A 46,987-nucleotide genomic window follows, 5' to 3' on the forward strand; every position below is an offset into this window, starting at 1 on the left:
ACCCAGGCGCCTTGTCTCGGGCGCTTCGCCCCCTGAGAACGAAGCACCTCTGAACGAACTTTCTTCCGATGGCTTAGAGGTTTCGCACCGCCCGGCGCGGGTTCGATTCCCGCCGCCTCCATCCCGAGAAGCCCAGCAATCTTAACGGGTTGCTGGGTTTTTCTTTCTCGCGGGCGCGATCAAGATTTTCACGGTGCCGGTGGTGCTTGGAGGTGGCAAAAAGCTGTTCGCGGACGGGTCAGCGCCGCACAGCTATAAGCTGATCCGTTCTCGCGTCTCAAGCACGGGGCTCATGCTCGCGCACGATGAGCGGGGCGGCGAGGTCAAGATCGCCGACACGGCGCTCGACAACCTGAGCAAAGCTGAAGCCGCGCGGCAGGAGCGGATGAAGCGCGAGGGCTGATGCTAGAGCGTGAAGCTCGTGAGGCGGCGGCTCATGTCGCTGGCGATGGCGCCGAAACCGTCGGAGCATAGGAACAATCTCGGAGAAGGCCCAGGCTCAGTCCTTGATGCTCAGGTTTTGGGGTGGGCCCCCGCGCCGGGACCCGCCTCCCAGGCTGTGTGGGCAGCCGGCAACCACCTGCCCGAACGGGTGGTTGCCGAAGCCTACGGGCGCTACGGCATCGTGGCCAGGGCCGTCAGGGCGGAGGGCTCGGACGGCGCGACGCCTGGGCAGATTCCCAGCGGATACGAGTTGGACGCGCTGAAGAGCGTGTCGCTCACGGAGATCCCGGCCCAGTTGGCGATCGTCACGTACCAGGTCTTCTTGATGAACCAGAAGATCGTCACCTTGGCGAAGAGCTTCAGCTGGCCCGACAGCGTGGTCAGGATGCGCTTGGAGCTGAGCTTGTAGGAGAGGGCCGTGCAGGCCGGCCAGGTGAGCTCGGCAACCGCCGGCGTGGAGATGTTGATGAGCTTCAGATCTCCCTGGACACCGAAGGAGAAGATGACGACGTTGACGGCCACCGAGGCCGTCACGGCGACATTGCCACCCGGGGTCATGTTCAGCTTGGCCTCCGTGGCGCTGACTTTCCCGGTGAGGTTCAGCTTCACCCCGCCCGCGAGGGATGCCGTGACCGTCATGGGGACAGGGCCGACCATGAAGGACCTGGAGGCCGTGAAGAAGGAGCGGGTGGCATCGGGCGGGGCCGCGGAGAAGGTGCCAGACAGGCTCTTGTCGTAGATCTGCTGACCCATGGTGTACAGCCGCACCGTGCCGCTGGTGCTGCCGCCCTGTCCGGCCACATCCGCGCGGGCCCGAATCACATCCTCGGTCCTCTTGAACGCCATGGCGCTCACCTTGCCCTCCACATACGCTTGAACCTTCTTGGCGGTGGTGGAGGTGGACTCCGTGGCCTTCACGAAGGTGTCAACGAAGTAGCTCGCGCCGAAGAGCTTACCGCCAAAACCCTTCTTGATGTAATAGCGCGCGCTGAATGCTGCGGGGGCCAGGGTCTTGTTGAAGTCCTGTGGCTGCATCTGGAACTGGGGCGGGGGCGGCTGGCCATTCTCCTCATAGACCTCCACATCGGGCGGGGCCTCCTCCCGGCTGGCTTCTGGAATCGTGGGCTGGATGATGGAGATTTCCGTTACCCCATCGGTGTCCGTGCTGCGCCGGCCGCCCGTGATTCTCAGCTCATCGAGGATGATCGCCTCCTGCTCCTCCGGGGTGTACGGGTAGCGGGGGCTGTAGACGAAGCTGGACTCCCAGCTGTAGTTGTTTTCCAGCGTGTATCCGTCTGGGTAGGCCACCACGGGGAACTTGGCTTCGACCTGGTAGACCTCCGGATCGTAGTACCCGTCTCCGGCGGTCTGGGCTCCGGCCAGGGTGGGAAGGACGAGCGCCAGGGCGGCGCTCAGCGTGCGGGTGATGAAACGGGACATGGACTGCCTCTTTCGTGTTGGGGGTTACAAAGACAAACGGTTTGGGACAAGCCACACCGCGCGGCTCAGGGAGCCCGCGCGCTGAGGAAGGTGAGGGCGGTGTTGCGAAGGCTGGGGTTGGGCTCGTTCTGGCTGCTCCACTCGAGGAGGACGCGCGCCCCGGGCGTCACGGGAAGCTGGCCCCCGGCGAGGGTGATGATCTCCCGGCGGACGAGATCCGAGGGGTCCAGGCGCAGGGCCTGGGCGAGCGCTGGCAGCAGCGGCGTGAGGGGGCGGAAGCTGCTGGCGAAGACGGCGCTCTGGCGCACCTCGGCGGTGGCGTCCTGGAGGAGAATGGACGACAGCAGCTGGTCGGCGCCCGGGGCGGGCATGCCGCGCAGGGCCTCGACGGCGGCGGAGCGCACCGCCGGGGAGGGGGATGCGAGGGCCGACTGAAGGGTGGGCAGCGCGCTGGGGTTGCGGGTGTTGCCCAGGGCGCGCAGCACCAGGGTCTGCTGTTCGGGCTGGCCCGTGGCGTGGTAGGCGCTGCTCAGCTCGTGGACGAGTGTCTCGGCATCGCGTGCCTGGCCTGGGCCCATCTTCATGGCGGCGTTGCCCAGGCCCAGGGTGGCGGTGCTGGCCAGCTCCGGGTCGGCGCCGTGCGACAGCGTGCGCAGCGTGGTGACGCCTTCTGCGTTCGGGGTGGAGGCCATGCCCAAGGCCGCCACGGCATCCAGGCGCACCGTCCCCGCGAGGGCGCCGTCCTCGGCGATGCGGGAGAGCGCCTGGAGGCACTCCGGGGTGCTGGCGGCCGAGAGGGCGCCGAGCAGGGGGCTGGCGGCCTGTGGCTCCATGCCCGCGCTCAGCGTGGCGTGGACGAGGAGGGCCTGGCCAGGCTCCAGGAGAAAGAGGGCCCTCAGCTGCTCCAGGGCCCGGGTCCGCGCGCTGTCGCGCTCCTGCTCGTTGGAAGGCAGGGCGTGAAGGTCCTTCACCAGCGCATCGAAGGTCTTTCCCGCGAGCACCTGGCGCAGCGCCACCCGGGGGTCCTGCTCCTGGCCCTGGTAGCTGGCCAGCGGCAGGGTGACGAGCCGGCCCCGGCGCGCGTCGAGCGCGCCCAGCAGGGAGCTGTCCTGGCCGCGGCCCTTGAGAGCGAGCTCCACCTGAAGGGAGCTGACGGCCTTGATCAGGGAGGGCCCGGAGTCCACCTCCAGGTGCTCACGGGCCTGGAGGGCGCTGGGCCAGAAGTCCTCCCCCACCTCGAAGGTGGTGAGGGCGCTGACGCTCACGCGGGGGCTGTCTTCCAGCGGGTGGAGCCCCTCGGGGGTGGCCAGGTGCGAGTAGGCCAGCTTGGACTTCTCGAAGCGCGAGGCGCTCTTGCGGGTGTACCGGGCGGAGTAGCGGCCCGTGGTGTCCATCTCCTCGGTCTGCCAGGTGAGGTGAGAGGGGCCAGTCCACACAAGCTGGGTGGCCGCCACGGTGGCGCGCAGCAGGCCCTGCACGAGAATGTCGGTGCCAGGCTCGAAGTGGACGAGCTGCACGGCGCCCGAGCCGTTCAGGGTGATGAAGAAGGGCTGGGCCAGGCCGGCTTCGAAGGTGCGCCGCACCTCGGGGGCAAGCACTTGCTCTCCTTCCAGGCTCACTTCGGAAGAGGAGGGCACCAGCTGGACGCGGGCGTGGACCTGCGCGCCTTCCACCGAGACGATGCCGACCCGCCACTCTCCCCGGAGGTGGAAGCGCATGCCCGGGGGCGTCTGGGCTCCGGGCTGGGACGGGACGGAGGAAACCTCCTGAGTGGAGTCCAGCGCGTAGCGGTACTGCATGCCCGGCACCCAGGCACGGGTGCTGTCCGGGCGCTTCTGGGGGGAAAGGGGCGCCGCCAGGGCGGGCGCTGCGTGCGTGGAGGCGCTGGAGGCCGGGCTCCCGGCCTGCGGGGGCTCCGGGGGGGAGAGGGGCTCTTGCGTCAGGGCGATTGCCCCGGCGGCAATTCCTATCAAGAACAGGGGGAGAGAGAGGAGGAGGTGTTTTCTGGGCATGACGGCTCCCTGGGACGGGCAGTCCCCAAGTCATTCAGTGCGGTTGGGTTGGGTTTGAAGACAGGCGGACAGCCTGTGCCGTTCACGGCCCGGAGTTGTATTGGGACTCGTTGAAGAGCTTGAGGGTGCTTTGGTAGGCCAGCGCTTCCTCCGCCGAATTACAGACGGTGGCGCACAGCCTTCCCGTGGAGAATTCCCGCTCCTGGCCGGGAGGGCACTGCGCCCCTTGGCCGCCGGGGACGATCCAGCTGGGGGCCACCAGGGGACAGTGGGCCGGCAGGGGCTTCAGGCTCTCCCAGCGGGTCTTGCTCAAGCAGACCGCGCCGGTGGGGCTCCAGCCCGCCTCGAAGAGCGGCGTGGCGGCTCCCGGGGTGAGCGGGCGGATGGCCTTGGGCAGCAGGTCCCACGGGTGGATGGGGGTTCCGTCCTCGGTATAAGGGGTGCCGTTGCCGCAGTAGTCCGCCCTGGCCATCCGCGTGCAGGCCACGTGGAGCTCCTGCATCATCTGTGGCTCATCCAGGTCCTGCGGCGGCAGCCAGGGCTTGTATCCCCAGCGGTAGCACTTGGCGATGACGCCGGTGTCGCAGCCAAAGGTAAAGCGGTTCGGTGCGTTGTCTTTGCGCTCGCCGCTGGACGGATGGAAGACGCCCTTCATCGGGACGGCCCACATCCCGTTGGGATGGTCCGCATCGGAAGGGCACACATCCTCCTGGGCGCCTCCGGGCACCGGGCTCGTCAGCCGGTAGAGGAAGGTGTCGCCTGTGGCATCCCAGGCCTTGCCGGCCGCGGTCTGCACCTGGGAGGCGTTGACCACGTCGCCGATGGACACCCACGTGTCCTCCTCACCCCGCTGCACCTGGAGACGCGCGCCGATCATCTCCAGGCCGCGCACCACACGCTTGCCGGGGAGGGCTCCGCTGCTGGGAACCGGTGTCATCCCCCAGTCCATGGGGGGCTGGGCAGGGCCCGCGAGCACGTTGTAGACACCGCTCGAAGGGCAGGTGAAGGGGGCCATCGGGCTGGGAGTGGCGCAGGCGTTCTCCGCCGAGGTGAGGCGCGAGGGGCTGAGGTGCTCACAGGGCTGGGTGCCCGCGCAGACGCGCACCACCGGCTGTCCCCAGCAGGAGGTGGCGCCGCCGCTGCTCAGCTTCACGCTGGTCCCCGGGGTGCACGTTCCCACGCCCACGGACGTGAACCCACAGGAGCGCGTGCTTCCCTGGGTGATGTCCTTGCACGCCAGCAAGCTCGGCGTCGAGCCGGTGAGCGTGTGGGGCACGGTGCCGACGAGCTCCCCCTTCTCCAGGTGCAGGTCCGCGATGAGTTGGGGGCCGAGCGAGGCCCGGAGGAAGGAGGCGCTCACCAGGTTCGAGCCATGGAGCTGGGTGCCTTGCATCGGCCAGCCATCCGCTTCGGAAGGAGGGGCGCTTTGTTGTGCCGCTGCGTGCGTGCTCAAGGAGAGGGCTGCGTCTTCAGGCGCCGCCATGCCGCCACAGGCGCCCAGGCCGCCCATCCACCAGAAGAAGTGGAACAGCGGGCGCCGGACCTTCATCGCGAGAGTTCCGTTCATGCCGTCTTGCCAAAGCATCCGCCGTGCCACGGAGGGAAGATGCCCCAGTGCCTCGGCATGAGGGGGCGTTGGCCCCGTTCCGGGGGCTCCACCGGCAAGCTTGGTCGGCAAACCTTGCCGCTGACCGGCTGCTGTTGCCGCTCACCGCCCCCGAAGGGTGGCGCACAGGCGCAATCCGATGAGGGGATCCCTCTGGGTGGGCTCCATGGGCTCGCGGTTGGCGCTCTGACTGCCCAGCTCGAGCTGGAACCAGCTTCCCCCCCGGATGACGGGCTGTGTCATGGCCTCGTCCGAGAGGGTCCACTCCCACACGTTGCCGGCCATGTCCTCCACACCGAACGGGCTGCGCGAGCGGGGGTGGCTGCCCACCTCATCCGGGCCGAAGCCGAGGGGCTCCCGCCCATACGTCACGTCGATGTTGGCATCGTCCGGTCCGAGCCGGTCTCCCGAGGGGAACAGCCGGCCGTCCGCTCCCCGGGCGGCATGCTCCCATTCCCGGCCCGTGCACAGCCGTGCGCCCGGGAGGCGGCCCGTGGAATCCAGCCACGCCGTGTAGGCCCGCGCGTCCTCGAAGGAGATGGCCGACACCGGGAAGCGGCGCCAGTCCTGCACCGCCCGGCGGTCGCGCCGGCCATACCGGATGGGCTCGCCCTCCCACGCCGAGTAGGTGCCCGAGGTGGGCCGCAACGTGAGGTGCCAGCGTCCTTTCTTTTGTTCCAGCACCACGCCGCTGCGCGCCCCGCGCGTCCCAGGCAAGCGGCGGGCCCGCTCGTCCGTGGGCAGGGCCTCGAGGAAGGCCATCCAGTCCGCGAACGTCACCTCGTGGCGGGCGATGAGGAAGCCCTTCGTCTCCACCTCATGCAGCGGCACCGTGTTGAAGAAGGTGCGCCGCAGCCCTTCGTCCGCGCTGCCCTGAAGGAAGCGTCCCGGGGGCACGTAGAGGAAGCCTTCGGGCACGGCCTCCGCGGGGGGCACCTCCAGTGCCAGCGCCCGCGTTTCGCCTGGGCGGAGCAGCAGGGAGACGCGCACGTCCGCCCGGCCTGGGGTCTCCAGCCGCAGCAGGTGCGAGCCGGTGGGCAGCGCCACAGCGTCCAGTGGGGCCGAGCCCAGCTCCCGCCCCGCCCCTTCTGGCTCGCCGGGCGCCAGGAGCCACACCCGCGCCCCCGGAGGCTGGGTCCTCACGGACAGGCGCGCGGGGGCCTCCAGCCGGCGCCGCCGCTCGCCCGAGGCATCATGGGCCGCCAGGCGCGCCATCAGCTCCTCCCGCTGCTCCCAGCGGCCCTCCCGCGAGGCCAGGGAGACGCGCTCGGCGAGCAGGTCCGCCAGCAGGGCTCTCACCTCTCCGCGGTTGGGCTCCACGCTCCACACGGCCTCCAGCGCGCTGGTGGCCCGCGCGTAACCCGAGTCTGCCGCCTGGTCTGCCTCCCGCGCGCGGGCCCACACGGCCTCCGCGTCCTCCCCCCGGCCCGGAAGGCCGAAGAGGTGGAAGGACTCCTGCCGCAGCCGCCCGGCGTCCTCCGCGTGCCGCTGGGCCTCGGCCCACTGTGCCCGCACACCGGTGAGGCGCTCCGCCACCACGGCCTCGAGCCGCGCCCGCGCCTGGAACCGCACCGCCCCCACCCCCGCGAGGACTCCCACCGGCACCGCCACCACCAGCGCCCAGCGCCGAAGCCGCCGCCCCCGTGCCGCGCGCCGGGAGCGGGTGAGGAACTCGGTCTCGCGAGGCCCGGGAGGGATGACTCCCGCCGCGGCGGTCTCGGCCAGCCGCCGCTCCTGGAAGAGCAGCTCCGCGGGGGCTCCCAGGCGTTCCCACTCGGCGGCGGCACGCTCCAGCCGTTGGGTGGCCACGCGGCGCAGCTCATCGTGCCCGAGCCACCCCCGCAGGGTGTCCCAGCCCGTGAGGAGGCTCTCGTGGGCCAGCTCGTAGCGGCCCTCACCCCCTTCGGTTTCACTGGCCAGCAGCAGCCGTCCGCGCACCAGTCCCTCCAGCACGGCACGCCCTTCGGCGTCCCCCCCGCCCGAGAGCAGCTCGGCCTCGGTGCGCCGTGCGCGCGTTCCTTCGGGGGTGACGAGCTTCAGCAGCAAGGTGCGCGCCCGGGAGCGCTCTTCCGGCCGCAGCCTGGCCACCACCGCGTCCGCGTGCCGGGCCAGGGCGCCCGCCAGCCCGCCCAGGGCCTCCAGCGCGGCCGCGGGCAGCATCTGCCGCTCCAGGTCGCGGGCCTCCCACAGCTCGGCCAGGGTGAACTGGAGCAGCGGCAGCCCTCCGTCCTCGCGTGCCGCGGCGGCCACCAGCCCGTCCACCATGGCCTCGGACTCGAAGCGCACCCCGAGCGCCTGGGCGGGGGCGGTAATGGCTTCGCGCAGCCCCTGAGGGGAGAGGGCTCTCAGCAAGTGCAGGGCGCGTGGCAGCTCATCGCCCAGGCCGGGGAGCGCCATGAGGCGGGTCAGACAATCACTGCGCGCGGTGGCCAGCACGCGGGCGCGGGGGGCCCGGCGGATGATGAAGGCGAGCTCCTCGGCGAGCCGGGCCGCCTCGCCGGGAGGGCAGAAGGTGACGAGCTCCTCCAGTTGGTCCACGAAGAGCAGGATGCGGGGAGCCTCCGCCGGACGCTGGCGCCAGAGGCGCGCGAGGCCCCCCGGCTCTGCCCCGGGCTGCACCCGCTCCAGCAGGGCAGAGGCGGGCTCGTCCAGCACGGGCGCGAGCGCCTCCACGAGCGCTTCCAGGGGACGCAGGCCCGGAGAGAAGGCCGCCACCTTCCAGGGCACCTCGCCGGTGTCGAGCCCGGATTCGGCCACGGTGGGGAGCACGGCGGCACGGCACAGCGAGGACTTGCCCACCCCCGAGTCGCCTGCCACCAGGATGAAGGGGTCGGCGCGGAGCCTGTCGAGCAACTCCCGCAGCGCGGCGTCCCGGCCGAAGAAGACGCGGCGGTGACCGGCGTCGAACGGCTGGAGGCCCCGGTAGGGATTGCCAGCGGGCAGGGGCCCCGCTCCGGTGGGGAGGGAGAGGGCCTCCATCGCGTCACGCAGCGCATCGCCGGATTGGAAGCGCAGGGAGGGCTCCTCGGCGAGGCAGCGGTCCACCACGGCGGCGAACCCCGGGGGCAGGCTCAGGCTGAATCCGGCCAGGGGACGGGGGCGTTGTTCCCGCACGGCGCGCGCGAGTTGAGAGAGGGGGACGTCCTCGTAGGGCGCATGGCCGGTGGCGAGCTCGTAGAGGAGTACCCCGAGTGCGTAGACATCGCTGGCGCGGCTGGCGGGCTCTCCGCGCCACAGCTCGGGGGCGAGGTAGAGCGGGGTGCCCGAGGCGCCCGCGTCTTCGGGCGGGGTGGGGGGCGTGGGGGCTTCCGCCTGCGTGGGGACGCTGGACTCCGGGGGAGGCGCTGACACGGGAGGCGGGCGGCCCAGCAGCGGACGCGTCTCGCGGCTGGGGGCGAGGGGGCGGGTTTCCCGCTCCAGCGGCACGGGGGCGGGAAGGGGAGCAACAGGCCGGGTGGCCTGGGCGGCCGGGGGCTCCAGCAGCTCCGCGAGCCCAAAGTCCAGCAGCTTCACCTCTCCATCCTCGGAGAGCACGGCATTGGCGGGCTTGATGTCGCGGTGGAGGACGCCACAGCGATGGGCCGCGGCCAGCCCGCGCGCCAGGCCAATGCCGATCTGGAGCACCCGGGGGCCCTCCACGGGCAAGGCCAGCCTGTCCAGCGGCGTGCCCCGGATGAACTCCGAGACAAGGTAGGGCTGGCGATGCACCTCGCCCACCCGGTGAATGGCCACCACGTTGGGGTGCTGGAGCCGGGCAATCGCGCGGGCCTCCTGGAAGAAGCGCGCCCGGAGGGCTTCGTCCAGGGGGGCCTCCCCGGAGGTCACCACGAACTTCACCGCGACCAGCCGGTCCAGCAGCGTGTCGTGGGCGAGGTACACCTGCCCCATGGTGCCGCGGCCGAGCGGCTGGCGCAGCCGGTACTCCTCGAACTCGCGTGGAGGTGTCCCTCCAGGCGCCTTCATGAGGACGGGGTTCCCCGCTGCGCCCCCCGTGCCGTCAGTCCGAACTGCCTCATCTTGAAGCGGAAGGTGCGAATGGGCATGCCGATGAGCGCGGCGGCGTGAGACTGCACGCCCTCGGCTTCCTGGAGCGCCTCTTCCATGCGCCGGCGCTCCAGCTCGCGGAGCTCTTCGGCGAGCGGCTTGCGCGGTGCGGGGGGTGGGGGAGCCCCGGCTGGGGCGCTGGTGGCCGGGGCGCCCGTGACACGCGTGGGCAGGTGGTGCGGTTCGAGCACGTCCCCGGTTCCCGCGGCGGCGGCGAAGTCCATGAGGTTGCGCAGCTCGCGCACGTTGCCGGGCCAGCGGTAGTGGGACAGCACCCGGAGCGTGTCGGCGGAGAGCATCATCTCCCGCCGGCCCAGGGCCTGGCAGGCCTGTGTGAGGAACGCGCGCGCCAGGAGGGAAATCTCCCTGGGCCGCTCGCGCAGGGGCGGCAGCAGCACGGTGGCGGCGCCGAGACGGAAGTAGAGGTCCTGCCGGAAGCGGCCGTCCTGCGCGTCGGCCTCGAGGTTCCGATGGGTGGCGGCGACAATGCGGATGTCGAGGGAGCGCTCGCGGGCCTCACCCAGGCGGGTGATGCGCTTGGTCTCCAAGACGCGAAGCAGCTTGGCCTGGACGGGCAAGGGCAGCTCGCCGACCTCATCGAGGAAGACGGTGCCACCATGGGCGCTCTCCAGGAGGCCCGTCCTCGGGGCCGCGGCGCCGGTGAAGGCGCCCTTGTCATGGCCGAACAGCTCGCTCTCCACGAGCCCCTCGGGAATGGCGGCGCAGTTGAGGGTGATGAAGGGCCCCGTGGAGCGGCGCGACCAGTGGTGCACGGCGAACGCGGCGTTCTCTTTCCCCACGCCCGTCTCGCCATTGACGAGGACGGGCAGCTCACTGGCCGCCAGCCGCCGGATGAGGGAGTAGAGGTGCACCATGGCCGGGTCGGCCAGCAGGAGGGAGCGCTCCCCCAGCGACAGCCGGGTGGCGCTGTCGGAGGCGGCCCGCAGCAGGCCCGGAGGGGCGCCGTCGGAGGCAGCCCGGGCGGCGGCCACGAGCGTGTCGGCATCGCAGCCATCGGTGGGGCACACCGCGTAGCCGAGGCGGGCACCCGGGCAGGCCACGGACAGTGCTTCCACCCGCTCACCGAGGTCCTCCTCTCCCGCGTCGCCGGACACCTCGGGCAGGAGCAACAGCAGGTGCCCGGCATCCATCCAACCGGCGGCCTCGGCGGAATGGAGCTCGTTGGCGCAGACGCTGTCCACGGCTTCCCGGTGGGTGCCCGGCTCGGGAAGGGCCAGGGAGAGCACGGCGAGGGGGCGGCCGTAGCGCAGGGAGCGCTCAACTTCCCCACGCAGGCGCTCCATCAGGGCGTCAGGCTCCAATGTGTGGCCGGTGGCTGCGGCGCGCGTGCTGGTGCGAAGCACGGCGACGACCGTTCCGAGCGTCACCACATCCCCGGATGCCAGGCGGCGAGCGCCCTCGACGCGCTGGCCGTTGACGAGCGTGCCGTTGTGGCTGCCGAGATCGATGATACGGACTTCGCCCCCCTGGAGGGCCAGGCGCGCATGGCGCCGGGAGACGCTGTCATCCCGCAGGCGCAGGCTGGCCTCGGCATCCCGGCCGATGAGCACCACGCCCGAGGTGGGCAGGGGGAAGCGAAACGACGATTCGCCTTCCAGGACGAGCAAGGATGCGCGCTCGTCCTCTCCCGGCGAGGGACCAGCGGCGAGGGGCCGGGTGGCCCGGGGACTGGGAGGAGGGGAGGAAGACATCGCTTCAGAGGCGCACGATGGCACGCCCAGGCCGGCCGGGGCAACGACGCCCCTGGCACCCGGAGGGGGGCCTCACCAGGTGCTCATGGCATCATCGAAGGCCGGCAACCCAGATGGAGATCTCCCGTGAGCGTCGCGACCCTCAATGAAGGCCCGTTGCTGGGGCCGAGCTTCTTCTTCTCCCGTACGGCGCTCCGCTCGCTCGCACTGGCCCATCGTGACACCTACGGCGCCGCGCGGCCCTATCCCCACGTTGTCATCGATGGCTTCCTGGGAGAGCGGCTGGCCTCCGGACTGGCGGGGGTCTTCCCGGGCGCAGCCGAGGCCAACTGGAAGCGGCGGGATCATCTGGAACAGGCGGCGCGCCTGGGACAGCTCCAGCGCAAGGCATTCGAGGATGTGCACGGAGCGCTCCGGCATCTGCTCTCGGAGTTTTCGAGCATGCCGTTCCTCGACTTCCTGGAGACGCTCACCGGCGTGCAGGGGCTCATCGCGGATCCGCATTTCCGGGGCGCCGGGCTGCACCTCACGCTGCGTGGGGGCCATCTGGCGCTTCACGCGGACTTCAACCGGGATCGCTTCCGCGCGCTCTTACGGCGGATCACCGTCCTCTACTACCTGAACCCCGGCTGGGAGCCCGCCTGGGGCGGCGACCTCGAGCTGTGGAATGCCAGCCTCTCCAGGTGCGAGACGAGAATCGCTCCGCTCCTCGATCGGCTGGTGGTGATGGCCCATGGCGATGACCACTGGCATGGGCACCCAGCCCCGCTGGAGTGTCCCGAGGGACGGGGCCGAGCCGCGCTCGCGGCCTACTTCTATACGGCGGAGGCGTCCCCGGACGCGCCCGAGGCCCACAGCGCCATCTGGGCGACGCCCAGAACGGAGGGAGGCCCTGGGAAGCCTTGAGTCCGGCCGTCACCCGGCAGGGTTGGGCTTTCGTCCCCACACTTGGAAGAACATGTGTGAAATCACGAGCACGTCTTCGCGCACCAGATGTGCCACGAGCTCGGCCATCAGGCCGTCCAACTCCTTGGCGTCGATCCTTCCGGCTTCGAGCAGCTCCGTGCGGATGTTCTGGATGAAGTGGACGAAGATCTCGCGGCGTGGATGACCCTTCGGATAGATGTGAATGAGGGGCCGGACCTGGATATCCGTCAGTCCGGCCTCGCGAAGCAGGCGGTGGGAGCGGCTGCCCACGAACAAGTCGACGCCGTGAGCGCGCGAGTGTGCCTGAAAGAGTTCGAAGAGACGATCCCACGCCGAGCAGGGCGGATCGCAGCGGTGTGGCAAGTAGTCGGCTTCGTGGCTGGCGACCACGCCGCCCGGCCGCGCCAGCGCCACCATCTCACGGACGATTTCCTCGGGCCGCGGGACGTTGACGAGCACGAGACGCGCGTGGACGAGATCGAATGAGCTGGGCGGCTGCCCCGTCGCGCGCGCATCCCCTTGAATCAGCTCCACGTTGTGCAGGCCCTGTTCGGCCACGAACGTTCGTGCGCGAGCGAGCGTGTCCTCACCGCGATCGAGGCCCACCACCGTGCCGGAGGAGCCCACTCGCGCGGAGAGGAGATCGAGCACGCCGCGCGGACCACAGCCCAGGTCGATCGCGCGGGCGCCTACAGGGAGGTCGAGTTGGTCGAAGAGCCAGCGCGTCTCCCCCGCCAGCTCTTGCGCCTGGCGAACCAGACGGCGCTCCTCCGCAGACTCATGGCCGAGCAAATAGAAATCCGTGTCCATGACCTATCCTTGAGTCAATCGTGAAGCTTCAGAAGAGGCGCTAGACTCCGGGTGTCCGGGCAGCGCTACGGAGCGCAGTAGGTGTCGCGCTGAATCAGCCCCGTCACGTTGACGGTGGAGCCAGCGCGGACGACGTACTCGCTGGCGCCCACGCGAGTCTCGGCATTGCACCAGTCATAGGTGTAGCCCAGGCCTGTCCATGGGTAATGAGGCTGCTGCCAGAAGCTGAAGCTGAACGCATAGTTGGCGTTCATCCAGTCCTTGTGCGCGTCGGTGGCCGAGGCTGGGAAGGTCAGGCCGCAGGAGGTGTCATCGATCTCCGCGTCCGGGCAGGGCCGGAACATGTCCTCCGGCTTGACCCACATCTCGACGATGTAGCTCGACGCGTCCTGCTCCGTCGCCGGAGGCAGGCCGAGGTACTGGTTGATGCGCGGGACAAGCTGTTCCGAAGGGACTGTCTTGCACAGCGCCTGGAGCTGGGGCGCGGGGGTGAGCCAGACCTCGGCCGGGAGGGTGTTGTCGCCCTGCGTGTAGCCGGTGGCGGTGGTCCAGGTCACCATGCGTACCGCTGTCCGCGACTCGTTCCAGATCAGCTTTGGGTTGGAGGGGGTGATGGCCCACAGGCCGTTGTAGATGTCCTCCGAGTCCGGCCCGGCGGCATCTCGCACCGCTGTGGCATAGGTCTGTGCGTCACAGACGAGCGGCTCGGGCGTACCGCCGTCCGGGTCCGGGGTGTCGTTGCCGCAGGCGGTAAGCGACAGCAGGGCGGTGGTGCCCACCAGCCAGTGCAGGCGGGGCAGGGGCTGCCAGTTCATGGGGAGATCCTTAGCGAGGGACAGCCCCGAGGTTACAGCAGCGCTACGAGGCGCAGAAGGTGTCTGGCTCAGAACGCTGGAGGGTACGAGAGCACCGCGTCGAGTGCCGCGTCGCGGCCCGTGCGGAAGTCAGCGAAGGTGGGTGGCGTATAGAGGTGTGGCGGAAGCCAGATGCGCTGGTCCTGGGGCCAGGAACTCTGCCAGAAGAGGTGCGAGACGTTGGCGACGAGCTTGCTGTAAGGCAACACCACCATGCTCTCCTCGCCAACGAAGTTCGGGCTCGAGCCCGTGGGCTCTCCGGCGAAGATCGCATCCGTGTAGCGCTCGATGTAGGTCGCCGTGTTCTGCGCCGCTGAGTAGGTTCTGCGGCCAATGATGACGAACAGCTTCCCGCGCTGGTTGATCTTCCGGTTGCTGATGAGTCCGCGCACGAGCGGTTGTGACAGGGCCGTGTTGCCGCCGTTGTTCCACCGCATGTCGATGATGAGCTTGCCAACGTCATTCTGTTCGATGAACTGGAACAGCCTCTCGGTGAATGACGCGAGCGGTTCCTTCTCGCCGTCGAGCACCGAGTTGAACTGGAAGTAGACCGCCTTGTGCTCGGGCAGATACTCGAACCAGTAGCGCTTGTTCATGCTCCGCAGGTAGAGCGGCGGCGTGCCGAGCGTCGAGGCGAAGTTCACCCAGGAGGGAGGGTTCGGGAGCTTGTTCCAGATGTCCGGCTGCGTGGTATCGGCCGTGGCCACCACGCTGCGCATGGCCCCTGAGAGGTCACGCACCGTGAGCGTCACTTGCCCGGAGCTTTTGATCAGCCCGGCGGCCTGGAGCAGAGCCAGGTTGCGCAGCATGTACGGCGTGCGTTGCTTGGGCCATACCGGGTTGCCGCGGTCACGGTTGACGTAGGGCGTTAACGCCTCGAGCACCTGGAGGGCCGGGCGCCCATCGAGTTCGAGCACCTGCGCGCCGAGCAGATCCTTGTGCTTCGGGTCGGCGGAGATCACGAACAGCCCCTCGTCGAACCAGTAGAACTGCATCGGGAGCATCGAGCGGAAGAACGGGTTCTCGCCGAAGTTGAGCACCGCCGTGTGGCCGTCATCGAGGAAGACCATCAGCTTCATGAGGCCGAGGATGACCTGCCCGTCGGTCAGCCGGGGAATGGCGCCGTGGAGCTCCCGCACCTTGGCGTCGAACTGCTCGCGCGTGACGGACCGGTGGACGTTGAAGCCCTTGCGGTGCGCCTCTCGCGCGAGCAGCGCGAGGTCGCTGCGCCATCCTTCGACGCGCGGCATGTTCGAGGCATCCGTCAGGCCGAGCATCTTCTTGAACCGGGGCTCCTGGCGCAGTGACTGGAAAGCCTCGTCTCGCGCGGCGAAGCCCAAGCTGGGAAAGCCCAGCGTGAGGGCCCGCTCGAGCGCCTGAAGCGCGAGCTCCTTCTTTCCCGCCAGCGCATGGCAGCGGGCGATGTTGTAGGCGGCCTTGGCTGGCAGGGGACCGCCGAGCGCGAGGGCCTTCTCATAGGCAGGGACGGCCGCCAGGTAGTCCGCGGCTTGGGAGTGGGCGTCTCCGAGCGCGTTCCAGAACTCGGGGTTGACCGGGTTTGCCTGGACGACACGCGCCCAGAGGTGTGCGGCCTCCTTCCACGCCTTCGCTGCGGTCTTTGCCTCGGCCTCCCGGAGGATCTCGGCGAACGAGGAACGCTCTGAAGACTCCTGTGCGGAGGCTCTCGCGGGCATGGCCCACACACCGGCACAGACGGCCAGGCAGAGCATCATGAACTTCGGGAGTGCACAGCTTCCGGGCATAAGAACCTCACAAGTTACGAAGTCCTTCGTACTACGAAGTTGTTCGTAATTTTGCAACATCCTCCACGCGGGCGTGGGCCGGTTGGGCTGCCGTCAGTTCTTGGCTTGCCGGGAGGAGCGCTTCGGCTCCTGGGTGACGAGCTCGAACGGATAGGTATAGGTCTTGAACCCGCCCTGGGGCCGGCTCACCTTCCACGCGCGCGCGGGCTCCTCGGTCTCGAAGTCGAGCCGGAAGCCGTCCGAGAAGTCCTTCCGTTCCTTCAGGGTGGCCTTCACGGACCTGCCTCCCGCCGAGAAGACCGTCGAGATGCCAGTGTTCTCCTGGCCCTCTCCTTCACCCAGGATGCTGATGCCCTCCGGCTCGATGCTCAGGACCCGGAAGCGGATTCCCCCCATCTCGATAGGGGCGTGCAGGCTCAAGGGGGCGTCGGGCGACACCTCGACGGTCTTGGGCAGGGAGAGCGAAAACTGTCCTTTGATCCGCGCGACGGGAACGTCCTCCATGCGGTCGGGGATGTAGTCATCGAAGAAGGTTCCCGTGATTTCATTGTGATAGATGTTGGCCGAGTCAAAAGAGATGGCCGTGCGCCAGGTCACCGGACCCATTCCGGAGCCCCAGACGCGGCGCTTGCCCCACTCGGTCTCCTCGTACGCCTCGAGGTCCGCGGGGCGCAGGCGCGTTCCGTCGGCGAAGTCGACCTCCTGGATCTCCAGCTCGAGCTTCGTGCCCATCCGCTGAAACTCTTGCATCAGGCCGCGCAACCGCATGATGCCGAGGTTCCCCTGGAACATCCCCTCCTTCCACAGGAAGATCTGGATCGGCGAGGCCACGGGGATCCGGCTGTTGATGACCTCCTCCTCGCGCTCCAGATAGCTCGCTACCCACTCCTGGGTCTGGGCAAGAGCGCCGGGAGCCAGGTACGTCTTCTCGTAGAAGTCCTGGGTGAGGGCCACCGGTGACGGGTCTTCTCCGGCCTCGTCCTCTGGCGCGTCCTCTTCGTCCTCGTTCTCCGGCGGCGGCGAGGCTGGAAAGGGAGGCTTGAAGGTGAAGGGGTGGGTCAGCGGTGTGGAGGCGTCCACCACGACCACCTCCAATTGCACCGGTCTGCCCTGGGTGCGCACCGTCAAGCCCTCGGAGGTGAACCAGCTCAGGATGGGCAGGTCGAAGAGCGAGCCCGAATCCGAAGACCACGTTTGGGTCTTGAGGTACTTGCCGTCCTGATTCAACGCACGCACCGCCAGGATCGTGGGGTAGGTCCCCTCGCCGTTCACCGCGAAGGTCAATCCCTGCTCGCCGCTCCCGGTGCCCTCCACGGACAGCGCGCCCTCGGGAAGGGCAAGCCGCGCCCGGGCGTAGGGAGGACGGAAGTCCATCTTGAGCGTCTTGACCCCCGTCGGGACGTTCTGGGTGACCGAGCCCTCGATGGCCGCCAGCTTCTGCGTGTCCACCCCTGGCTTGAAGGCGAAGGAGACGTGGCTGCGGACCGAGCTGTGATCCTCCCAGGCCTTGCTGAGGCTCTGCTTGGAGGAGAGCCCATTCTTCTCCCCCGCGAGCGGACCACAGAAGTGCCGGTCGGGCTCGGGGCTTCGGAGGGACACCTCCAGCATGGGCCGCTGCGAGAGAAGTGGCAGGTAAGGCGGGGGCAGACAGGACCGAGCCAACAAGCGCACGAAGTCGACCCCTGGCTGGTTGAGCCGGGCGCTCAGGGACTCGAAGGCGATGCTCAGCTTGCCGTTGCCTGCCAGCGGCAGGCCGGAGAGCCGGCACTCCTCGCTCGAGAGGGAGTAGAAGGCCTCGGGCGTGAGCGCCTGCTCATAGGCGAAGACCTCCTCGGGCTCGAGCACCTCTTCCTCGGTGAGGGCCTTCAAGTCCTCTTCCTTCAGGGGCTTCTGGGTCAGGGCCATCGACTGGCCGAGCTCCTCCGCTTGCTGCTGGAGTGCGTTCACGTCAAAGGTGAAGCGCAGCGAGCCCTCACCGGGCTGAAGCGTGACGGCCTTCTCCACCACGGCCTTCAGCGACGGCTCCGCGTTCGTCTTCTCCTCCCACAGGGCTTGCAGTTGCTTCGAGCCGTCCCCGGCCACGTCGAGCTCCGCCCACACCCCTCCGTTCTTGTCCGCTCGCAGCGACAGCGCCAGACTCCGGGCTTGCTGGGCCAGGTTCAATTGCTCCGCGATCATCTGCACCATGCCGGGAGCCAGGGCCTCAAGATAGGGCTGCACGCGGACGTCGGCCCGGCCGATCAACAGCGTCTCCATTTCCAGGCTGGGCTCCTGAGTGAGCCGCGCCGAGACCTCTGCCGCGAGCGCGGCGGGCACGAAGGCGAGGAGCCGATCGCCCCGGACCAGCCGCAACGGCGCTTCGCGGGCGCACGTCTCCGGGTCGATGAAGACGTAGTCCTCGCCCGAGGTGGCCTCGAGCACCTTCTGGGCCTCCAGGGCTTTGAGGGCCTGATCAGCCGGACCTTGGACGGCGAACACCCGGAAGGGCGCCACGTCCGCGTCCGTCTTCATGTGGCCCGAGGCGATGGACGAGAACGTCTCCAAGAACAGTTCCCGCTGCCAGTCAGGGATGTTCCCGGCCTTGAGCAGGTACTTCTCGGCCTTGTCGAGCCGGTCCTTCCCCTCGGCGGTGGAGCGGGCGGACTTGAGCAGCCGCAGGTTGAGCGCCACCGAGAATGCGACCCTGTCACTCGACACGAGGGTCAACAGCTGGTGGTCCGCGCTGGAGGGGAGGGCAGTGCGATAGAGAAATACACCGAGCAGCCCGAGCCCCAGCACGAAGGCGGTGCCGAGGGCGAGGAAGATCTTCTTCAAAGACAAGGCAAGCTCCCAAACGGAGTGGATCCGCTCAGGGTGTCACGCGCCACCGGAAAAAGTCGCACAGCTCCGGGCGATTTTGCGGAGGGGAGGCCTCGCAGATGCCGAGCCTCGCGCTGGAAATTTTTCCAGCAGGGGTACTTTTTTTTCATGAGACTGGTTGCGGTTCAAAAGAGTTTCATGGAGAATCAGGACAGATGCGCGTTCCCCCTTTAGGCCGTATCCCGCGGCCACACGCATCTCAACCCGGCGAGGAGAAAGCATGAAGCGTTCAGCCCCCAGGAAGTTCATCGCAGCGTCGATGGCGGCCCTTACCTTCACCACGTTCGGCGTGGGCTGCGGAGGCCCCATGGATTCTGGGGGCGACAGCCCCTCGTCCGTGGCCCGCCGCCAGGCCCTCACGGGCAGTGAGCTCTACAAGGGCATGGTCTTCGGCGTCGGCCCCGGCGCGGCGCAGTTCCAGGAGATCTGGGAGCGGGCGGACGTCAAGGCCCTCCTGGCGAAGCCGGGCGTCATGGAGCAGCGCGAGCTGGCCGCGACGCAGCTCATCGCGAAGATCTCCGAGCAGGACCCCACCTTCTTCGACCGCTTCTCGCGCGAGCTGCGCAGCGGCGAGCATCTGCGCATTGACCGGCTGCTCACGGAGACCAAGGAGAAGACCCACGCCGCCGCCTCCGCCCTTCGCAAGGAGGCCGGTCTGCCGGAGGACGTGAGCGCCCTCGCCCTGGAGCAGGTCGAGGCAGGCACCTGGCTCTACGTGGAGACCGCCGTGGCGGTGGTCATCGTCGCCCTGGCCACCATCCTCATCACCCAGATCGACGTGACGCCGGTGACCGAGGGCCCTCAGGCCAGCGCCCTGCGCCGTGACACGTGGGTGGACCTCCTGGCGAACAAGGCCTTCGACGCCCAGTAACGCCCGGATGCGCCTCGGGGTGCCCCTGCGAGTCCATGCGGGGGCCCCCTTTTCCCTTCTCCGTCCCGTGGGCATGCCGTGACTGATACTCCCTCTAAAGTCTCCCGCTCCGCAGGGCCGCGCCGCCTGGGTTTGCTGGCCCTGGGGTTGCTCATCGGTTGGTCCACCGTGGCGGCCTACGCCCTGCACGCGGCCCTGCCATACAACCCCATCCAGTTGCCCTTCGCGGACCGGTTCGACATCCGGCTGGTGCTGCCCGAGGGCTGGGCCTTCTTCACACGCGACCCACGCGATGACCGGATGCTGCCGTACGTCCGGGGCGCGGACGCGCAGTGGAGCATGGCCAGCCACACGCCCAACTTTCAGCCCCGGAACTTCTTCGGCATCGACCGGGCCGGCCGCGCCCAGGGGGTGGAGATAGGCTTGTTGATGGATGCGGCCCGCGAGGCGGATCGCCAGGCGTGTGAGGAGGCGCCGGTGGCGTGCCTGGATCGCGCGCCGGTGGCGAGCAAGCTGAGCAATACCAGCCCCCACCCCACGCTCTGTGGCGAGGTGGGGTTCGTCTTTCAGCGAGCCGTGCCCTGGGCGTGGAGCCACTCCAGCCGGGAGAAGAAGATCATCATGCCCTCCAAGGTCCTGAGGCTGGACATCGAATGCTGACCCAACTTGGAAACCGCGCGAGCGCCTGGGTGGCGGGCCCTGCCCCCTGGAGCAATGTCTACGGCCTGGCCCGGACCCTGATCGCCCTGGGGACGGGTGGCACGCTGGCCTTCAGCCACTCCTCGACGCTGTTCCGCCCGGCGGTGGGCATGGCCGACGTTCCCCTGTGCGAGGGAGTCCGGCAGGCCTCCCTCTTCTGTGTGCTCCCGGCGGGCTGGCTGGAGGTGGCGCGCTGGACGGCGGTGCTGCTGCTGCTGCTGGTGGCCTCGGGCTGGCGGCCGCGCGTCACGGGTCTGCTGCACTGGTGGGTCGCGGTCAGCCTGCAGTGGTCTGGGGTGCTGACGGATGGCGGAGACCAGATCGCCTCCGTGCTCGCGTTCTTGCTGGTGCCCATGACGCTGACGGATGGGCGGCGCTGGCATTGGGATCCGCCGGTGGAAGGGGGCAGTGACGAGTCCCGGCTCATCGCCCGGGTCTCCTGGTTGCTCCTGCGAGGGCAGGTGGCCTTCATCTACCTCCACGCCTCCGTCGGGAAGTTCAAGGTGCCGGAGTGGGTGGATGGGACGGCGCTGTACTACTGGCTGTTGGACCCCAGCATCGGCGCGCCGGACTGGCTGGCCCGGTTGATGCTGCCCGTGCTGAGCAGCCCCCTGGTGGCGCCCCTCACCTGGTCCGTGCTCATCCTCGAGTTCTGGCTCGCGCTGGGGCTGGTCCTGAGCCGGGGCGTACGCAGGGCGCTGCTGCCCTTCGGGTTGCTCTTCCACACCGGCATCATCTTCTTCCACGGGTTGATCAGCTTCGCGCTGATCATGTTCGGTGCGCTCGTGCTGCTGCTGCGGCCGTACGATGAGGCGTTCAGCTTCGCGTGGCTGCGCTCCCGGCTGCCCCAGCGCAAGCCGCGCTCAGCCCGCGCGGAAGAAGAGGAAGTACAGCAGTCCGGACAGGGCGAGCGAGACGGCGATGGAGCCCAGGCAGCCTAGCTTGTTGGAGAAGAAGAAAAACATGCCCCGAAGGTAGGAACCGCCGGGCGGGATGCAGCCTTCGGAAGGGGGATGCCGCAGGAAATGTGCGGCGTACAACAGGACGCATGGGACACTCTCTTCGCTCGAGCTGCTCACCGAAGAGGACCCATGTCCCGCCCGACGCCCAACGACGCCTCCGTCCTGGCTGGACAGTGCCTCTGTGGCGCTGTCCAGTACGAGGTGGCCGATGCCTTTCTGTACGCCGCCAACTGCCACTGCTCGAACTGCCGCCGGGCGACGGGCTCGGCCTTCAAGCCCTTCGCTGGCATCGAGCGCGAGAAGCTGCGCGTCACCCAAGGCGCGGACCGCCTGCTCCTCTACGGGAGCGAAGAGAATCACGATGCCCACTGCAAGCCCTGCGGCTCGCTCCTGTATTCGCTGGTGCGCGACGGGGCCTATGTCCACGTCACCCTGGGCACTCTCACGGACGCCCCCTCCCTCCGCCCCACCGAACACATCTTCGTCGGCTCGAAGGCGCCCTGGTTCACCATCACAGATGGTTTGCCGCAGTACGCGGAGCACGCGGTGGGCACGCCTTTGAACGCGCCCGCCGGGAAGCCATAGGTGGGAGGGGCACCCTGGGGTGCTGTCGGGTAGGAAACGGACACTGCTTCGCTGAGGGCTTGATGCGATGACGTGACATCCCCACCTTCGCCCGGCTCGGGATCGAGGTGGCAATGGCTCAGCGTCCGTGGGTGTCCTTCGGAGTAGCGGTGTTCCTGGGTCTGGTGGGATGTGCAGCTCCTCCAGAGGAGCACGAGGCCCCTCCCGTCCAAGGGCCTCCCGCCGAGGAGGCGGCTCCCGGCGAGGGCCCGGAGCTGCCCCAGGAAGAGGCTCCGTCCGGTTCACCCGAGGCCCTGTGTCCGGCGGCCAACCTGGGCGCGACGCCCACCGAGGCCATCGTGGACCCACGGCCCGACCCCCGGCTCTGCGCGTTTTCTCCGGACGGCTGCGACGCCCACCGCCCGTCTCACGCCACTGGACGCGCAGGGGCGCATCGCGCGCACGGAAGTCATCTCCCGGAACCGGGAGGGCCAGCTGACCGAGCACGCGTGGCAGGAGACACGGCGCTACGGCGCCTCGGGCGCGCTGGAGGAGAGCCGCCGCGAATCGAGCGGGAAGCTGTCCTGGGTGCAGGAGTTCTCCCAGGGCCGCAGGGTCCGGTATGCCAGCGGGGACGGAAGCTGGGAGACGCGGTGGACCTATGGTCTGTCCGGAGAACTCCTGGCCTACGCCAACCAGAGCCAGACCCAGCGGCTCCAGGTGAGCTACCAGTATGGTGAGGACGGCCGGTTGCTCCAGGCGGCCCAGACGGTCTGGGCCCGGACGTCCGCGGGCTGGAGCGAGTCACAGGTCCTCTCCGAATACAGCTATGCCGGGGACGGACGCATTCTCTCCCGGAAGGACCAGATGGGGACCACGACGTCCTCCTATGTGTATGAGTACGCCTGCGAGCCGGACGCCTCCGGACGTTGAGGCTTACGGGAGGGGCCGCGCGGCCTGCTGAAAGCGCTCCGCCGGCGGAAGGGCCGGAGGAAGGCTGCTCGCCAGCGCGAAGACATTCTGCTCCAGGAACCGCATGATCGCGCTGGTGTGCGAGGACATGTCGATCATCTGAAGTAGCCGGGCGCCCGTCTCGATGGCGGGCAGGGCGCCCAGGGTGTGCTCCATCTTCTGCCGCAAGGTCGTCCCGGGCGGCGGCGAGAAGGGGCCGTGGCAGAAGGAGTCCTGGATCAGGTGAAGCAGAATCCCCGCGGCGCGCCGGGGGACATCACGGGTGTTCAGGAGCGTCTGGAACTGCCACGTGCAGGAGCTCTGAAGGAAGAACTGGAGGCCCTCGCACCGCGGGGGGGCGGAGGACGCCTTCTGGCCCAGCGCCAGCTCGACGGCGAGCCGGGCCCCTTCGAACACCTTGGACACCCGGCACGTCTTGAGCTCGAGACACGTTCCCCGGGACTCCTCGGGCCAGCTTACCCCGCGGAGGAACTCCTGCGCTCCCTGCGGGGTCTCCTGGGGGTTGGCGTAGCCGTTCATGTCCCACGCGGGAAGCGAGCCCAGCGCGATGCCGCCGAGCAGGAGTCCCCCCGTGTAGCACGGGTTTTTCGCCTGGGCTGTCTCCAGCGCCCGCCTCAGCGTGAGCAGCGTCATGCTGTCGTGCACGGTCTTGGTGCAATCCCAAGTGCCCACGGCTTCCGGAAACGGCTGGTGGAGCGGCATGCGTGACACCTCTGCGCACTTCCGTGAGAGGGGTCCATTCTAAACCGTGGCAAAGCCAGGCGGCAAGCCAGCCCCCGGGTGTCTGTCAATGACGAAAGATCGGAAACCGCCGCAAAGGCATTTCTGAAAAGACAATTCAAAGGAGTACGCGTCCAGCGGGCAATCCGTGTCTGGCGGGCGGCTCCGGGCTCCTGACGCGCGGGGTTACTCCGTCCGCATGGCCTCCACCGGATCCAGCTTCGCCGCGCGCGCGGCCGGGTAGATGCCGAAGCCCAGGCCCACCCCGCAGCTCATCGCCAGCGACAGCAGCACCGACCAGGTGGGCACCTCGGTGGGCAGGTCCATCACCCAGCGCGCCAGGTGGGACAGGCCGATGCCCAGTCCCACGCCCAGCAGGCCGCCGGCCAGCGACAGCACCACCGCCTCGGTGGCGAACTGCGCCAGGATGCGCCGCTTCCGGGCCCCCAGCGCCTTGCGGATGCCGATCTCCCGCGTCCGCTCCGTCACCGCCACGAGCATGATGTTGAGGATGCCGATGCCGCCCACGAGCAGGGACAGCAGGCACACGCCGAAGCTGGCCACGGAGATGACCTGGGACATGTTGTTGAACATCTCCGTGCTGCTCTCGTTGGAGAACACGAAGAAGTCATCCTCCTGCGTGGGCTTGAGCCCATGCCGCCGCCGCATGAGCAGGGACACCTCGTCCTGCGCCCGCTGGATGACCTCCGCGGACTGCGCCTGGATGCTCACCCGGTAGTCCCTCACCCCGAACAGCTGGCGGAAGACCGTCAGCGGCATCATCACCTGGTTGTCCGGGTTGCCCATGCCCATGAAGCTGCCGCGCCGCTTGAGCACCCCCACCACCTGGAAGCCGCGCCCCTGGATGCGCAGCGTCTGGCCCACGGCCTCGCCCCCCGGGAACAGCGTGCTCGCCAGGTCCGCGCCAATCACCGCCACGCGCCGGGCATCCAGGTGCTCGGTCTCCGTGAAGGCCCGCCCCGTGGCCACCGTGACGGCGTTCGTCAGGAAGTACTCCGGGGTTCCCGCCCAGACGGACACATTGGGGCGCGATTCGCGCAGCGGCGTGGAGACCTTCTGGCCTCCCCGGGAGTCCTCCGCCGCGGCCCGTAGCACCGAGGGCAGGGCCCGGATGGCCTCCAGGTCCCTCTCGTTGAGCCGGGGCCGCCGGGCCAGCTCCGCCAGGGGCAGGTCTCCTCCGAACGGCAGCCGCTGCACCTGAAAGCAGTTGGCGCCCAGCTCGGACATGTTCTCCGTGACCTGGTTGTGCAGCCCCTGGATGAGCCCCATCATCGCCACCACGGTGGTGGAGCCGATGACGATGCCCAGCAGCGTCAGGAACGAGCGCAAGGGATTGGAGAGAAACGTCCCGAGCGCCAGCCTCAGCGTGTCCCATACCGCCATCATGGCCGCCGTCTCCCGTCATTCATGGCGGAGCGCTTCCACCGGATCCAGGTTCGCCGCCCGCGCCGCCGGCCAGATGCCGAACAGCAGCCCCACCATCGCCGCGAAGCCCACGCCGAACACCACCGTGAGGGGCTCCACCGCCGCCGCCAGCGGCGTGATGAACGACACGGTGCGCGCCAGCCCCAGCCCCGCCACGGTGCCCAGCGTGCCGCCCACGGCGGACACGCACGAGGCCTCCATCAGGAACTGCAGGACGATGGTGCGCTTGCGCGCGCCCATGGCCCGCCGGATGCCAATCTCCCGCGTCCGCTCGCGCACCGACACCAGCATGATGTTCATGATGCCGATGCCGCCCACCAGCATCGTGATGAAGCCCACGCCAATCGCCACGCCGTAGAGCGCGCCGGTGAGCTGGGCGTAGATGTTGGCCAACTGCTCGGGGCGGTTGATGGCGAAGTCATCGGGCACGCCGGGCGGGGTGTTGCGCGCGCGCCGCAGCACGGAGGTGAGCTCGTCCTGCACCGTGAGCACGTTGTCGGGAGAGTCCACGGCCACCGCGATGTTGGGCGAGCGCCGCTTGCCGAAGTGTGCGAGGAACGTGCGCGAGGGCACCAGCACCACCAGGTCCTGGTTCTCGCCCAGGATGATGCCCTTGGGCTCCAGCGTGCCGACCACCCGGTAGGACTTGCCCTCCAGCAGGAAGCGGTGTCCCAGCGGGTTGATGCCCGCGAAGAGCGTGCGCACCAGCTCCGCGCCGATGACGGCCACCGCCGCCCGCTCGTCCAGGTCCGTCTCGGTGAAGAAGCGGCCGCTGCTCACGGTGAAGGAGGACACGGCCGCGTAGTCGGGCGTGGTGCCCACCACCGTCAACGCGCCCATCCTCCGCTCCAGGAAACGGCCCTCGCCCTGCTGGAAGAAGACGGGCGCGGCGGCCAGCACGTGCTCGGAGCCGTTGCGCACCACCTCCACCAGGTCCACCGACAAATCCTTGCGGTTGCGGTACGCCCACCAGTCGCCCTGGAGGGTCCAGGGGAACTTGGACACCTGGAGGGTATTGGCCCCGATGTGGGAGAGCTGGTCCGAGAAGGAGCGGTTGATGCCCTGGATGATGCCGAGAATGGCCAGCAGCGTGCACACGCCCACGCCAATGCCCACCGTCGTCAGCACTGTCCGCAGGCGGTTGGACTTGAGCGAGAACAGCGCGATTCGCGCCCCCTCCCACACATCGACCCGGAAGCTCACTCGAAGACCTCTCTGCGCCGGTGGGCCGTGGGGGGGTCCCTACGGAGGAGGAGGGCGGCAGGGGCTCTACGGACGGGGCGCCGGGCGATTGCGTGCCTCACCAGTGGAGTTGGTAGAGGCAGGCCGGGGCGCCCTGGCTGCGGCAGTCTTCGGGAGCGTGCGTGAAGCGCAGCCGGAACGCCTCCTGGGGCGGAAAGCGCTCGAAGAGCGACTCCAGCAGGCCCTGGTCGAACTCACAGGGATAGGGGTTGTCGCACCGGACGCGCGCGGAGCGGCCGCTCTGGGGCTGGGAGTGATAGCCGCCCACGTCTCCCTGCCCCCGGTGCCGCATCTGGTAGGCCTGGTTGAGCGAGGCCAGCGCCGCCGGGAAAGAGCCCACGGTGGGCAGGAAGGCGATGTGCTTGGCGCTGAGCCGGCCGAGGGAGTGGAGGGTGTAGGGCCCCATCTGCGACCGGATGTCGTTCAGGCACTTGAGCAGTGTCTGGATGGGATACCACTCCTGTTGCACGAGGGAGGGGATGCCATGCTCGGCGAGGATGCGCCGCGTCTCCTGAGACAGGAGCCCCAGCGCATCGATCAGCGCCCGCGCCGTACCGCTCTGGACCTCGACACTCGAGTGATTGAAAGGGTTTGACATGGCGGCCCCGGGTTCCCAGACATGCAGTCAAGCATGTCCACCCGAAAGGGCTCAAGGGCCGCCCAGGGATTAGAAGGACAGCCGGAAGTGGATGGATTTGGGGCGGGTGAGCTGGTCAAAGCCCAGCGCGCTCAGGCTGTGGCCCCGCCCCGAGTTCTTCACGCCCACCCAGGGCAGCGCCGGGTCCACCGAGTCGCAGCGGTTCATGTAGACCGTGCCGTACTCCAGCTGGGTGGCGAAGCGCGCGGCGCGCTCCCGGTCCTGCGTCCAGACGCTCGCGGTCAGGCCCAGCTCCGAGCGGTTCATCCGCTCCAGGGCCTCCTCGTCCGAGTCCACCGGGCACAAGGGCAGCAGGGGCCCGAAGGACTCCTGCTGCATCAGCCGCATCGAGTCGTCCAGGTCCGTGAGGAGCGTGGCCTCGAAGAACCGGCCCTTGCCGTCCACGTGGGTCCGCTTGCCGCCCGCCACCACGCGCGCTCCCCGGGCGCGGGCATCCTCCACCAGGCGCTCCAGCTCGGAGGGGTGGTTGGGCTGGGCGATGGGGCCCAGGGTCGTCTTTGGGCTCATCGGGTCGCCCAGCACATACCCTCGCACGAGCGCCTCGCACGCCTCGGTGAAGCGGGCGTAGAGCGAGCGGTGCACGTAGACGCGCTCCACCGCGCAGCAGCTCTGGCCGGCGTTGTAGAGGGCCCCGTCCACCACGTTCTCCACCGTCTTGCCGAAGTCACAGTCCGGCGCCACGTAGGCCGGGTCGTTGCCGCCCAGCTCCAGCCCCATGTGGCGGAAGCGGCCGGCGCTTGCCTCGGCCAGCCGCTGCCCGCCGTACACCGAGCCCGTGAACACCACATGGTCCACGCGGGCATCGCCCACCATGCGCTCGCTGGTGGGGTGGTCGCAGTGCATGGCCTGCACGAGGTGCGCGGGCGCCCCGGCCTCGGAGAAGGCGCGGGCGAAGTGCTCGCCGCACAGGGGCGAGCGGGGCGAGTGCTTCACCACCACCGCATTGCCCGCCAGCACCGCGGGCACCACCACGTTCACCGCGGTGAGCAGTGGGTAATTCCACGCGGGCAGGTCCAGGACGACGCCCAGGGGCTCCTTGACGATGCGCCGCTCGAAGCCGGGCTTGGGCAGCACGATGTCCGCGAGCGAGGCCTCCGCGATGGACATCATGTAGCGGGCGCGCTCGGCCATGCCGCCCACCTCGTTGCGTGCCTGGGCGAGCGGCTTGCCCATCATCCGGCTGATGTCCCGGGCGATGCTGTCCGCCTGGGCCTCCATGGCGGCCACCATGCGCTCGCACCAGGCCTTGCGCTCGGCCAGCGGGGCCGTACGCGCGGTCCGGGCGGCGGCGCGGGCCTGGTCGAGCACGGTGTTGACGGCGGCCTCGTCCGCGAGGGGAACCGTGCACGCCACATCGCCCGTGTACGGATTGTCGACGGTCAGGAGAGTCATGGCCACCACGCTAATGCGTTCTGCCAGGCGGGGCGTGGCGGAGGAGGCTTCCTGGGGGCCCGTGCGTTGGCTCTTGGACGGAGGACAAGCCTGTCAGGACCCACTGCTCAGCACTCCGGCAAGCCCACGCTGAGGTTGGACACCTCGAGCACGTTGACCGCGAGCCCTCCGCGCGCCGTCTCCTTGTATTTGTCTTTCATGTCGCGCCCCGTGTCGCGCATGGTTTTGATGACTTTGTCGAGGCTCACGAAGTGCGTGCCGTCGCCCGAGAGCGCCATGCGCGCGGCATTGATGGCTTTGACCGAGGCCATGGCGTTGCGCTCGATGCACGGCACCTGCACCAGCCCGCCGATGGGGTCACACGTGAGCCCCAGGTTGTGCTCCATGGCGATCTCCGCCGCGTTCTCCACCTGGCGCGGCGAGCCTCCCAGCACCTCGGTGAGCGCGCCCGCGGCCATGGAGCATGCGCTGCCCACCTCGCCCTGGCAGCCCACCTCCGCGCCGCTGATGGAGGCATTCTCCTTATAGAGGACGCCAATGGCGCCCGCGGTGAGCAGGAAGCGGACGACGCCGGCCTCGTCCGCGCCGGGCACGAAGCGCCAGTAATAGTGCAGCAGGGCGGGGATGATGCCCGCGGCCCCGTTGGTGGGCGCCGTCACCACGCGGCCCCCGGCGGCGTTCTCCTCGTTCACCGCCAGGGCGTAGAGGTTCACCCAGTCGAGCACGGTCAGCGGGTTGGTGAGCCCCGCCTCGGGCCGGCTCAAGAGGCGCTGGTAGAGCTTCGAGGCGCGGCGCTCCACCTTGAGCCCTCCGGGCAGGATGCCCGGGGTTTCACAGCCCCGCTTCACGCAGGCCTGCATCACGCCCCAGATGCGCAGCAGCCCCGCGCGGATGTCCGCCTCCGGGCGCCAGGCCTTCTCGTTCTCCATCATCACGCCGCTGATGGGCAGCCGCTCGCGCTCGCAGTGCTCCAGCAGCGCGGCCGCGGAGTGGAAGGCAAAGCGCTGCGGCGTCTCGTCCTCGCGCACGGGGGACTGGCCGGGCGCGGCCTCCTCGTTCACCACGAAGCCGCCGCCCACCGAGTAGTAGGTCCGCGTGGAGAGCTCCGCGCCGGCGGCGTCCCCGGCCCAGAAGCGCATGCCATTGGGGTGGAAGGGCAGGGAGCGGCGCTTGTGCAGCACCAGGTGCTCTCCCTCGCGGAAGGCCACCGGGTGCTGGCCCAGGACGTCGATGCGCCCCGCGGCCCGCCACTGGCCCAGCCGTGCGGGGATGCCCTCCACGTCCACGCCCTCGGGCGTCTCCCCGAGCAGGCCGAGCACCACCGCCTTGTCGCTGCCGTGGCCCTTGCCGGTGGCCCCCAGCGAGCCGAACAGCTCGACCTTCAGCCGCGCCAGGCGATCGAGCTTCCCTTCCTCGCGCAGGCTCGACGCGAACATCCGCGCGGCCCGCATGGGGCCCACGGTGTGCGAGCTGGAGGGACCGATGCCAATCTTGAAAAGGTCGAAGACGCTGACGGCCATGGGGCGGCACCATAGCGCCCCCCCGGGATGTTCCATCAACGGCGCGGTGCGTCAGCCCGGCTGGCAGACCTGACGCAGGATGTCCAAGGACTCCAGCGCCTTGCCCGCGCCAATCACCACCGCCGACAGCGGGTCCTCCGCCAGGAACACCGGCAGGCCCGTCTCCTCGCGCAGCAGCGTGTCCAGGTTCTTCAGGAGCGCGCCACCGCCGGCGAGCACGATGCCGCGGTCAGCGATGTCACCAGCCAGCTCGGGCGGCGTGCGCTCCAGCGTCAGCTTCACCGCCTCGACGATGCCGTTGACGGGCTCGGCGAGCGCGTCACGCACCTCGTCGCTGCTCACCGTGAGCGTGCGGGGCACACCGGCCACCAGGTCACGGCCCTTGATCTCCATGGTCATGACCTCATCGGTCGGGTACGCGGTGCCGATGCCCATCTTGATGGCCTCGGCCGTCCGCTCACCGATGAGCAGGTTGTACTTGCGCTTGACGTACTGGATGATGGCCTCGTCCAGCTTGTCGCCGCCGATGCGCACGCTCTTGGCGAACACGATGCCGGCGAGGCTGATGACCGCCACGTCGGAGGTGCCACCGCCGATGTCGACAATCATGTTGCCGCTGGGCTCCGTCACCGGCAGGCCGGCGCCGATGGCCGCCGCCATGGGCTGCTCGATGAGGTACACCTCCCGGGCGCCCGCGTTGGCTGCCGCCTCGCGCACCGCGCGCCGCTCCACCTCGGTAATCCCCGAGGGGATGCCGATGATGATGCGCGGGTTGACGAGCGTCTTGCGGTTGTGGGCGCTCTGGATGAAGTAGCGCAGCATCGCGGCGGTGATTTCGAAGTCCGCGATGACGCCGTCCTTCATGGGACGGATGGCCACGATGTTGCCCGGGGTTCGCCCGAGCATCTCCTTGGCCTCCTTACCCACGGCAAGGACCTTCTTGCCGCCCCGCGCGTCCTGCTGCACGGCCACCACGGAGGGCTCGTTGGACACGATGCCCTGGCCGCGGATGTAGATGAGCGTGTTCGCCGTGCCCAGGTCGATTGCGAGGTCACGCGAGAAGAGAGTGTGAAGCCAGTCGAACATACGGGGGCGGAAACTTTCGGGAGTGCGGCTGAATTTCCCCGGGGTGAATTATCGCCGCGCTGCGTGACGCTACTACTACGCGGCGCCAGGACCAGAAAGAAATGCCTGAGCCCTGTCCGGATGTAGGCCGGTGAGCAACCAGCCAAAGGGCCCCTCTCAGGGCAACCCCGTAGGGGACACCGTCCCCTCCTCGACAGCGTGGCGGAACTCGGGCGTCTGCCGCAGGGCCTCGCTGGTGATGCTCAGCAGGGCCTCCCGGACGGGCTCGAAAGCCAGCGCCGCCCCGTACCAGTAGGGAAAGTAATCCAGCCGGATGAGCCCCTTCACGCTCCAGCCAGAGCACGCATAGTCCCACGGGCAGCGGCCAAGCGCCCGGCGCAGCAGCCACCCCGTGGTGAACTCCGCCCCGAAAATCACGCCCGTGTAGGCCAGGGCCCTCAGCGGCCGGGGCAGGAAGCGCAGCCGGTCGTGGAGCACCTCCAGCCCCACCGCCGTGGCCCCGTAGATGGGGTGCATCCACAGGTACGTCTTTGCCGTCCCATGTGTGTCCTTCCGGAAGAGCGCGGCGCTCAACCCCGTGAAGCACACCTCCATCACCCAACCCGCACACCCGTAAAGAAGAAATCTGGCTAGCACCCCGGGAACGTAAGGCCCCGGCGCGGGGCAGGCACTCCTACACGGGGGGGCCCCTGGGACAGCAGGGCCTGCAATGCCGGCCAGCAACGGCCTAGCGCGTCACGGTGTACTTGGCGATGACGTAGAGGGCGCGGACGCCGTCCTTCCAGCCAATCTTCTTGCCCTCCTCGTAGGTGCGGCCGTGGTAGCTGATGGGCACCTCGTACACGCGCCAGCGGCCACGGGCGATTTTGGCGGTGACTTCGGGCTCGAAGCCGAACCGTTCCTCGTGCACCCGGATCGAGCGCAGCACCTCGCCGCGGAAGGCCTTGTAGCAGGTCTCCATGTCCGTGAGGTTCAGCCCCGTGGACATGTTGGAGAGCGTGGTGAGCAGGTTGTTCATCACCGTGTGCCAGAAGTAGAGCACCCGGCGCGGCGTGCCGGTGAAGCGGCTGCCGTAGACGACGTCCGCCTCGCCATCGAGGATGGGCTGGATGACCCGGGGGATGTCGCGCGGGTCGTACTCCAGGTCCGCGTCCTGGACGATGACGATGTCCCCGGTGGCCTCGGAGAAGCCGCGCCGCAGGGCCGCGCCCTTGCCCTGGTTGCGGGGCTGGAAGAGCACGCGCACCTCGTTGCGGTTGCGCGGGGTGCCGCCCAGCACCTCCAGGCCCTTCGTGGCCAGCTCCTGGAGCAGCTCCCGGCTGCCGTCCCGGGAGCAGTCATCCACGAGCACCAGCTCCTTGGGGAAGTCCACCGCGATGCAGCGCCGCAGCAGCTCCGCCAGGGTGGGCAGTTCGTTGTAGACCGGGATGACGAGCGAGACGAGCATGGCGCGCGTCCATACCCGATTTCGCCTCCAGAGGCGGAGTTTTCCGCCGCTACGGCGAGGGGGGCGCCGGTGTGCCTTCGGGCGCGGTCTCGGGCTCCGCGTAGATGAGGACCGACTGCCCCTCCTCCGGTGCCGTGGCGGGTGCTTCCGGGGGGGGAGTGGACGGCCGCTCCGGGGGCGCCTTCTTGCGCCGGCTGGCCACGCCCTCGTCGATGGCGAAGAAGCCCGAGGAGGGCAGCTCCTCGAAGGACTCCGGGGGCTGGGCGGCGGTGCAGTCGATGAACCGGTCCAGCACGTACACCAAGGCGCGCTGGCGCTGTTGATCCGAGAGGTTCAGGGCCGCCTTGGCGGACTCCCCGGTGAGGGCCACCACGGTGGCCGAGGCCATCAGCGGCTGGGAGCTGGAGGCGAGCGTCATCTGGGTGAACACCTTGTAGCCCACCACCCAGTGGCGCTCGGCGCGGGCGCGCACGGTGAGGATGTCCGCCGGGTCATCGAGCGTCTTGGTGGCCGCGGCCGTCAGCGCGCCCACCGCGCCCACCACGGCGGAGGCGCGCCGGGCGATGGGCTTGGTGAGGAAGGCCGCCAGCAGGCTGCCCGCCGCCCCGGCCGAGGTGCCCAGCAGCAGCAGGAAGTCCGAGGTGAGCATGGCGTTCTGGGCACGCTCCCGGTCCCGGTTGAGGCGGGTGACACAGGTGCGGGCGCTGTCCGCCAGGCGCTCGTCGAGCGTCTCCGGCAACTGCACCGCCGAGGGGCCCACGCTGCGGCAGGCGGCGGCGCCGGTCCCAAGGGCGGCGAGGAGGAGGAAGCGGTGGAGCCGGTTCATGGTGTCAGTCTCCCAGATACCCAGCCGACGTGCCCGCGCGCCGTGTGTTCACGCCGCCTGGCGCAGTGTTTCGAGCAGGGCATTCAGGTCCGCCTCCGAGGTCAGCGGGTTGATGAGCGTCGTCCGGAGGTGAACACCCCGGGGCAGGGTGGTCTGCACCAGGTAGAAGTCCCCCCGGGTGATGAGCCGCTCGCGCAGGTGGGTCTGGAGCGCATCCCACTCGGAGGGGGGAAGGCCGGCAGGGGTATGCCGGAAGCAGACAATGTTGCACCCGGGCTCCACCGCCAGCTCGAAGTCCGGGGCGGCCTGGAGCATCGCGGCGAAGCGGCGGGCCAGTGAGAAGGTGGCCGCCACGTAGTCCGAGAAGAAGCGGGTGCCCAGCAGGCTCAGGCACGTGTAGAGCTTGAGGGCCATCATCTCCTTGGTGCACTCCAGCGTGCGCAGCCCGATGTCGCTCCAGCGCCGCGTGTCCTGGCCGTGGAAGAGGTAGCTGGCCTCCTGGGCGAAGGCCTCGAAGGAGCGGGTGCCCTCGCGGAAGAGCACCGCGGTGATGAGGGCGGGCATCAGCATCATCTTGTGCGCGTCCCACACCACCGAGTCCGCGCGCTCGATGCCCTTCACCCGGTGGCGCTCCTCGGGGCTGACCACGGCGGAGGCGCCATGGGCCCCATCCACGTGGAACCAGAGCCCCTGGCGCTCGCAGAAGTCCGCCACGGCCTCCAGCGGATCAAACGCGCCCGTGGCGGTGGAGCCAGCGCAGGCCACCACGGCGATGGGGCGGCGGCCGGCCTTCAGGGCGCGCGTCCGGGCCTCCTCCAGGGCCTCGGGGCGCAGCCGGAAGCGGGCGTCCACGGACACGGGGGTGACGCCCTCCGTGCCCCAGCCCATCACCTTCACGGAGCGGGCGATGCAGTAGTGGGCCGTCTCCGGGACGAGCACCGTGAGCGGGGGGCCCGCGGCGGAGCCCCCGCCCCAGGCGTCGTAGCCCGCGCGGGCCTGGCGCGCGGCCAGCAGCGCGGTGAGGTTGCCCGCCGAGCCCCCCGAGGTGAGCACGCCGCCGCTGCCCTTGGGCAGCCCGAGCTGGCCGGCCATCCAGCGCAGCACCGAGTGCTCCATGGCGGTGGCGGAGGGCCCCATCTCGTACACGGCCATGCCGTTGTTGAGCAGCGAGGAGACGAAGTCGCACAGCGCCGCCAGCGGCAGCGGGGCCGTCACCTGGTGGCCGATGTAGCGCGGGTGGTGCAGGTGGTTGGAGGTGGCGAGGACACGCTCCATCAGCCCGGACAGCTCCCCGGTGGGCTCCGCGGGGAAATCTCCCGGAAACTGCGTGAGGCGCTCCGCCGGGGGGCTCCAGGGCAGCACGGGCAGGTTGTCCCCGTGGGTGGCCCGCGACAGGTAGTCCGCGAGCTGATCCACCAGCTGGTGTCCCTGGCGGCGGAAGTGCTCGGCATCGTAGGCGGCGGCGACGCGGTCTCGGTAGCTCGGCATGGCCTGGCACCGTAAACCAAACCGGGGCACACCCCCATGGGGATGTGCCCCGGCGCCGCGGCCTGCCGGCCGGGAACTCAGTGAGGCGAGAGCAGGGGCGAGTCGAACACGCGCACCAGGCAGCTCTGGTTGGCCATGCTGTCCAGGTGCTGGGCGCGGTCACGGATCTCGAAGAAGGGCCGGACGGTGCCGTCGAGCGGATCGGACACGTTGAAGGGCGTGTTGGGGTTGCTCATGCCCGCGGCCAGGAAGCCGGAGAGCCCACCGTTCTGGCCGATGTGGGTGAAGTTCGTGAGGGTCTCCCGCCCGTGACAGCTGTTGCAGGTGTTCAGGGAGAACTTGTGCCGGGCCTGGTTGGAGATGCCCGGGGCCTTCCACCAGGTGCTGGCGGGGGTGGGCACCTTGGGGTTGGCGCCCAGGAAGGGCGCGGACGCGAACGTGGTGGGCACCGCGTAGGTGTTGGAGAGGATGCCCGGCGTGCTGCCGTTGATGAAGTTCGCCAGGGTGGCAGAGTTGTTGAGCGCATCGCCCGGCGTGAGCGCCACGGTGCCCTCCTTCAGGAGGTTGGGGTTGGCGCTGGCGGGGTCGAACCGGAACTCCCGCAGCTCCCAGGGGCCGGCGAGCATGAAGTCGTTGGTGCGGATCTGGTTGATGGCGCTGCCGTTGGGCTTCGTGGGGGCCGCGTTGGCCACCACCACCTGCTGGGTGAGGTTCGTGAGCGCCGCGTTGTAGGCCGCGCTGCCCAGCACCAGGCCGCTGCTGGAGAGGTTGAGCCACTGCTGGGCCCAGGTGCGCACCTCGGAGCAGGCGCTCTTGGGCACCCCGTACTCGAAGATGATGAGGAAGGGCTGCGCGGCGCAGGTGCCGGTCCGGTTCACCGCCGCGAACACGAACCGCAGCTCACCGCCATTGTTGCCGCCGCGGCCCCCGCCCCCGTAGCCCGCGGGGCCCGAGCCCTTGCCCAGGTCCAACCGGTTGACGATGGCCACCAGCTTGAAGGGGGCCTTGGTCATGTCCAGCTGGCCGTTCACGCGGGGCCAGGTGTTGAGGATCTGCGTCAGCATGCCGGTGCGCGCCGGGACGGTCCACCCGTTGATGCTCTGGTTCACCGTCCACAGCTTCAGCCACTGCTCGGTGAACACGGCCGGCGGCACGGTGCCGTTGGCCATCTGCGTCATCAGGTGGTTGAACGTCCACGGGCCGGCGGGGTTGCCCGCGTTCGTGCACGGGTTGTAGGTGCGGGTTGGGTCGTTGACGACGCCCCCGTGGGTGATGATGAGCGAGGCGGCCGGCTTCACGGCGATCGTGATGCCCACGGGATTGAGGGGCACGGGGATGCCCGGCCGGATGAGCTCCGGCGAGAGGGGGCGCAGCACCCGCTCGCTCACGAGGGCCCGGTTGTCGAAGGTGGCCCAGGTGAGCGGCTCCGTGGCCTGCTCCTGGAACCGGGCGATGCGATCCTGCTCCTTGCGCAGCGAGTCGAAGTCGACGGAGCCAATGGCCGAGAAGATGCCGTCCCCGGCCTTCTCGTCGCCCTCGGTGCCCTCATCGCGCAGGACGATGGGCTTGTCCGTGTCCGAGGAGAGGGGCACCTCGCGGAAGAGCGCCTCTTGCCCCTTGGAGAGCCGGACCCGGAGGAGGCTCCGGGTGTTGGCGGAGAGCTCGTTGTCGAGGCCGATGGCCTCCAGCGACTCGACGCGCAGCGCGGGCTTGGCCTCCTCCGCGGCCTGTTCCTGGTGCGCCACGGTGGGGGACGGGGAGGGCTCCTCCTCGGGGCCCCCGCAGCCCAGTTGCAGGGACAGGGCAAGGACTCCAGCGCAGGCCCACTTCAGGGCCTGGGGACGCTTCGGTGATGACGTCATGGGGGAACTCCTCCGGGGAATGGCTCTGGCGCTGCATGTGCACCGCATGGGCCAGTGCGTCCGGGAAGGCACCCCAGCAGGGCGGCAGGGGGCCGTCGGCTCGCACGTGTAACGTGCCCCGTTACAAAACCCTGAAACATCATGACTTTTCCTGTCACAGGACCCCCCCAAGGCTGCTTGCTCCGAGGGCAGGCAGCCGTGCGCCAGGAGCGGGCGGAAGAAAAGCGCGAGGAGGCTGGCTTGGCCCGATCGGACGCCCCACCTTTTCCGGCATGGAAAACACCCCGAAAAGGCATCGAGTCGTCATCGTGGGCGCCGGTTTCGGCGGGTTGCAGGCCGCGCAGAAGCTGAAGAAAGCGCCCGTGGATGTGACGGTCGTGGACCGGTACAACCACCACCTGTTCCAGCCCCTGCTCTACCAGGTGGCGACCGCCGTGCTCAGCCCGGGGGAGATCGCCACGCCCATCCGCTCCGTGCTCAAGGGCCAGAACACCACCGTGCTGCTCGCCGAGGCACAGTCGGTGGACCTGCAGCGCAAGGTGCTCGTGTGCGGGGGCGGAGAGATTGCGTATGACACGCTGGTGCTCGCCGCGGGCGCCACGCACTCGTACTTTGGCCACCCGGAGTGGAGCCAGTTCGCCCCGGGCCTCAAGACCATCGACGATGCGCGCAACATCCGCGAGCGCATCCTGGTGGCGCTGGAGGCGGCGGAGCGGGAGCCGGATCCCGCGCGCCAGCGCGAGTGGCTCACCTTCGTCATCGTGGGCGCGGGCCCCACGGGCGTGGAGCTGGCCGGGGCGCTGGCGTACATGACCCGGCACTCGCTGCCCAAGGAGTTCCGCCGCGTCGACGTCTCCAAGGCCCGCGTGCTCTTGCTGGAGGGGCTGCCCCGGGTGCTCAACACCTATCCGGAGGAGCTGTCCGAGCGCGCGCGCAGGGACCTGGAGAACCTGGGCGTGGAGGTGCGCACCGGCACGATGGTCACCGCCATGGATGACATGGGCGTGAGCGTGGGAGACACCCGCATCGCGGCGCGCACGGTGCTCTGGGGCGCCGGCGTGGCCGCCTCCCCGCTGGCCCGCACGCTCGGGGTGCCGCTGGACAGGGCGGGCCGGGTCAAGGTCGAGCCCACGCTCCACGTGCCCGGCCACGAGGATGTCTTCGTGATTGGCGACCTGGCCTCGCTCCTTCAGGACGGCAAGCCCGTGCCCGGCATCGCCCCGGCGGCCATGCAGATGGGCAAGCACGTGGCGAAGAACATCCGCCTGCGGCTCGAAGGCCGGTCCATGGAGCCGTTCCACTACGTGGACAAGGGCTCCTTCGCCGTCATCGGCCGGGGCTCGGCGATTGGCGTGCTCTTCGACAAGGTCCGCATGCGTGGCTTCCTGGCCTGGTCCATGTGGCTGGGCATCCACCTGACCTTCCTGGTGGGCTTCCGCAACAAGGCGGTCGTCCTGGTGCAGTGGGCGTACACGTACCTCACGCGGCGGCGGGACGTGCGGCTCATCACCGGGCTGCACCCCCAGAAGCTACCGTCCATGCAGCGCACCCTGCCCCCCGTGGCTCCAACGGCGGCGGACTTCCCGGTCCGTAAGTCCGCGGACAACGAGCCCGCCCCCCTGCACTGAGTGAGGCTCCGCCCCTCCCAGGCACCCGGCCAACCAGGGGCCTGGGAGGAGGCTCCTGGCTATGCGGTGCTCCCGGACCTCCCCACCTTTCTCGGAGAGGAGGTAGCCCATGGCATGGACCGATTCCCCGTTGGAGCGGCGCTCCATCCAGTCTGGCATGCGCGTGCAGACCGAGGATGGCTCGCGGCTGGGACGGGTGAGGGTGATTGGCCGCGAGGCGCTCTACGTGCGGCCCTGGCGCTTCTCGCGCCGCGAGTTCAAGGTCCCCCTGGACCGGGTGACCCGGGTGACGGGGCGGGGGGTGATTGTGGCCGGTGGCCCGCCCGCGCCCATCCATCCCGCGGGACAGGCTTCCCACCCTGAGGTGGTCACCCACATCCACCCGCTCGCCGAGCCTCCCGCCACGGGACAGGCGCCCGCCTGAGCCGCCCAGGAATGCGGCGGACGGGACGGATTTGTGCTTCATAAGGGCCCATGTCCTCCATGGAAGCACTGTCCCAGAAGGTGTCCGAGGCATTCGCCGACCGGACGAGGCTGAAGGAAGAGGCGTATGCCGCCGCCGTGCGTGAGACGCTGGCCCTGCTGGATGCGGGCACGCTGCGCGTGGCGGAGAAGGGCCCCGAGGGCTGGCGCGTCAACGCCTGGGTGAAGGAGGCCATCCTCCTGTACTTCGCCGTGTCGCAGATGCAGGTGATGGAGGTGGGGCCCTTCGAGTTCCACGACAAGGTCCCCCTGAAGAAGGGGCTGGAGGCCGCGGGCGTGCGCGTGGTGCCTCCGGGCGTGGTGCGCTATGGCGCCTTCGTGGAGAAGGGCGCCGTGGTGATGCCCGGCTACGTGAACATTGGCGCCCGCGTGGGTGCGGGCACCATGGTGGACACCTGGGCCACGGTGGGCAGCTGCGCGCAGGTGGGCCGCAACGTGCACCTGTCCGGCGGCGTCGGGCTGGGCGGCGTGCTCGAGCCGCCCACCGCCTCGCCCGTCATCATCGAGGACGGCGCTTTCATTGGCAGCCGTTGCATCGTCGTCGAGGGCGTGGTGGTGGAGGAGGAGGCCGTGCTGGGCGCCAACGTGGTGCTCACCGCCTCCACGCAAATCATTGACGTCACCGGCCCCGAGGAGCGCATTCACAAAGGCCGCGTGCCCGCGCGAAGCGTGGTCATCCCAGGAATGCGAGAGAAACAGTTTCCCTCGGGGAAGTATGGTGTTCCTTGTGCGCTCATCATTGGTCAACGGACGAAGAGCACGGATCAGAAGACCAGCCTCAACGCCGCGCTGCGCGACTTCGCGGTGGCGGTGTGACTCAGGGAAATCCACGACGAAACACCATCCGTACAGAGGGGAACGCCTGGACGTGACCCGATGAACCACCTTGACGACATTCTTCCTGACCTGCTGCTTTGCGCCCTGCCTGCCGCCGAGCAGCGGGCCGCCGAGCAGCACCTGTCCACGTGCGAGCGCTGCCGCGCGGAAGCCAGCCGGCTCTCCGCGGCCTTGGAGGGATTGGACACCCTGACGGTACCGGTGGACCCACCCCCGGGCGTTCTGGACCGCATCCTTCACGAGATGGAAGGGCCCGGGCGCTTCCGCCGCTTCGCGAAGGAGATCGCCACGTTCTTCGATGTTTCAGAAGAAGAGGCCCTGCGCCTGCTGACGTCCTTGGACACCCCCGAGGCATGGGTGCCGGGGCCCACCCGGGGCATCCGGATGCTGCCGGTGGAGACTGGACCGGCGAAGGCGGGGATGCTGGCGGCCTTCGTGCGGATGCAGCCCGGGGCTCGATTTCCCCAGCACACCCATCTGGGGCGGGAGTGGAATTTTTTTCTGGAAGGCGGCATCCGCGAGAATTCGGGACGCGAGTTCTGGCCGGGCGAGGTGCTGGAGCGGGAAGAGGGCAGCGCCCACAGCTTCACCGCGCTGGAAGGGCCTCCCTGCACGGCGGCCACCCTGCTGGAGGGGGTGGCGAGCTTCGACGAGGAGCTGGGGGAGCCTGGGGGAAGTTGACCCACGGGGGGTGAGGGAGAACAGCGGCTTCCCGGAGTGGGGTGCGCTAGGGTGCGGGATTGCCATGTCCCAGCTTGCCGCGCGTCTTGCCCAGTCCACGCTCTCGCTGTGCCGTATCGCCAGCCCCATCGGAGAAGAGGGGCCCCTCGCGGACCACGTGGAACGGTGGGCGCTGGAGCGCTTCCCCCGCGACGAGGTGTTCCGGGTAGGGCACTCGCTGTACGTCGGGCGCCTGGAGGACCCACGGCCCACGGTCGCGCTGGTAGGGCACCTGGACACCGTGCCCGGGCACCCGAGCAACAAGGAGGCGCGGCTCGAGGGCGAGCGGGTGTTCGGGCTGGGCGCCTCGGACATGAAGGGCGGCCTGGCGGTGATGATGGCGCTGGCGGAGGACCTGCCCCTGCGCGAGCTGCCGGTGAATCTCGGGCTCATCCTCTATGAGCGCGAGGAGGGGCCCTATGTGGAGAGCGGGCTGGGCCCGCTGTTCGACGCGTACCCGGCGCTGCGGAAGATCCGCTTCGGCATCGCCATGGAGCCCACGGACGGGCTGGTGCAGGTGGGGTGCGTGGGAACGCTGCACGCCACGCTGAAGTTCACGGGGCGCAACGCGCACTCGGCGCGGCCGTGGCAGGGCGAGAACGCCATTCACAAGGCGGGGCCCCTGCTCACGGAGCTGCTCGGGCGCCAGCGCGTGGAGGTGATGCACGCCGGCTTCCCCTTCTACGAGGTGATGAGCGTGACGATGGCGAGCGGGGGCCGCGCGCGCAACGTGGTGCCGGACTCGCTGGAGCTGAACCTCAACTACCGCTTCGCCCCGGGCCGCTCCGTCGTCCAAGCGCAGGAAGACGTGATGGCGCTGGTGGCGGGGCGGGCGGAGGTGAGCTTCACGGACCTGTCGCCCAGCGGGCGCGTGTGCGCGGACAACGCCCTGTACCGCCAGCTCCTGGCGCTGACGGGACTGCCCGCGGCCTCGAAGCAGGCCTGGACGGATGTGGCCCGGTTCGGGGAGTGGGGCGTGGACGCGGTGAACTACGGCCCCGGGGAGACGGCCCAGGCCCACCAGGCCAACGAGAGCGCGCCCATTCCGGCGCTGGCCGAGGCCTACGAGAAGCTCGCCGCGTTCCTCCGGGGGGCCCGGCCCGCGCTGTAGCCAGACTTCGGGCGCGGGGGCGCTGAGCGCCATTGCAACGCCGGGGCGCGCACGGTTGGATGGGCGATTGTGATGTCTTTCGCCCGTCTCCTGTTCCTGCTGCTGTGCCTCGTCTCCGGGGGAAGGGCTCAAGCCCAGACGCCCCCGGAACCCACTCCGGAGCCCACTCCGGCGCTCACCTCGCTCTACCCGCTCTGGGAGAACACCGGCTTCCTGCTGCGGCACCGGGGGCTGTACCTGGGCTCCAGCCAGGCGGAGCTGGGCCTCTTCGACGTGGCGCAGGTGGGCGTCCATCCGCTGTTCTTCGTCTTCCGGACCCTCAATGGCCACGCGAAGGTGCGGCTGCTGTCCGAGGAGCGGCTCTCGGTGGCGGCCCACGCGGAGGTGCTGGTGTTCCTGCCCGGGGCGGGGGAGGCCTTCGTCTCCAGCAACTACGTCTCCCGCGTGGACACGAGCGACTCCACGCTCACCGTCATCCCCATCGGGGCCACGGCCTCGTATGCCCTCACGCCCTGGCTCTACCTGCACGGCACCGCCACGGTGATGAGCATGTTCGACCCGGGGCCCTTCGAGAACCGCGCCGTGCTGGGCACCACCGGGGTGGCCGAGGTGCTCGCGCTCCAGCACCACTCGGTGTCCTTGCACCTGGGCGAGGTGGGGTACTGGAACCATGACTTCTTCAGCCTGGGCGGCTCCTACCGCTACCGGCGGAGCTGGTTCGAGCTGAAGCTGGGCTACTTCTACCGCTTCATGAAGGACGGCCGTCAGGGCAGCCCGCTGCTGGCGCTGGGGGTGTACCTGTGAGGCGCCTTCTGTTCGTGCTGGCCCTGGGGCTGCTCGCCGCCCCCGCCGCTTCCTGCGACTGGGAGCACTACGCGCTGATGAACAGCATTCCCGCCCGGGGCGACCCGGACCGGAACCCCGTGGTGCACGTGTACCTGGGCCTGGATGGGCTGGGCCACCGCGCGGTGGTGCAGGCGCGGGAGCGGGGCGCCTTCCAAGACTGGAACCTCGCGCGCTTCATCCCGATGTTTCCGGCCACCAGCGATGCGAGCTGGTCGCGCATCCTCCATGCGGAGCGCTTCGCGGGGTACGAGTACGGCCATTACGATCCCCTCAAGGACAAGGTCTACAACAAGGCCCTGGGAGGAATGCTCGTGCACCTGGTGCCGCCCCTGGAGGGCGTCTCCTTCATGGTGCCGGACTACGCCCTGACGCCGTCGTATTACGACGCGTTCGACTACCACGCGACGGCCTACCTCGATGCGCTCTGGAGCTACGACCGGCCGGTGTATGGCTATTACCGGGGGCTCGACAACCTCTTCGTGGCGCTGGCCGGGCGCAGCGAGACCCAGTCGGACTTCTCCGCCTACGTGCTGGAGGCGGACGTCATCGGGCACATCCGCTCCGAGGCGGACGTGGTGGAGGCGCTCGTGTCCTTGGGCCAGCGCATCGATGAGTTCAAGCGCAACCACCCCGAGCGCACCTTCGTCTTCACCCTCTTTGGAGACCATGGGATGGATGGCGTGAAGAAGCCCATCGCGAACGTCGTGGACTTCCGGGACCAGCTCGAGGCGGCGGGCGTGGTGTCCGTGGACTCGCTCAAGGACGCGGACCGGGAGCCGGGCCCTGCGGCGGTGACCATCCTCCACACCCGCACCACCTATGTCTCGATGCATGCCCGTCCGGAGAAGCTGGACGAGGTGTCGCGCCTGGCGTCCACCTGTGCCGCGGCGGACCTCGTCTTCGCGCGGGGACAGCCTCCCGCGCCGGATTACCCCGAAGGGCTCGTCTGGGTGAATGTCTGGCGGGAGGGCGCGCTTGCGATGAGCTTTGGCTACGAGGCCGCCACGGACCAATACTGGCTCCCGGCCGAGGGGGACTGGGAGGCGCTGGACCTGCCCGTGTCCTTCGCCCCGGGCGCGCGCCATGGGGTGTTCAGCGACGAGGCCCTCTTCGCCCTGAGCGTGGACCGCACCTACCCGGACTTCTTCTTCCGGGCGCGGACGGCGTTCGAGCCCATCAGCGTGAAGTTCCCCGCCGACGCGGTGGTGTCCTTCCGGCCCGAGTTCATGTCGGTGGGCTTCAAGGCGCCCATCAGCAGCCTGAACGAGACGGGCACGGCGGGCAGCCACGGGGCGATGGATGCCGTGGGCAGCGTGGCCGCGCTGGTGTCCGAGGAGCGCGAGCTGCCCGCCGCCGTGCGCTCGGACACCCTGCTCGAGCTCTTCCCTCGCTTGGACGCCCACCTGCGCAAGCGCGGGGTGCACCGGGTTCCCGGCGCGCAGGGCGCGGAGCTGGACTACAGCGCGCTGCCCTGACGCTTCGCCCGGCGCCGCCGGGCCAGAAACAGCGTGTGGCGCGTGCCCCGGCCCTTGCCGGCACGGCTCGAATGCAGTTCGGCCGTGAAGCCCGTCTGTTCGAGCCTGCGGGTGAAGCGCTCATCGGGGCTCGCGCTCCACACGGCCAGCACCCCGCCGGGCTTCAGGGCCGCGTGGGCCGTGGCGAGCCCCGCGCTGTCATAGAGGCCCGCGTTGGAGGGCTGCGTCAGCCCCGAGGGGCCATTGTCCACATCGAGCAGGATGGCATCCCACGGCCCGCCGCCGCGCATCACCCGCTTCACGTCCGCGGTCTCCACGCGCACGCGCCCGTCCTTCAAGGGCTCGCCGGCCAGGGGCGCCAGGGGGCCCTGGTTCCACTCGACGATGGCTGGGGCCAGCTCGGCGACGACCACCTGCGCGTCCTCGCCCAGGACATCCAGCGTGGCCCGCAGCGTGTAGCCCAGCCCCAGGCCTCCCACGAGGACGCGGGCACCGGGCGTGGCGCGCAGGCCCTCGCAGCCGCGCCGCGCCAGCTCCTCCTCGGAGCCGTGGATGCGCGAGGACATGAGCTCCAGGCCGTTCACCCGGATGACGAACTCGCCATCCCGGTGGTGCAGCACGAATTCACCCTTGCCGCCGGGCACGGGCGCGCGCGCGAGGACCTCCCAAGGCTTCATGAGGGCAGGGTATACCCGGCGGTGGCGTTGCGCCGCCAGGCCGCCGGAGTGAGGCCGTGCAGGCGCCGGAACAGGCGGATGAAGTGCGTCACGTCCGCGTAGCCCACCCGCTCGGCGATGATGTCCACCCGCTCGTCCGTGCCCCGGAGCCGCCGCCGGGCCTCGGCCATGCGGTATTCGAGGATCCACTCGCCCACCGTGCGCCCCGTGCCCTGCCGCACGGTGCTGGCCACGTGGGGGCCCGAGCGCCCCAGCGCCCGCGCCACGCTCGCGAGCGACAGCGGCTGGAGGCAGTGCGCTTCGATATAGGTGAGCGCCTGGCGCACGAGGCTCAAGCTGGACGGCTCGGGGACGGCGGCCGGGGTGGCGATCCGCTCCAGCTCGACGAGCACCAGCCGCAAGAGCGCCGCGCAGGCCTCCTCGTGGCCCCGGTCGCCCTGGAGCAGCTCCTGCTCGATGAGCCGCATCCACCGCTCCAGGCGCCGGCGTTGGGGAAGGGAAGGCCTCAAGACCGGGTGGCATCCCTCGCGGACCCGCAGCAGCGGGCCCAGCTTCAGGCCCCGCTCTTGGCCCCACCCCTCCTCGGAAGGAAAGGCCTCGGGGTGGAAGGCGAGGGCCCAGCCCTGGGCATCCCGGAAGTGCGCATGGCCGTGCGGATCTCCCGGAGGAATGAGGTGCACATCCCCCGCCCGGAGCACCAGCTCGCCCGTGTGCCGCACGTGGGAGTGTCCCCGGGTGAGGAGCACGATGACCGCATAGGAATGCGTATTGGTGAGCTTGCGCGGAGCGGCTTTGGCGGTCGCCCCGCCATACCGTCCCACCCAGACCGGAAGCCGATGGTTCAGGAACTGCTCCAGCGGAGGCAAAGGCTCACAGGAATGGGACGGCATGGCCTGCTCGTAACCGGCAGAATCCAGGGCTTCAAGCGGTCTTTTCTTCCGGCCGCGTGGGGGGGCCCATCTCCTACGATGCGCTCCCTTGCCCGCCATGAGCCCTGTCTCCGTCCGCCGCGCCACCGTCGAGCTGCCCACCTACGCGCCCCAAGCGCCTGACCGCAATCCGATGTTCCTGGAGAAGCGCGTCTACCAGGGCTCCAGCGGCCGCATCTATCCGCTGCCGTTCATCGACCGGATCGCCGAGGAGCCCGTTCCGCGCCCGTGGGAGGCGGTGTTCCTGGAGAACGAGTTCCTGCAGCTCATGCTGCTGCCCCAGCTGGGTGGGCGCATCCACCGGGCCGTCGACAAGACGCACGGCTTCGACATCATCTACTACCAGCCGGTCATCAAGCCGGCGCTCGTGGGGCTGGCGGGCCCGTGGATCAGCGGCGGCATCGAGTTCAACTGGCCCCAGCACCACCGCCCCTCCACGTTCATGCCGGCCGACGTCCACGTGGAGCAGGAGCCGGACGGCGCCATCACCGTCTGGATGTCGGAGCACGACCCGATGGCCCGCATGAAGGGCATGCACGGCGTGCGGCTCCGGCCTGGCAGCGCGGTGCTCGAGCTCCGGGTGCGCGTCTACAACCGCACCGCCGATGTCCAGACGTTCCTCTGGTGGGCGAACGTCGCCGTCCGGGTCCACGAGCGCTACCAGTCCTTCTTCCCGCCGGACGTGTCCTCCGTGGCCGACCATGCCAAGCGGGCCATGAGCACCTACCCGCGCGCCTCGGGCCACTACTACGGCGTGGACTACGCGGCGCGGGCGCGGAAGGGGGTTCCCGCGCAGGAGCGGCCCCAGCGCTACCCGCCCGATGCCGCCGATGGCTTCACGCCGCCCTCTCCGGATGACCTGTCCTGGTACGCCAACATCCCCGTGCCCACCTCGTACATGTGCATGGGGACGAAGGAGGACTTCTTCGGAGGCTATGACCACCGGGCCCGCGCGGGCATCGTTCACGTGGCGGACCACCACATCGCGCCCGGGAAGAAGCAGTGGACCTGGGGCAACCACGCGTTTGGCTATGCGTGGGACCGGTTGCTCACGGATCCGGATGCGAATGGAGAATATGCCCCGTACATCGAGCTGATGGCGGGGGTCTTCACCGACAACCAGCCTGACTTCTCCTTCCTTCAGCCCGGGGAGACCAAGACCTGGAGCCAGTACTGGTACCCGATCCGCGAGGTGGGCCCGGTCCAGCAGGCCAACCTCGATGCCGCCGTCCATCTGTCGGTCCAGGGAACGGACGTGAAGGTCGGGGTAGCGGCCCCGGCGCCACGGTCCGGCGTGCAGATCCGGCTGGAGGCCCAGGGGCGCGTGCTGAAGCGGTGGACGCGGGAGCTGGGACCGGCTCAGCCCTTCACCGCCACGGCGGCACTGCCCCCGGGGATTCGGAGGGAGACGCTCACGGTCTCCGTCCGGACGAAGGAGGGCCGGGAGCTGGTGCGCTACACCCCGCCCGCGCCCTCCCAGGGCCCTCTGCCCGGGGCCGCCACGGAGCCGCCCCTTCCCACCCATATAGAGAGCGCGGACGAGCTGTACCTGACTGGCCTGCACCTGGAGCAGTACCGGCATGCCACGCGCGCGCCGGAGGCCTACTGGCGCGAGGCGCTCCGGCGCGATCCCGGGGACTCCCGCTGTCACACGGCGCTGGGCCGCTGGCACTTGCGGCGGGGCGAGCTGGCCGAGGCCGAAAAGCATCTGCGGGCCGCCGTGGCACGGCTCACCGCGCGCAATCCCAACCCTTCCGAGGGGGAGGCCCACTACCAACTGGGCCGGTGCCTGCGCCTGCGCGCCTGGGAGGCCAGGGAGGGCACCGCCCTCGCGCTGCGGCGCGACGCGGAGGAGGCTTTCCGCAAGGCGGCCTGGAATCAGGCGTGGCGAGGGGCGTCCGCGCTGGCCCTGGCGGAGCTGGCCTGTCAGCGCCAGGACTGGCGTGCCGCGTTGGCGCAGGCCGAGGAGTCCCTGCGTCTAGGAGTCTGTTGGGGTAACCGAGAGAACCTACTCGACGGGTAGGCGAAGACATGATGGGGTTGCCTACCCATGAG

The 46,987-nt window shown here is 69.5% G+C and carries 38 protein-coding genes; 15 read left to right on the forward strand and 23 right to left on the reverse strand.

Annotated elements, in window-relative coordinates; genetic code table 11:
- Positions 1–193: 193 nt before the first annotated feature.
- Positions 194–403, forward strand: coding sequence for a hypothetical protein (locus KY661_RS35105; RefSeq protein ID WP_225414342.1), 210 nt, complete (start codon positions 194–196; stop codon positions 401–403).
- A 212-nt stretch (positions 404–615) separates the two neighbouring features.
- Here KY661_RS35105 and KY661_RS35110 read toward each other — a convergent pair whose 3' ends face one another.
- The 5 genes from KY661_RS35110 to KY661_RS35130 all read right to left on the reverse strand — a co-directional run bounded on the left by KY661_RS35110 (position 616) and on the right by KY661_RS35130 (position 11,174).
- A complete protein-coding gene (locus KY661_RS35110) occupies positions 616–1,884 on the reverse strand; it encodes a hypothetical protein (RefSeq protein ID WP_225414343.1) in 1,269 nt (422 codons plus the stop codon).
- A 65-nt stretch (positions 1,885–1,949) separates the two neighbouring features.
- On the reverse strand, positions 1,950–3,683 hold the full coding sequence (locus tag KY661_RS35115) for a HEAT repeat domain-containing protein (RefSeq protein WP_225414344.1): 1,734 nt from the start codon (positions 3,681–3,683) through the stop codon (positions 1,950–1,952).
- Between the two features lie 295 nt (positions 3,684–3,978).
- Positions 3,979–5,463, reverse strand: coding sequence for an ADYC domain-containing protein (locus tag KY661_RS35120; RefSeq protein ID WP_225414345.1), 1,485 nt, complete (start codon positions 5,461–5,463; stop codon positions 3,979–3,981).
- 141 nt (positions 5,464–5,604) lie between these two features.
- Positions 5,605–9,465: an nSTAND1 domain-containing NTPase gene (locus tag KY661_RS35125; protein WP_225414346.1), complete on the reverse strand. Its 3,861-nt coding sequence runs from the start codon at positions 9,463–9,465 to the stop codon at positions 5,605–5,607.
- Complete coding sequence (locus KY661_RS35130; RefSeq protein ID WP_225414347.1) at positions 9,462–11,174, reverse strand: sigma 54-interacting transcriptional regulator; 1,713 nt, start codon at positions 11,172–11,174, stop codon at positions 9,462–9,464. Before KY661_RS35130 ends, KY661_RS35125 begins: the two co-directional genes overlap by 4 nt.
- A gap of 210 nt (positions 11,175–11,384) precedes the next feature.
- On the opposite strand from KY661_RS35130, the gene KY661_RS35135 reads away from it, so the two are divergent.
- The gene (locus tag KY661_RS35135; RefSeq protein ID WP_225414348.1) at positions 11,385–12,164 is read left to right on the forward strand and encodes a 2OG-Fe(II) oxygenase; all 780 of its coding nucleotides are present in this window, start codon (positions 11,385–11,387) and stop codon (positions 12,162–12,164) included.
- A 9-nt stretch (positions 12,165–12,173) separates the two neighbouring features.
- Here KY661_RS35135 and KY661_RS35140 read toward each other — a convergent pair whose 3' ends face one another.
- From KY661_RS35140 to KY661_RS35155, 4 genes are all read right to left on the reverse strand, one after another.
- On the reverse strand, positions 12,174–12,995 hold the full coding sequence (locus KY661_RS35140) for a methyltransferase domain-containing protein (RefSeq protein WP_225414349.1): 822 nt from the start codon (positions 12,993–12,995) through the stop codon (positions 12,174–12,176).
- Between the two features lie 65 nt (positions 12,996–13,060).
- Complete coding sequence (locus tag KY661_RS35145; protein WP_225414350.1) at positions 13,061–13,810, reverse strand: hypothetical protein; 750 nt, start codon at positions 13,808–13,810, stop codon at positions 13,061–13,063.
- 68 nt (positions 13,811–13,878) lie between these two features.
- Positions 13,879–15,543, reverse strand: a complete 1,665-nt coding sequence (locus tag KY661_RS35150) for a TPR end-of-group domain-containing protein (RefSeq protein WP_225414351.1) — start codon at positions 15,541–15,543, stop codon at positions 13,879–13,881.
- Positions 15,544–15,705: 162 nt separating this feature from the next.
- The gene (locus KY661_RS35155; protein ID WP_225414352.1) at positions 15,706–18,432 is read right to left on the reverse strand and encodes a hypothetical protein; all 2,727 of its coding nucleotides are present in this window, start codon (positions 18,430–18,432) and stop codon (positions 15,706–15,708) included.
- A gap of 259 nt (positions 18,433–18,691) precedes the next feature.
- Here KY661_RS35155 and KY661_RS35160 point away from each other — a divergent pair, with 259 nt between their 5' ends.
- From KY661_RS35160 to KY661_RS35180, 5 genes are all read left to right on the forward strand, one after another.
- Positions 18,692–19,342, forward strand: a complete 651-nt coding sequence (locus KY661_RS35160; RefSeq protein WP_225414353.1) for a sporulation delaying protein family toxin — start codon at positions 18,692–18,694, stop codon at positions 19,340–19,342.
- A 78-nt stretch (positions 19,343–19,420) separates the two neighbouring features.
- Positions 19,421–20,002 (forward strand): SdpA family antimicrobial peptide system protein, encoded by a 582-nt coding sequence (locus KY661_RS35165; protein ID WP_225414354.1) that lies wholly within the window; start codon positions 19,421–19,423, stop codon positions 20,000–20,002.
- The gene (locus KY661_RS35170) at positions 19,996–20,982 is read left to right on the forward strand and encodes a sporulation-delaying protein SdpB family protein (RefSeq protein ID WP_225414355.1); all 987 of its coding nucleotides are present in this window, start codon (positions 19,996–19,998) and stop codon (positions 20,980–20,982) included. Before KY661_RS35165 ends, KY661_RS35170 begins: the two co-directional genes overlap by 7 nt.
- 150 nt (positions 20,983–21,132) lie before the next feature.
- Positions 21,133–21,588: a GFA family protein gene (locus KY661_RS35175; RefSeq protein WP_225414356.1), complete on the forward strand. Its 456-nt coding sequence runs from the start codon at positions 21,133–21,135 to the stop codon at positions 21,586–21,588.
- A 567-nt stretch (positions 21,589–22,155) separates the two neighbouring features.
- Positions 22,156–22,500, forward strand: a complete 345-nt coding sequence (locus KY661_RS35180) for a hypothetical protein (protein WP_225414357.1) — start codon at positions 22,156–22,158, stop codon at positions 22,498–22,500.
- Positions 22,501–22,503: 3 nt separating this feature from the next.
- On the opposite strand, the gene KY661_RS35185 is transcribed toward KY661_RS35180, so the two are convergent.
- The 12 genes from KY661_RS35185 to KY661_RS35240 form a co-directional block, all read right to left on the reverse strand.
- Positions 22,504–23,241: a hypothetical protein gene (locus KY661_RS35185; RefSeq protein WP_225414358.1), complete on the reverse strand. Its 738-nt coding sequence runs from the start codon at positions 23,239–23,241 to the stop codon at positions 22,504–22,506.
- A gap of 204 nt (positions 23,242–23,445) precedes the next feature.
- Positions 23,446–24,666 carry an ABC transporter permease gene (locus KY661_RS35190; RefSeq protein ID WP_225414359.1) on the reverse strand — a complete coding sequence of 407 codons (1,221 nt, stop codon included), beginning with the start codon at positions 24,664–24,666 and terminating at the stop codon, positions 23,446–23,448.
- A 15-nt stretch (positions 24,667–24,681) separates the two neighbouring features.
- Positions 24,682–25,908 (reverse strand): ABC transporter permease, encoded by a 1,227-nt coding sequence (locus tag KY661_RS35195; RefSeq protein WP_225414360.1) that lies wholly within the window; start codon positions 25,906–25,908, stop codon positions 24,682–24,684.
- Between the two features lie 97 nt (positions 25,909–26,005).
- Positions 26,006–26,545 (reverse strand): hypothetical protein, encoded by a 540-nt coding sequence (locus KY661_RS35200; protein ID WP_225414361.1) that lies wholly within the window; start codon positions 26,543–26,545, stop codon positions 26,006–26,008.
- A gap of 69 nt (positions 26,546–26,614) precedes the next feature.
- On the reverse strand, positions 26,615–27,997 hold the full coding sequence (locus KY661_RS35205; protein ID WP_225414362.1) for an aldehyde dehydrogenase family protein: 1,383 nt from the start codon (positions 27,995–27,997) through the stop codon (positions 26,615–26,617).
- Positions 27,998–28,104: 107 nt separating this feature from the next.
- Positions 28,105–29,517: an L-serine ammonia-lyase gene (locus tag KY661_RS35210; protein WP_225414363.1), complete on the reverse strand. Its 1,413-nt coding sequence runs from the start codon at positions 29,515–29,517 to the stop codon at positions 28,105–28,107.
- Between the two features lie 51 nt (positions 29,518–29,568).
- Entirely contained in the window at positions 29,569–30,603 is a 1,035-nt protein-coding gene (locus KY661_RS35215) for a rod shape-determining protein (protein ID WP_013374495.1), read from the reverse strand.
- A 156-nt stretch (positions 30,604–30,759) separates the two neighbouring features.
- Complete coding sequence (locus KY661_RS35220; RefSeq protein ID WP_143101398.1) at positions 30,760–31,239, reverse strand: putative ABC transporter permease; 480 nt, start codon at positions 31,237–31,239, stop codon at positions 30,760–30,762.
- Between the two features lie 91 nt (positions 31,240–31,330).
- Positions 31,331–32,050 (reverse strand): glycosyltransferase family 2 protein, encoded by a 720-nt coding sequence (locus tag KY661_RS35225; protein WP_225414364.1) that lies wholly within the window; start codon positions 32,048–32,050, stop codon positions 31,331–31,333.
- Positions 32,051–32,099: 49 nt separating this feature from the next.
- Complete coding sequence (locus tag KY661_RS35230) at positions 32,100–32,876, reverse strand: hypothetical protein (RefSeq protein ID WP_225414365.1); 777 nt, start codon at positions 32,874–32,876, stop codon at positions 32,100–32,102.
- A 48-nt stretch (positions 32,877–32,924) separates the two neighbouring features.
- Positions 32,925–34,364, reverse strand: coding sequence for a pyridoxal phosphate-dependent decarboxylase family protein (locus tag KY661_RS35235; protein WP_225414366.1), 1,440 nt, complete (start codon positions 34,362–34,364; stop codon positions 32,925–32,927).
- 77 nt (positions 34,365–34,441) lie between these two features.
- The gene (locus KY661_RS35240; RefSeq protein ID WP_225414367.1) at positions 34,442–36,226 is read right to left on the reverse strand and encodes a hypothetical protein; all 1,785 of its coding nucleotides are present in this window, start codon (positions 36,224–36,226) and stop codon (positions 34,442–34,444) included.
- 272 nt (positions 36,227–36,498) lie between these two features.
- On the opposite strand from KY661_RS35240, the gene KY661_RS35245 reads away from it, so the two are divergent.
- The 7 genes from KY661_RS35245 to KY661_RS35275 all read left to right on the forward strand — a co-directional run bounded on the left by KY661_RS35245 (position 36,499) and on the right by KY661_RS35275 (position 43,326).
- Positions 36,499–37,854 carry an NAD(P)/FAD-dependent oxidoreductase gene (locus KY661_RS35245; protein WP_225414368.1) on the forward strand — a complete coding sequence of 452 codons (1,356 nt, stop codon included), beginning with the start codon at positions 36,499–36,501 and terminating at the stop codon, positions 37,852–37,854.
- Between the two features lie 109 nt (positions 37,855–37,963).
- Positions 37,964–38,278, forward strand: coding sequence for a PRC-barrel domain containing protein (locus KY661_RS35250; RefSeq protein ID WP_225414369.1), 315 nt, complete (start codon positions 37,964–37,966; stop codon positions 38,276–38,278).
- A gap of 50 nt (positions 38,279–38,328) precedes the next feature.
- Positions 38,329–39,153, forward strand: coding sequence for a 2,3,4,5-tetrahydropyridine-2,6-dicarboxylate N-succinyltransferase (locus KY661_RS35255; protein ID WP_083423167.1), 825 nt, complete (start codon positions 38,329–38,331; stop codon positions 39,151–39,153).
- A gap of 60 nt (positions 39,154–39,213) precedes the next feature.
- Positions 39,214–39,855 (forward strand): cupin domain-containing protein, encoded by a 642-nt coding sequence (locus KY661_RS35260; RefSeq protein WP_225414370.1) that lies wholly within the window; start codon positions 39,214–39,216, stop codon positions 39,853–39,855.
- A gap of 64 nt (positions 39,856–39,919) precedes the next feature.
- Positions 39,920–41,005 carry a succinyl-diaminopimelate desuccinylase gene (dapE, locus tag KY661_RS35265; protein ID WP_225414371.1) on the forward strand — a complete coding sequence of 362 codons (1,086 nt, stop codon included), beginning with the start codon at positions 39,920–39,922 and terminating at the stop codon, positions 41,003–41,005.
- A 72-nt stretch (positions 41,006–41,077) separates the two neighbouring features.
- On the forward strand, positions 41,078–41,809 hold the full coding sequence (locus tag KY661_RS35270) for a hypothetical protein (protein ID WP_225414372.1): 732 nt from the start codon (positions 41,078–41,080) through the stop codon (positions 41,807–41,809).
- Positions 41,806–43,326: a hypothetical protein gene (locus KY661_RS35275; protein ID WP_225414373.1), complete on the forward strand. Its 1,521-nt coding sequence runs from the start codon at positions 41,806–41,808 to the stop codon at positions 43,324–43,326. Before KY661_RS35270 ends, KY661_RS35275 begins: the two co-directional genes overlap by 4 nt.
- Here the strand turns inward: KY661_RS35275 and KY661_RS35280 are convergent.
- Positions 43,308–44,003 carry a spermidine synthase gene (locus tag KY661_RS35280; protein WP_225414374.1) on the reverse strand — a complete coding sequence of 232 codons (696 nt, stop codon included), beginning with the start codon at positions 44,001–44,003 and terminating at the stop codon, positions 43,308–43,310. The two genes, KY661_RS35275 and KY661_RS35280, sit on opposite strands and share 19 nt — an antisense overlap.
- A complete protein-coding gene (locus tag KY661_RS35285; protein ID WP_225414375.1) occupies positions 44,000–44,893 on the reverse strand; it encodes an AraC family transcriptional regulator in 894 nt (297 codons plus the stop codon). Before KY661_RS35285 ends, KY661_RS35280 begins: the two co-directional genes overlap by 4 nt.
- A 97-nt stretch (positions 44,894–44,990) precedes the next feature.
- Here KY661_RS35285 and KY661_RS35290 point away from each other — a divergent pair, with 97 nt between their 5' ends.
- On the forward strand, positions 44,991–46,955 hold the full coding sequence (locus tag KY661_RS35290) for a DUF5107 domain-containing protein (protein WP_225414376.1): 1,965 nt from the start codon (positions 44,991–44,993) through the stop codon (positions 46,953–46,955).
- Positions 46,956–46,987 lie beyond the last annotated feature (32 nt).

This window comes from Allostigmatella hybrida, assembly GCF_020103775.1.
Classification (GTDB): domain Bacteria; phylum Myxococcota; class Myxococcia; order Myxococcales; family Myxococcaceae; genus Hyalangium; species Hyalangium aurantiaca.

Excerpts from the sequence above, each read along its gene's own strand:
- KY661_RS35185 (WP_225414358.1), bottom strand. The coding sequence starts at position 23,241 with ATGCCGCTCCACCAGCCGTTTCCGGAAGCCGTGGGCACTTGGGATTGC.
- KY661_RS35140 (WP_225414349.1), bottom strand. The coding sequence starts at position 12,995 with ATGGACACGGATTTCTATTTGCTCGGCCATGAGTCTGCGGAGGAGCGC.
- KY661_RS35205 (WP_225414362.1), bottom strand. The coding sequence starts at position 27,997 with ATGACTCTCCTGACCGTCGACAATCCGTACACGGGCGATGTGGCGTGC.
- KY661_RS35270 (WP_225414372.1), top strand. The coding sequence starts at position 41,078 with ATGTCTTTCGCCCGTCTCCTGTTCCTGCTGCTGTGCCTCGTCTCCGGG.
- KY661_RS35290 (WP_225414376.1), top strand. The coding sequence starts at position 44,991 with ATGAGCCCTGTCTCCGTCCGCCGCGCCACCGTCGAGCTGCCCACCTAC.
- KY661_RS35160 (WP_225414353.1), top strand. The coding sequence starts at position 18,692 with ATGAAGCGTTCAGCCCCCAGGAAGTTCATCGCAGCGTCGATGGCGGCC.
- KY661_RS35285 (WP_225414375.1), bottom strand. The coding sequence starts at position 44,893 with ATGCCGTCCCATTCCTGTGAGCCTTTGCCTCCGCTGGAGCAGTTCCTG.
- KY661_RS35235 (WP_225414366.1), bottom strand. The coding sequence starts at position 34,364 with ATGCCGAGCTACCGAGACCGCGTCGCCGCCGCCTACGATGCCGAGCAC.
- KY661_RS35210 (WP_225414363.1), bottom strand. The coding sequence starts at position 29,517 with ATGGCCGTCAGCGTCTTCGACCTTTTCAAGATTGGCATCGGTCCCTCC.
- KY661_RS35255 (WP_083423167.1), top strand. The coding sequence starts at position 38,329 with ATGTCCTCCATGGAAGCACTGTCCCAGAAGGTGTCCGAGGCATTCGCC.
- KY661_RS35215 (WP_013374495.1), bottom strand. The coding sequence starts at position 30,603 with ATGTTCGACTGGCTTCACACTCTCTTCTCGCGTGACCTCGCAATCGAC.
- KY661_RS35125 (WP_225414346.1), bottom strand. The coding sequence starts at position 9,465 with ATGAAGGCGCCTGGAGGGACACCTCCACGCGAGTTCGAGGAGTACCGG.
- KY661_RS35110 (WP_225414343.1), bottom strand. The coding sequence starts at position 1,884 with ATGTCCCGTTTCATCACCCGCACGCTGAGCGCCGCCCTGGCGCTCGTC.
- KY661_RS35190 (WP_225414359.1), bottom strand. The coding sequence starts at position 24,666 with ATGATGGCGGTATGGGACACGCTGAGGCTGGCGCTCGGGACGTTTCTC.
- KY661_RS35150 (WP_225414351.1), bottom strand. The coding sequence starts at position 15,543 with ATGCCCGCGAGAGCCTCCGCACAGGAGTCTTCAGAGCGTTCCTCGTTC.
- KY661_RS35175 (WP_225414356.1), top strand. The coding sequence starts at position 21,133 with ATGTCCCGCCCGACGCCCAACGACGCCTCCGTCCTGGCTGGACAGTGC.
- dapE (WP_225414371.1), top strand. The coding sequence starts at position 39,920 with ATGTCCCAGCTTGCCGCGCGTCTTGCCCAGTCCACGCTCTCGCTGTGC.
- KY661_RS35260 (WP_225414370.1), top strand. The coding sequence starts at position 39,214 with ATGAACCACCTTGACGACATTCTTCCTGACCTGCTGCTTTGCGCCCTG.
- KY661_RS35245 (WP_225414368.1), top strand. The coding sequence starts at position 36,499 with ATGGAAAACACCCCGAAAAGGCATCGAGTCGTCATCGTGGGCGCCGGT.
- KY661_RS35240 (WP_225414367.1), bottom strand. The coding sequence starts at position 36,226 with ATGACGTCATCACCGAAGCGTCCCCAGGCCCTGAAGTGGGCCTGCGCT.
- KY661_RS35250 (WP_225414369.1), top strand. The coding sequence starts at position 37,964 with ATGGCATGGACCGATTCCCCGTTGGAGCGGCGCTCCATCCAGTCTGGC.
- KY661_RS35115 (WP_225414344.1), bottom strand. The coding sequence starts at position 3,683 with ATGCAGTACCGCTACGCGCTGGACTCCACTCAGGAGGTTTCCTCCGTC.
- KY661_RS35145 (WP_225414350.1), bottom strand. The coding sequence starts at position 13,810 with ATGAACTGGCAGCCCCTGCCCCGCCTGCACTGGCTGGTGGGCACCACC.
- KY661_RS35200 (WP_225414361.1), bottom strand. The coding sequence starts at position 26,545 with ATGTCAAACCCTTTCAATCACTCGAGTGTCGAGGTCCAGAGCGGTACG.
- KY661_RS35120 (WP_225414345.1), bottom strand. The coding sequence starts at position 5,463 with ATGAACGGAACTCTCGCGATGAAGGTCCGGCGCCCGCTGTTCCACTTC.
- KY661_RS35230 (WP_225414365.1), bottom strand. The coding sequence starts at position 32,876 with ATGAACCGGCTCCACCGCTTCCTCCTCCTCGCCGCCCTTGGGACCGGC.
- KY661_RS35280 (WP_225414374.1), bottom strand. The coding sequence starts at position 44,003 with ATGAAGCCTTGGGAGGTCCTCGCGCGCGCGCCCGTGCCCGGCGGCAAG.
- KY661_RS35170 (WP_225414355.1), top strand. The coding sequence starts at position 19,996 with ATGCTGACCCAACTTGGAAACCGCGCGAGCGCCTGGGTGGCGGGCCCT.
- KY661_RS35225 (WP_225414364.1), bottom strand. The coding sequence starts at position 32,050 with ATGCTCGTCTCGCTCGTCATCCCGGTCTACAACGAACTGCCCACCCTG.